Annotated in this window: 47 protein-coding genes and 1 tRNA gene (2 of these 48 running past the window's edge); 30 read left to right on the top strand and 18 right to left on the bottom strand. The window is 43.4% G+C overall.

What is annotated here, in order from left to right:
- Positions 1 to 580, bottom strand: the start of a protein-coding gene (locus DLM75_RS08660; protein WP_118968133.1) for a glycerol-3-phosphate dehydrogenase/oxidase. Its footprint begins 1,073 nt before the window's first position; only the first 580 of its 1,653 coding nucleotides appear in the window; the start codon lies at positions 578 to 580; the stop codon falls past the left edge of the window.
- 32 nt (positions 581 to 612) lie between these two features.
- On the opposite strand from DLM75_RS08660, the gene tyrS reads away from it, so the two are divergent.
- Both tyrS and DLM75_RS08650 read left to right on the top strand, forming a co-directional pair.
- Complete coding sequence (gene tyrS / locus DLM75_RS08655; RefSeq protein ID WP_118968132.1) at positions 613 to 1,830, top strand: tyrosine--tRNA ligase; 1,218 nt, start codon at positions 613 to 615, stop codon at positions 1,828 to 1,830.
- A 45-nt stretch (positions 1,831 to 1,875) separates the two neighbouring features.
- Positions 1,876 to 3,072 (top strand): polysaccharide deacetylase family protein, encoded by a 1,197-nt coding sequence (locus DLM75_RS08650; protein ID WP_118968131.1) that lies wholly within the window; start codon positions 1,876 to 1,878, stop codon positions 3,070 to 3,072.
- A 996-nt stretch (positions 3,073 to 4,068) separates the two neighbouring features.
- On the opposite strand, the gene DLM75_RS08645 is transcribed toward DLM75_RS08650, so the two are convergent.
- The 4 genes from DLM75_RS08645 to DLM75_RS08625 all read right to left on the bottom strand — a co-directional run bounded on the left by DLM75_RS08645 (position 4,069) and on the right by DLM75_RS08625 (position 8,886).
- Positions 4,069 to 7,305: an efflux RND transporter permease subunit gene (locus DLM75_RS08645; RefSeq protein WP_118968130.1), complete on the bottom strand. Its 3,237-nt coding sequence runs from the start codon at positions 7,303 to 7,305 to the stop codon at positions 4,069 to 4,071.
- A 21-nt stretch (positions 7,306 to 7,326) separates the two neighbouring features.
- On the bottom strand, positions 7,327 to 7,863 hold the full coding sequence (gene def, locus DLM75_RS08640) for a peptide deformylase (RefSeq protein ID WP_118968129.1): 537 nt from the start codon (positions 7,861 to 7,863) through the stop codon (positions 7,327 to 7,329).
- Between the two features lies 1 nt (position 7,864).
- Positions 7,865 to 8,482 (bottom strand): hypothetical protein, encoded by a 618-nt coding sequence (locus DLM75_RS08635; protein WP_429945450.1) that lies wholly within the window; start codon positions 8,480 to 8,482, stop codon positions 7,865 to 7,867.
- 331 nt (positions 8,483 to 8,813) lie between these two features.
- Positions 8,814 to 8,886 (bottom strand) — tRNA-Ala (locus DLM75_RS08625).
- A gap of 58 nt (positions 8,887 to 8,944) precedes the next feature.
- Between DLM75_RS08625 and DLM75_RS08620 the strand changes: the two genes are divergently transcribed.
- The 5 genes from DLM75_RS08620 to DLM75_RS08600 all read left to right on the top strand — a co-directional run bounded on the left by DLM75_RS08620 (position 8,945) and on the right by DLM75_RS08600 (position 16,886).
- Positions 8,945 to 9,253 carry a hypothetical protein gene (locus tag DLM75_RS08620; RefSeq protein ID WP_069607319.1) on the top strand — a complete coding sequence of 103 codons (309 nt, stop codon included), beginning with the start codon at positions 8,945 to 8,947 and terminating at the stop codon, positions 9,251 to 9,253.
- Between the two features lie 9 nt (positions 9,254 to 9,262).
- Positions 9,263 to 12,079: a SpoIIE family protein phosphatase gene (locus DLM75_RS08615; RefSeq protein ID WP_118968126.1), complete on the top strand. Its 2,817-nt coding sequence runs from the start codon at positions 9,263 to 9,265 to the stop codon at positions 12,077 to 12,079.
- The gene (locus DLM75_RS08610) at positions 12,063 to 12,392 is read left to right on the top strand and encodes an STAS domain-containing protein (RefSeq protein WP_118968125.1); all 330 of its coding nucleotides are present in this window, start codon (positions 12,063 to 12,065) and stop codon (positions 12,390 to 12,392) included. Before DLM75_RS08615 ends, DLM75_RS08610 begins: the two co-directional genes overlap by 17 nt.
- Positions 12,393 to 12,483: 91 nt before the next feature.
- Positions 12,484 to 14,136, top strand: coding sequence for an acyl-CoA carboxylase subunit beta (locus DLM75_RS08605; RefSeq protein WP_118968124.1), 1,653 nt, complete (start codon positions 12,484 to 12,486; stop codon positions 14,134 to 14,136).
- Between the two features lie 5 nt (positions 14,137 to 14,141).
- A complete protein-coding gene (locus tag DLM75_RS08600) occupies positions 14,142 to 16,886 on the top strand; it encodes an ATP-binding protein (protein ID WP_118968123.1) in 2,745 nt (914 codons plus the stop codon).
- Positions 16,887 to 16,934: 48 nt separating this feature from the next.
- Here DLM75_RS08600 and DLM75_RS08595 read toward each other — a convergent pair whose 3' ends face one another.
- From DLM75_RS08595 to ispH, 10 genes are all read right to left on the bottom strand, one after another.
- On the bottom strand, positions 16,935 to 17,975 hold the full coding sequence (locus tag DLM75_RS08595) for a protein-glutamate methylesterase/protein-glutamine glutaminase (protein WP_118968122.1): 1,041 nt from the start codon (positions 17,973 to 17,975) through the stop codon (positions 16,935 to 16,937).
- Positions 17,972 to 18,475: a chemotaxis protein CheD gene (locus DLM75_RS08590; protein ID WP_118968121.1), complete on the bottom strand. Its 504-nt coding sequence runs from the start codon at positions 18,473 to 18,475 to the stop codon at positions 17,972 to 17,974. The genes DLM75_RS08595 and DLM75_RS08590 overlap by 4 nt, the downstream gene beginning before the upstream one ends.
- Complete coding sequence (locus DLM75_RS08585; protein ID WP_118968120.1) at positions 18,472 to 18,987, bottom strand: chemotaxis protein CheW; 516 nt, start codon at positions 18,985 to 18,987, stop codon at positions 18,472 to 18,474. Before DLM75_RS08585 ends, DLM75_RS08590 begins: the two co-directional genes overlap by 4 nt.
- 13 nt (positions 18,988 to 19,000) lie before the next feature.
- A complete protein-coding gene (locus tag DLM75_RS08580) occupies positions 19,001 to 21,946 on the bottom strand; it encodes a methyl-accepting chemotaxis protein (RefSeq protein ID WP_118968119.1) in 2,946 nt (981 codons plus the stop codon).
- Between the two features lie 36 nt (positions 21,947 to 21,982).
- Positions 21,983 to 24,130 carry a chemotaxis protein CheA gene (locus tag DLM75_RS08575; protein WP_118968118.1) on the bottom strand — a complete coding sequence of 716 codons (2,148 nt, stop codon included), beginning with the start codon at positions 24,128 to 24,130 and terminating at the stop codon, positions 21,983 to 21,985.
- A gap of 2 nt (positions 24,131 to 24,132) precedes the next feature.
- Complete coding sequence (locus DLM75_RS08570) at positions 24,133 to 24,525, bottom strand: STAS domain-containing protein (RefSeq protein ID WP_118968117.1); 393 nt, start codon at positions 24,523 to 24,525, stop codon at positions 24,133 to 24,135.
- Positions 24,526 to 24,530: 5 nt separating this feature from the next.
- The gene (locus DLM75_RS08565) at positions 24,531 to 24,893 is read right to left on the bottom strand and encodes a response regulator (RefSeq protein ID WP_118968116.1); all 363 of its coding nucleotides are present in this window, start codon (positions 24,891 to 24,893) and stop codon (positions 24,531 to 24,533) included.
- Between the two features lie 16 nt (positions 24,894 to 24,909).
- A complete protein-coding gene (locus DLM75_RS08560; protein ID WP_118968115.1) occupies positions 24,910 to 26,172 on the bottom strand; it encodes a response regulator in 1,263 nt (420 codons plus the stop codon).
- A complete protein-coding gene (locus tag DLM75_RS08555; protein ID WP_118968564.1) occupies positions 26,135 to 28,351 on the bottom strand; it encodes a PAS domain-containing sensor histidine kinase in 2,217 nt (738 codons plus the stop codon). Before DLM75_RS08555 ends, DLM75_RS08560 begins: the two co-directional genes overlap by 38 nt.
- Before the next feature lie 193 nt (positions 28,352 to 28,544).
- Positions 28,545 to 29,483 (bottom strand): 4-hydroxy-3-methylbut-2-enyl diphosphate reductase, encoded by a 939-nt coding sequence (ispH, locus tag DLM75_RS08550; RefSeq protein ID WP_118968114.1) that lies wholly within the window; start codon positions 29,481 to 29,483, stop codon positions 28,545 to 28,547.
- Between the two features lie 484 nt (positions 29,484 to 29,967).
- On the opposite strand from ispH, the gene DLM75_RS08545 reads away from it, so the two are divergent.
- The 6 genes from DLM75_RS08545 to DLM75_RS08520 all read left to right on the top strand — a co-directional run bounded on the left by DLM75_RS08545 (position 29,968) and on the right by DLM75_RS08520 (position 37,596).
- Positions 29,968 to 30,816 carry a flagellin N-terminal helical domain-containing protein gene (locus DLM75_RS08545; RefSeq protein ID WP_002176528.1) on the top strand — a complete coding sequence of 283 codons (849 nt, stop codon included), beginning with the start codon at positions 29,968 to 29,970 and terminating at the stop codon, positions 30,814 to 30,816.
- Between the two features lie 191 nt (positions 30,817 to 31,007).
- On the top strand, positions 31,008 to 31,424 hold the full coding sequence (locus DLM75_RS08540) for a hypothetical protein (protein WP_118968113.1): 417 nt from the start codon (positions 31,008 to 31,010) through the stop codon (positions 31,422 to 31,424).
- A 42-nt stretch (positions 31,425 to 31,466) separates the two neighbouring features.
- Complete coding sequence (locus DLM75_RS08535) at positions 31,467 to 32,855, top strand: TolC family protein (RefSeq protein ID WP_118968112.1); 1,389 nt, start codon at positions 31,467 to 31,469, stop codon at positions 32,853 to 32,855.
- Entirely contained in the window at positions 32,852 to 33,946 is a 1,095-nt protein-coding gene (locus tag DLM75_RS08530; RefSeq protein ID WP_118968111.1) for a heavy metal-binding domain-containing protein, read from the top strand. Before DLM75_RS08535 ends, DLM75_RS08530 begins: the two co-directional genes overlap by 4 nt.
- Positions 33,947 to 33,953: 7 nt before the next feature.
- Positions 33,954 to 37,295: an efflux RND transporter permease subunit gene (locus DLM75_RS08525; RefSeq protein WP_118968563.1), complete on the top strand. Its 3,342-nt coding sequence runs from the start codon at positions 33,954 to 33,956 to the stop codon at positions 37,293 to 37,295.
- 64 nt (positions 37,296 to 37,359) lie between these two features.
- On the top strand, positions 37,360 to 37,596 hold the full coding sequence (locus DLM75_RS08520; RefSeq protein ID WP_118968110.1) for a hypothetical protein: 237 nt from the start codon (positions 37,360 to 37,362) through the stop codon (positions 37,594 to 37,596).
- Between the two features lie 100 nt (positions 37,597 to 37,696).
- On the opposite strand, the gene DLM75_RS08515 is transcribed toward DLM75_RS08520, so the two are convergent.
- The gene (locus DLM75_RS08515) at positions 37,697 to 38,548 is read right to left on the bottom strand and encodes a flagellin N-terminal helical domain-containing protein (protein WP_069607337.1); all 852 of its coding nucleotides are present in this window, start codon (positions 38,546 to 38,548) and stop codon (positions 37,697 to 37,699) included.
- Between the two features lie 328 nt (positions 38,549 to 38,876).
- Between DLM75_RS08515 and DLM75_RS08505 the strand changes: the two genes are divergently transcribed.
- From DLM75_RS08505 to DLM75_RS08495, 3 genes are read left to right on the top strand one after another with little or no spacing between them, the layout of a single operon-like run.
- Positions 38,877 to 39,428 (top strand): cob(I)yrinic acid a,c-diamide adenosyltransferase, encoded by a 552-nt coding sequence (locus tag DLM75_RS08505; protein WP_118968109.1) that lies wholly within the window; start codon positions 38,877 to 38,879, stop codon positions 39,426 to 39,428.
- Entirely contained in the window at positions 39,404 to 40,708 is a 1,305-nt protein-coding gene (locus DLM75_RS08500) for a peptide MFS transporter (RefSeq protein ID WP_118968108.1), read from the top strand. Before DLM75_RS08505 ends, DLM75_RS08500 begins: the two co-directional genes overlap by 25 nt.
- Positions 40,709 to 40,752: 44 nt before the next feature.
- Positions 40,753 to 42,027, top strand: coding sequence for a C40 family peptidase (locus DLM75_RS08495; protein WP_118968107.1), 1,275 nt, complete (start codon positions 40,753 to 40,755; stop codon positions 42,025 to 42,027).
- A 187-nt stretch (positions 42,028 to 42,214) separates the two neighbouring features.
- Here DLM75_RS08495 and DLM75_RS08490 read toward each other — a convergent pair whose 3' ends face one another.
- Complete coding sequence (locus DLM75_RS08490) at positions 42,215 to 42,754, bottom strand: DUF1564 domain-containing protein (protein WP_118968106.1); 540 nt, start codon at positions 42,752 to 42,754, stop codon at positions 42,215 to 42,217.
- A gap of 267 nt (positions 42,755 to 43,021) precedes the next feature.
- Entirely contained in the window at positions 43,022 to 43,645 is a 624-nt protein-coding gene (locus tag DLM75_RS08485) for an LON peptidase substrate-binding domain-containing protein (protein WP_118968562.1), read from the bottom strand.
- A gap of 54 nt (positions 43,646 to 43,699) precedes the next feature.
- Between DLM75_RS08485 and rfaE1 the strand changes: the two genes are divergently transcribed.
- From rfaE1 to priA, 14 genes are all read left to right on the top strand, one after another.
- Positions 43,700 to 44,713 carry a D-glycero-beta-D-manno-heptose-7-phosphate kinase gene (gene rfaE1 / locus DLM75_RS08480; RefSeq protein ID WP_118968105.1) on the top strand — a complete coding sequence of 338 codons (1,014 nt, stop codon included), beginning with the start codon at positions 43,700 to 43,702 and terminating at the stop codon, positions 44,711 to 44,713.
- 3 nt (positions 44,714 to 44,716) lie between these two features.
- Complete coding sequence (gene rfaE2 / locus DLM75_RS08475) at positions 44,717 to 45,193, top strand: D-glycero-beta-D-manno-heptose 1-phosphate adenylyltransferase (protein ID WP_118968104.1); 477 nt, start codon at positions 44,717 to 44,719, stop codon at positions 45,191 to 45,193.
- A 100-nt stretch (positions 45,194 to 45,293) separates the two neighbouring features.
- The gene (pyrG, locus tag DLM75_RS08470) at positions 45,294 to 46,910 is read left to right on the top strand and encodes a CTP synthase (RefSeq protein ID WP_118968561.1); all 1,617 of its coding nucleotides are present in this window, start codon (positions 45,294 to 45,296) and stop codon (positions 46,908 to 46,910) included.
- Positions 46,911 to 46,912: 2 nt separating this feature from the next.
- Positions 46,913 to 47,776 carry a 3-deoxy-8-phosphooctulonate synthase gene (gene kdsA, locus DLM75_RS08465; protein WP_118968103.1) on the top strand — a complete coding sequence of 288 codons (864 nt, stop codon included), beginning with the start codon at positions 46,913 to 46,915 and terminating at the stop codon, positions 47,774 to 47,776.
- 11 nt (positions 47,777 to 47,787) lie between these two features.
- A complete protein-coding gene (gene lptC, locus DLM75_RS08460) occupies positions 47,788 to 48,372 on the top strand; it encodes an LPS export ABC transporter periplasmic protein LptC (RefSeq protein ID WP_118968102.1) in 585 nt (194 codons plus the stop codon).
- Entirely contained in the window at positions 48,369 to 49,739 is a 1,371-nt protein-coding gene (locus DLM75_RS08455) for an LptA/OstA family protein (RefSeq protein ID WP_118968101.1), read from the top strand. The genes lptC and DLM75_RS08455 overlap by 4 nt, the downstream gene beginning before the upstream one ends.
- Positions 49,740 to 49,748: 9 nt before the next feature.
- Positions 49,749 to 50,474, top strand: a complete 726-nt coding sequence (gene lptB, locus DLM75_RS08450; RefSeq protein ID WP_167731740.1) for an LPS export ABC transporter ATP-binding protein — start codon at positions 49,749 to 49,751, stop codon at positions 50,472 to 50,474.
- Positions 50,471 to 51,892 carry an RNA polymerase factor sigma-54 gene (gene rpoN / locus DLM75_RS08445; protein WP_118968099.1) on the top strand — a complete coding sequence of 474 codons (1,422 nt, stop codon included), beginning with the start codon at positions 50,471 to 50,473 and terminating at the stop codon, positions 51,890 to 51,892. The genes lptB and rpoN overlap by 4 nt, the downstream gene beginning before the upstream one ends.
- A gap of 4 nt (positions 51,893 to 51,896) precedes the next feature.
- Positions 51,897 to 52,862, top strand: coding sequence for an HPr(Ser) kinase/phosphatase (hprK, locus tag DLM75_RS08440; protein ID WP_118968098.1), 966 nt, complete (start codon positions 51,897 to 51,899; stop codon positions 52,860 to 52,862).
- A complete protein-coding gene (locus tag DLM75_RS08435; RefSeq protein WP_118968097.1) occupies positions 52,834 to 53,097 on the top strand; it encodes an HPr family phosphocarrier protein in 264 nt (87 codons plus the stop codon). The genes hprK and DLM75_RS08435 overlap by 29 nt, the downstream gene beginning before the upstream one ends.
- Positions 53,098 to 53,115: 18 nt before the next feature.
- Positions 53,116 to 54,906: an LIC_11548 family sensor histidine kinase gene (locus tag DLM75_RS08430; protein WP_118968096.1), complete on the top strand. Its 1,791-nt coding sequence runs from the start codon at positions 53,116 to 53,118 to the stop codon at positions 54,904 to 54,906.
- Between the two features lie 6 nt (positions 54,907 to 54,912).
- A complete protein-coding gene (locus DLM75_RS08425) occupies positions 54,913 to 56,259 on the top strand; it encodes a sigma-54-dependent transcriptional regulator (RefSeq protein WP_118968095.1) in 1,347 nt (448 codons plus the stop codon).
- Entirely contained in the window at positions 56,252 to 57,094 is an 843-nt protein-coding gene (locus DLM75_RS08420; RefSeq protein WP_118968094.1) for a hypothetical protein, read from the top strand. The genes DLM75_RS08425 and DLM75_RS08420 overlap by 8 nt, the downstream gene beginning before the upstream one ends.
- On the top strand, positions 57,091 to 57,671 hold the 5' portion of the coding sequence (gene priA / locus DLM75_RS08415; RefSeq protein ID WP_118968093.1) for a replication restart helicase PriA. The gene runs 1,363 nt beyond the window's last position; the window shows 581 of its 1,944 coding nt (coding positions 1–581); it begins with the start codon at positions 57,091 to 57,093; the stop codon falls past the right edge of the window. The genes DLM75_RS08420 and priA overlap by 4 nt, the downstream gene beginning before the upstream one ends.

Here is a 57,671-nt window from a genome sequence, read left to right as displayed (position 1 = left end):
CGGCCCTCGCAAGGAGAAGGTTCAATCTGGAATCGTTGAATTGAGCGTCATAGTAGGTGATTCCACCAAAGAGTCCGTCTTTTTTAATCGCGGAGAATTCGGAGATCGCTTCGGATTTGGAAATCGTCTTGTGAGAAGGAAGTTTTCCTCTTGAAGCAAGAATATCATAAAGAGTCAGTCCGATTCCGTAATAGGGTCTTTCATAAAATCGATACGCGGGAAGAACGAATTTAAGGGGTTTAACGAGATGCGGAGCGTTTTCTAAAAGTCTCTGTCTTTCGGTGAGAGCTTCGTGGATCAGTTTAAAATGAAACTGCGCCAGATAACGAACCCCTCCGTGAATGAGTTTTGTGGAACGAGAGGACGTCCCCGAAGCAAAATCTCTCTTTTCAATGAGTGCGGTTTTATACCCTCTTTTGGCCGCGTCAAACGCGGCGCCGGCGCCGGTGGATCCTCCTCCGATAAAGAGAATATCATATGATTCTTTTTGTAATTTTGAAATTTGTTCGGCTCTGCCTTGTTTTTCCATTTTCACAATTCTTCCTGCTTTACAGGTTTCTTTCCCCCTGCAAATTTGCATTAAGTTTCACATTCGTAACCATTTTTTCTTTCATGGACATTCAAAAACAAATCGAAATTATCCGCCGGGGCTGTGTAGATCTCATCAGCGAAGAAGAACTCAAGTCCAAACTTACAAAAAAAGGGACGCTGAAAATCAAGGCAGGCTTTGATCCAACCGCTCCCGATCTCCATCTAGGACATTTTGTTCAACTCAAAAAACTCAAACACTTTCAGGACTTAGGTCATGAAGTTTCCTTTTTACTCGGAGATTTTACTGCGATGATCGGAGATCCGACTGGAAAATCGGAAACGAGAAAAAGACTCTCCAAAGAGGAAGTTTTAGAAAACTCTAAAACCTATCAGAGCCAAGTCTTCAAGGTCCTGGATCCGCAGAAAACCAAGATCGTTTACAATTCAACCTGGTGTAGCAAGATGAACTTTGAGGACGTTCTTGTCCTCAGTTCGAAATACAACGTCGCAAGAATGTTGGAAAGAGACGATTTCAGCAAACGATACAAAGCCGGACAATCGATTTCAATGATAGAATTTCTGTATCCATTAGTGCAGGGATATGATTCCGTCGCGATGGAATGTGACGTAGAACTCGGAGGGACCGATCAGAAATTCAATCTTCTCGTGGGAAGAGACTTACAGAGAGAATACGGAAAGGAAGCTCAATGTGTCATCACACTTCCTCTGTTAGTCGGATTGGATGGAACCAAGAAGATGTCCAAGTCCCTCGGAAATTATGTCGGAATCACCGAGTCTCCGATCGAAATGTTCGGAAAACTCATGTCCATCAGTGACGATCTGATGTGGAATTATTTCGAACTTCTCACCGATCTCCCGCTTCCGGAAATTCAAAATCGTAAGAATGGAATCGAACGAAAAGAATTGCACCCGAAAGAAGTGAAAACGGAACTTGCGAAGTTGATCATGGATCAATTTTCCTCCTCTGCCGAGAACGAGGAAGCTATCGAAGAATGGAAAAAAATTCACAATCCGAAGTCCCGCGCCGTTCCTGACGATATCCCTGAAGTAAAACTCGGAGAAGAATTTTTCGCAGAATCTTCCGAGCCATTGCTCGTTTGGGTTTTGAGCAAATTGTCCTTTGTTCCTTCCGTCTCGGAAGCGAGGCGACTGATCAAAGCCGGTGGACTTTATCTCGCAGAGGACAAGATCACGGATGAGAAACTCGCGATTCAAAGGGGAAAGGAATACTTAGTGAGACAGGGGAAAAAGGGAAAATTTTTAAAAATTCTTTCTTAAAAATGATTTGAAGAATCCGCGTTTTTTACTTTCAATCGAATCCCCATGTTAAGTGAAGAAGAATCTTCCGAACTGTCGAGAACGATTTCCGAAATCAAAAGAAGCGGAATCGAGTCGGAAGTAATCGAGAGAAAGTTTAAAATGCTTCGCATTTTATTTTCGATCGGATTTTTCACCTTTTTGGGTTCCGTTTCGATTCTTACCCTAACAAATAAGATCTTTCGATTGGAAGCGACCGTTGAAAAACAGACGGTTCACATCACGAATTTAGAGGAAACGTTAACCTCGCTTCGATTAGAAGAACAGCAACAAGAGGAAGAACTTCTCAAATTCAAATCCGAACTCTACGATGCGGTACCGGACGGAGATTTATCCGATCAAGTCTTAGAGAATAAAACCATTCTGGATGCTCTTCCTGGAACGGATATCGGAAAAAATATAAATCGCGGAAATGTAAACTTTAAAGAAATCGCCCTTACTTTCGATTTGGGAACCGGAGAGGATCTAAAACTACTCTACGAATATCTTTCTAATTTTCCGATAAAGATTACCTTATTCGTCTCGAATGAAAACCCCGCTCTCAAGAACGGCTCCCTTTTTAGCAACACGAACATCTATTATTTAAAAAAACTCTCTCAACTGGGAAATCGAGTCGTCTTTGGAAATCATACATGGAGTCATTATAATATTCCAAGAAGCTTATATGAATCCTCTCTTCGAAAGAGGGCTCTTTTAACATACGTTTCGGATGAGATTCCGGATACGAATTTTTTGCAACAAGAGATGAGGATGGTGGAAGAAAAATTCGAATCGATTACGGGTAAAGAACTTACAAAGTTGTATCGTCTTCCCTATGGCGGTTTTGATCCTCTTGTAATTAAAACTTTCGGCAAACTCGGCTTTACTCAACACATTTTTTGGAGCAATAACTCAGTCGGTTCCTTGGATATTCCGGATTTCGTATATAAGAAATTCATTTATAAAAAAGATCCGCAAACCGGAAAGACTCGGATTCTACCGAACCCAAATTACAAAACAAGGGCGGAAGCTCTCGACTTCTTATATCGTTGGGAAGAAGCGGATAAGAATGGGATGAACGGGGCAATTATTTTGATGCACTTAGGCTCTCCAAGACAAACGGAGAAATTAATTTACATTCTTCCGGATTTTATCCAAGAGATGCTTTCAAAAGGTTATAGTTTTGTGACGATTCCAGAGATCATCAATGATCAACAGGATTGATTTGATAACTTTGTATTTTTGAAGAAGAATTCAAAGACTAATTTCTTGTAAGAGTTTTTAAACGAGGGCTTTTTTATTTTTTGGAGAATCAAAAAATAATGCATTGTTTCAAACTTTCACTATTTTTTTAGTTTCAGCAGATTCGCTTCCAATTTTAGGCGGGAGATAAATTGTAAGAAAGTGTAGGAATTCCTACAAATTAGAGGAGATTTTCTGCTTGCAAAAGTTAGAATATTCTGTTATAGGAATGTCTCTCAACTTTTTCCCACCAAGCCCGCCTCCACCACCCAATTCAGGGTGGGGCGCTTTCTTGTTTTAAGGCGGAATTATCGTTTTAACGACGAACGATTCCAATTCAAAACAGTTTTTTCTTAAGAATCCGTCAATTTTGATCTGAATTTCTTTGAATAGAGGATCCCACACATTCTGTTTACACCATTCAGCGTTCAGCTCGGTTTGTTCGATGTTGTTATTCCAAAGTCTTTATTTTACCGTTTTCACGGGGGCGTTGGATTTATCTCCGGAAATTTGAAGATAATATTTGTGATAAGCGACATACGATTGCCCGTTTGCAACATACTGATTTCCAGTGAATTGGATCAATTCGTAAAAAGGAGTTTTTTCGGTGACTAAGATTCCCTTTTCTTTATCCTGTTTTTCAATCGCTACATTGAATTCTTTTCATGCCTGAATGATTACCTGAAACGTTTTCTCCTTCGATTGATTATAAGATCTCTTCCAACCTTTGTTATAGAGCGCTTCGTCTATTTTTGTCTCCGCTACACAATTCAAGTAAAAACTAAGAAACGCAAAGATCAGTAAATTTATTTTTTCAATTTTTCAAACTTCTTTTCTATATCTCCTTTTTCGAGACTCTTCCTGAAAAAAACAAAGACATACGATGAAAAGAGAATAACGTCGCTCGTTTTCGGAACAAAGGACAAGATTAGATTCCTAAAAACGAGCAACATTCTTTTGATGACGACGGTCTTCGTCTCAAGCTTTTCCGAAGAATCGATTGACCCTTTGTTGTGCGTTGTAAACGGTTTTATACAAAACGGGAACTGCGACCAAGGTAAGAAAGGAAGAAAAAGCCAATCCCCAACCGAAAGCCAAAGCCATTGGAACTAAGAATGGGTCCCGTCCTCCGATTCCATACGCGGTCGGTAATAAACCCAATACTGTCGTTACTGTTGTCAAAACAACAGGTCTCAGACGCAAAAGACCGGTTTCCACTAGAATCGAATCTATATCCTCTCCTGGTTTTTCCATTCTCAATTGATTTGCGAAATCCACAAGGACGATCGAATCGTTTACCACGACTCCTGCTAATCCTACGATTCCTAAAAACGCAAGAAAACCGAAGTATTCTCCGTGTAAGACGAATGCAAGTATGACCCCGATCAATGAGAATGGAATCGAGCTTACAACAATGACCGGTTGAATCAGGGACCGGAAGAGGGAAGCTAAGATCATAAAAATGATGATAAACGCCACAAGAAAGGCTCTTCCCAAGCTCGCGAGAGATTCTTCCGTATCCTTGTTTTCTCCTCCAAAACGCATCCGATAACCGGGATATTTTTCGATGATTCCTTTTGCAAGTCTGGCGATTTCCGCATTGGCTCTTCTCGTATCGGTCTTGGATTCGTCCAAGTTTGCCGTCACGGTCAGAAGGCGTTTCCCGTCCAAGTGATTGATGTTGGCAAAACCCGGTTCTCTTACGTATGTGATGAGCTTTGAAACGGGAATCAGCTTTCCGATTTGATTGCTCACAAAGATATTGTTCAGAGATCCTATCGACTTTCTAACTTCTTCCGGAAAACGAACCTTCACTTCCACTTCTTCATCGGCGCGTTTGATCTTCGTTGCGACCGTTCCTTGAAACGCAGTGTTGATCGCCTGGGCGACTTTGAATACGGAAACACCCGCTGTCGAGGCAAGGGATTCGCTGACCTTGATTCTTACTTCGTCCTTTCCTTCATTGAAATCGTCTCCGATATCGGTCACACCCGGAACCTTCGCCATCACTCCCTTATATTCTTCTCCGATTCGAATCAAGGTTTCGTAGTCGTCTCCTCGAATTTCAATTGCAACCGGTTTTCCGACGGGAGGACCCCCGGAAATTTTTTCGAAGTCTAGTGCGAGTAATTGTCCCTTGAATCTCGCCAATTCCGCAGGAAAAGAATTTAGATCGAACGGTTTATATTCTAATTTTTTCTTTTCGGCTTCTTTCTTCCGTGTCTCTTCCAAAATCTGAATCGATTTTTGATTGAGAAGCCAGATCGTCTTTTCTCTGACTTCAGAGATAATCTCATCCGTGTTTCTCTTTCTATTTTCTTCGGGAGTGAGATACACGAGAATTTGTCCGTAGTGTTTTCCTCTTTTTGTAAATGGATCGTTGGGATCTTTTTGGATGATCCCAACTCTGGTTACGAAATTCTCCACTTCTTCCTTTGATAATTTTGCGAGTTCCTTCTCGAGGACATTGGCAAATCGTTCGGTCTCTTGAAGAGAAAGCCCGGTTTGTCCTGTAAGTTTGATTTGAAACACGTCGACAGAACCTGGAAAAAGTTTGAATTTCCCGGCAACGGCGAATAACGCGAAACTTCCGATCAACATCGCGAAAAGATAAACGAAAATCTGAAGTCTGTGTTTGAGTGCGAACTTTAAGAGGGGAAGATAAAAATTTACCTTTAATCTATAAAACCATCCACTCTCTTCCTTGATTTGTCCAGAATGAAACTGATTCTTATTGATGTCGTAAAGGTGGGAAGGAAGAATAAAGAAGGCCTCCGAAAGAGAAGCGAGCAGGGCGATGATCACGACCAATGGAATACTATAGATGAACTTTCCGAAAATTCCCGTCATAAACAACATCGGAGCAAAGGCCGCAACGGTCGTCGTCACGGTCGCGGTTACCGGATCGATCACTTCCGCGGTTCCTTTGAGCGCCGCTTCATAAGCAGGCATTCCTTCTTCCATATATCGATACACGTTCTCGCAGATGATGATCGCGTCATCCACCAGAATCCCGACGACGATGATCAAACCGAACATCGAAATCAGATTCAGGGTCAAACCCAGATAATTCATGATTACGAAAGTGGCGCCGAAGGAAACCGGAATTCCGAGCGCGGTCATAAGCGCCACTCTCCATCCTAAAAATAGAAAGAGAGAAGCGGTCACAAGGATCAACCCCCCGGCGGCGTTGGAGAGTAAAACCCCCAATCGTCTTCGGATGTATTTGGAAAGATCGTTCACAAACGCGTATTCGAATTCTCCATTGGAATTCTTTCTGAATTCTTCGATGACCTTCTTCGCTTCGTCTACGACCAAGATTGCGTCGGCCTTTTCCCGTTTGATAACGGTCATCGCGATGGTCTTTCTTCCGTTTACTTTGTCGAGATATTCGGCTTCTTTCAGGCCTTCCGTGACGGTCGCGACGTTATCGATTCGAATCGAATTTCCGATTTCGTTCGATCGGATATGCACTCCCGAAATTTCTCGCGGAGAATCGAATTCTCCGATCGTTCTTAGTATCACCTCTTTTTGATTTCCGGCGATATTTCCACCGGGAAAATTAATATTACGATTCTTTAATGCAGAAATCACGTCCTGACTTGTGAGATAATGGGAGAACATCGCGGAAGGATTGATGTCCACCTGCATCTCGGTTTCTCTCCAGCCTCTTTTGGATATTCTCGCGACACCCGGGATATCCTCGAGCGCCTGTTCCACTACTTTTGCCTGAGCCTTGAGTCGTTTTTCCGCCTCTACGCTCGGGTCTTCCGATTTCAAACTGATATCGATTTCGATCACCGGCTGTCTGGAAGTGGTGACTTCCGTGACCAGAGGATCCTCGGCTTCTTCTGGAAGATCTTCCACTCGGTCGATGGAAGACTTGATATCATCGACGACCTTCTGCGTATCTTTGGCGTCCGGATCCAAGGTGATGACGATTCCGGAACGATTTTCAATCGAAGCGGAGCGGAATTCTTTGATTCCGTCGACTTCCTTAATCGCTTCCTCCAGAGGTTTTGTAACCAACTTCTCGATCTCCGAAGGAGAGGCGCCCGGGAATACGGTGACGACGCTTACGATATCGAAGTTGATATTGGGGAACGCTTCCCGATTCATCTTGACCGCGGTAAAACCGCCGATGAGTATGATCAAAAAGGTGAGAAGGTTTACGAATATACTTTTAGAGAGGAAGTATTCAACAAGGGATTTCATATATCTTTATTTTATAATTTTCTAATCTAGAATTTTTCCGCCGGAATCCAATGTATCATTGAATCCGAAAAGTTTGGTGTCTTTCAATCGATCCACGTAGAGAACGCCGAGAAGATGATCGCATTCGTGTTGATAAACGACCGCTTTGTAACCGTCGATCGTCTCGTCGAGTTTTTTACCTTTTTCGTCCATCCACTGCATTCGAATTCGATTCGGTCTTTCCACATAACCTCTCATTCCGGGAACGGAAAGACAACCTTCCCAAAAACCGGAACTTTCTGTCGTAAGAGGAGTAATGATCGGATTTAAAATCACTCGATCCGGAACGTCCGGCGTTCCCGGATAACGCTCGTTATCCTCCGAACCGACCACGACGATCTGTTTTAAGATTCCGATTTGGGGTGCCGCGAGCCCAACCCCTTCCGCATGACGCATCGTATCGAACATATCTTTGAGGAGTTTCTTAAATTCTTTTGTTTGAATCTCGTCTTCAGTGACGGGTTCCGATACTTGACGGAGAAGGGGATCTCCCATTCTTAAAATTTTTCTTACTGACATATTAAAAACCAGGTTCTATCTTAAAGTTCGACTTTTTTTGGACAGAAGAAATCGGTATCTCCGCAAGAATTTTCACGACAAGTTCCTTTAATAAAACCGAAATCGAATTTCGATCGGCGGATTCGATTCTATACACTCGAAAGGGTTGAAGAAGAATTCCGGAAGCTTTCATTTGCTCCGTAATCGTTCCCGGAATTCCCGTGAACAGTAACGTCGGTAACAAGTTCGATTCCTTCAGGCCGATTCGAAAACTTTTCTCCAGCGCTTCATACAATGCGTGCAATTCTTCGGAAAAAAGGAACCAGGGGTTCCACGGAAATCTTTCTAAAATCCATTCTCCATTTTTGGGGAACCAGAAAAATGGATCTCGATTTTTTGCGATCGGAGGGTTGACGATACACGCGGCCTCGATTCGATCCGGAAATTTCTTGATCAATTCCAAAACCATTCCGGAAAAACTTCCTTCCCCCAAAAGTTTTATCTTTCCTTTGGTATTTCGAATTTCCTCGGAAACCGATTCGATCCATTCCTCGTATTTCGGAAACTGAGTCTGAAATGAATGAAAACGGGCCTCGAAAACACGAAGTGAAACGTCGGGAGCAAAGGATTCGATTTGAATCCTTCTGCCCGGATAATCGAATTCAGGAAGAATAAAAAGGGGAACTTCGGTGGAAGAACCCATTCTTTGAACGGAGATTCTATTTGTCATATACGGGTGGAAAAGCCATTCCATCGGTTTATCGAGCTTTCTTTTTCCTAAAAAAAATAGCCATAAAAAAAGGAAGAAAGCGAACGGACCAAAGCGTATGCGCTTCAGTTTTTACAAACGTTTGTTTTAACCTGATCCAAGAATGGGGTTTTCGAACCGTATTTTCGAGCCGGGAAAGAAGTTGTAAAAGAGTTTGACAGAGGTTAGAAAGTTTAAAAACTCAAGTGGCGGAAGTCGTAATTGGAGACGAGGGGAATCGAACCCCCGACCTTTTGAATGCCATTCAAACGCTCTCCCAACTGAGCTACGTCCCCGCTGGAATCAGGTTTTTACCAAATTCCTTGAAGTCAATACAAATACAGGAGTGTAAGGATGAGTGAATCTATCGAGGATTTACAGAAAAAATTAAAGATTCAAAACGATATCATCAAAGGTTATGAGAAGGTTCTTCGTCTCAACGAGCAGGAACTGGAAAACGCCGACGAAATCATTCGTATGTACGAAGGAATCATTCAATATTCCGGATCCGAACTCAAGGATGCAAAAGAAGCGTTCGATGCGACTAACGTAGTTACCAATCTTTCTCGTGAAGAATTGATGGGAGCTCTGACTCGCATTCGAGAATTGGAAAACGCAAATAAGAAACTAAGAGAAGAATCCTTAAAGTTTCAGGCCGGCTGAACCTCTGCTTTGATCTCGAGTAAAAAACAAGATTCTCTCCTCAGACAAACTTCTGATGGAAAACTCTACCTGGAAGACAATCCAGGTTTGACGATTGTTTTTGAATCTCTTCTCACGGAAATCATTCAACTCACATCCGCAAAATTCGGCATATTCAATTTTCGTTTAGAAGACGGGACACCGCGTTCGATCCTCGGAAATCCGCCTCCCAATGCGATCGAAGAAGCGAAACTCGTTTCGAATTTTTGTCTCAAAACCGGACAGGACATCAATCTCAAAAAAGGAAAAAGCCCGAGCAAACTGATTCCTCCTTTAGAATACAACGCGGTTTGTTGTGTGCTTCACGTCGGAGAATTGGGAGTTTCTTCTTCCGAAAATCAGAAAAAAATATTCGGAACGATCTTTCTCGGAAGACCAGATGAAGAAGGTGGTGAATTCAGAGAATCGGACTTTGAACACCTAAGAGCGACAACTCGAATCATCTCCGATCTTTTGGAAGAATCCTTCGTCTCCGGAGAATCTTCTCTCGTAGTTCTTTCTTTGATGACAACTTCCCGAGTCGCGCTGGAGTCGGTTCAAATCCGAAAACAAACGGATCGGTTCGATTTCCTTTTAACTGAGATCATTCGAGTTTCCGGGCTGATCAACAAGTCTTTAGATCTTTCGCAACTTTTGGAAGCGATTATGCTTTCGTCCAAATCGGTTTTTCGAACGGAGGCTTGTAGCGTTCTCCTTTTGGACGATTCCAGAGAATACCTCTACTTCCATACGGTCTTAGGTGAAAAAAAGGACGAGGTCACAAAGGTTCGAGTTCCGGTTGGAAAGGGGGTCGCGGGGATGGTCGTGCAAGACAAACAACCGATGATCATCAACGACGCTATGAACGATCCCCGTGTTTATCGGGAAGTGGACAAGGTCTCTCATTTTGTTACGAGAAATATCATGGCGGCTCCACTTTTAGTGGAAGGCCAGGTTATTGGAGTCATCGAAGCGATCAATACGATCGATCGTAGTTTTTTTACCGAAGAAGACATGGAGTTATTCTTAAGTTTCTCCGGAACTTCCGCTCTCGCAATACAGAAGACCGGTCTTCTTCAAAATCTGGAGGCCGCCAACAAGGATCTTCGGAAAAAAGTCTCCGAATTGGAAAGTCTCTTCGAACTTTCCCAAGTGGTTTCTTCCGCGAAAAACCAAGCGGATCTGATGAAACAATCCATTCCGGTGATTCACGGAGAAATGGACGCCGGTAAAACGGGAATTTTTCTCATCAATCGTAAGATGGGAATTCTTACTTCGATTTCTTATACTTCCGAAAAAACCGTCGAGATCTTTCGGACAACGAGCTATCAGGGAAGTTTTATCCATCGTTCCATCGAAGAGGAAAAAACCACCGTCAAAGAGGATATTCAAAATTTTGCATTCGATCACGAACTCGATTTGGAATATCTCAAAGGTTCTTATATCGTTCTACCTCTGACCCACCAAGGAAGAAGCGCCTTCGGTGCAATCACGGTGTCGGATCGGGTGGACAAACTTTCCTACAATCATTCTCACCTGAGACTTTTGCAGACGTTCGCATCGCTCATCGCGAGGGGTCACGAAACTCTCAAACTTCAGAATGAAATGATTTCGAGAAAGGCGTTGCAACGATCTTTGGAACGAGAGATTGAAATCACGAGAGAGATTCAAAAAAACATTCTTCCGGAGCCGAAGAGCTTTAATTCCAACTTCGATCTCGGTGTAAAATCGGTTCCTGCAAAAGAAGTTTCGGGAGATTTTTACGATTACTATCAATACCAGGACGGACAGTATTCCTTCCTCGTTTCGGACGTTTCCGGAAAAAGTCTTCCCGCCGCAATTTTTATGGCGATGAGTTCGTCCATCATTCGAACCTTAGCCCGAAATCACGATCTCAATCCGGAAGAGATTTTAAAACAAGGAAACGCACTCATCTACGAAGATTCTCACAACGGAATGTTTGTGACGACTTTCTTCATTCACTACAACCCCGCGATCTTTACGTTAGATTATGCGTCCGCCGGACACAACGATCAAATCCTGATTCACAAAGACGGAACCTGGGAATTGATCAAAGGTTCTGGACCTCCACTCGGTGTGATCACTTCCGCGAGTTATAAGGGAGGAAGTCTGACCGTGGAACCGGGGGATATGGTGATTCTTTATACGGACGGAGCGATCGAAGAGAAGAATGCGAAGGACGAAGAATTCGGATTAGAAAGAATGATCGAAGAAATCATCGCAAGAAAACATCTTCCTTCCGCGCAGATCATCGAAGAACTCTTTCGTCTCGTTCGAGAATTCTCGGGAACACCGGAGCTCTATGACGACTTCACGGTGATGATCTTAAAGTTCAACGACGACTATCAATTCTCCAGAGAATTTGAAGCGAGCACTTCCGCGATTCCTCTGTTTCGGGAATTCGTCTACGAAACGATTAAAGTTCGCGATCTTGACGAAGCTCTGAGAGACGATATTCTTCTCGCTTGCGATGAAGCCGGAACGAACATCGTGATGCACGGTTATGAAAATACCACTTTGAAAAATCCAAAGTTCGAATGTAAAATACGCTTTACAGGGGACTGGATTACCATTGTATTAATTGATTCCGGGAAAGTCTTTCAGAGAAGAGAAGTCCAAGAGCCTTCAATCGAGGACAATCTGAGCGGCAAAAGAAAAGGTGGATTCGGCGTCTATCTGATCGAAAAGCTCATGGATTCCGTCGATTATTCAAGCGAAGGCGGAAAAAACGTTTTAGTTCTCAAGAAGAATTTTCAACATAAGGCTTCGAATGGAAATCACATCTGAAATAAGAAATCATTCTAAAATTATCCACCTGATCGGGAACTTAGACGTTCACAACACTCATAAAATTGAATCGGTGTTCATGGATCAGATCAAGACGGGGAATTCTCCCGTTCTCATTTTAGATCTTTCCTCAGTCGAATTCATTTCTTCCGCCGGTCTTCGTATCATTGTCGCCGCTCTCAGAGAATGCAAAGAAAGAGACGTCGAACTTCGCCTCGCCGGAATCAAACCCGCGGTCAAAAAGGTTTTTGATATCATCGATATGAATTCGATGTTCAGCATTTTTGAAACCCTCGAGTCCGCTATAAAATAGCGACGATCTTCGACTCTTCGTCGAATTTAACTTTCCCGAGAATCCTTTTCTTAAAAACTGGATATATTTCATTCCATTTAAAGGTTCCCGTATGTCCGAAGCAAAATACTCACTGGAAAATCCATTCCAATCCTCGACTGAACCTGACGTTCCGAAAGCTCGTGGTCTTTACGAAGAAGCCAATGAATTAGGAAAAGAACTCCTCAACAAACCCCTCGCGGGTGGAGGAGTCGACAGGATTCTCGTTCAACATTCTAAAGAAAGAATGACCGTTTGGGAACGTATCAAAGTTCTCACGGAACAAGAACCCAATATTCTCTATCAAAACTGGGGAAAGAGTCTCGATGGGGCCTCCCTCGTTACCGGAATTTTAAACATCAACGGAAGAGACGTCGCAATCTACGGACACGACTTTACTCTTCGCGCGGGTTCGATGGATGCGACCAACGGAAGCAAACTCGCCCGATTGATCTACATGGCTGGGGAACACGGAATTCCATTGATCGGTATGAACGATTCCGCCGGAGCCTACGTTCCAGCGGGAGTGGGCGGACTCGACGGGTACAGCGAGGCGTTTACCGCTCTTCGTAAAATCAGCGGCGTAGTTCCGAGTTTGATGCTCATGTTCGGATTCAACGCGGGGGGCGGTGCGTATCTTCCTCGTCAGGGATCGTTTATGATCCAGTGCGAAAATACGTTCTTCGGATTAACGGGACCGGGTGTCGTGAAGTCCGTTCTCGGTGAGGACATTTCCGCGGACGATTTAGGCGGACCGAAAGTGCACGGACAAAGCGGCGTTGTAGACATCGTAACGGGAGACGAGCTCGGATCTCTCAGAACCGCGCTTCGTTTGTTATCGTATCTTCCGGACAACAACCATTCTTTCGCTCCATTTCATCCGACTTCGGATCCGACAGATCGTTTTATCTACGAAGAAGAAATTCTATTTAAGAAAACGTTCAACTCTCCGACGGGGATGAACACTCCTTTTGATATCACTCTCTATCTGCAAAATATCTGCGATCACGGTCAGTATTTCGAAATCCAACCGCAGAGATCCAGAAACCTCGTTACCGCTTTCGGAAGAATCGGAGGTCACGTGGTCGCATTCGTCGCGAACAACTCGGCGGTTTCTTCGGGACAAATCGATATCAACGCCGCAAGAAAAGGAACTCGTTTTATCCGTTTTTGCAACCTCTACAATATCCCGATCGTGTTCTTGGAAGATACCACCGGATTCTTACCAGGAAAAGAACAGGAACAAAACGGAATCGTTTTAGAAGGAAGAAAACTTTTGGATTCCATCATTGATATCCGCACACCTCGTTTAACTTTGATTATTCGGAATGCGTTCGGTGGAGCCTATGCTTGTTTTAACTCCTACCACGTAGGAGCGGACATGGTTTTCGCGTTACCGACCGCAAGGATCGCCGTGATGGGCCCCGCTGGAAAAGACTACGTCTACAAGGATGATGTTTCAGCGATTCATAGAGAATATCAGGAAAACGTAAAGAAGGGAATGTCTGAAAAAGAAGCGATCGTAATTCGAGACAAAAAACTTCAGACTCTTTCCACACAGTATGAAAGGGAACTGATGAACCCAAAAGAAGCGCTTTCTCTCGGTTCGGTTTCCAGAATCGTTCTTCCCGGAACCACCAGAAACATTCTATTCCAAAATCTGGATTATTTAATCCGACATTACAAACCGGCGCCGTTGTCCGGACCTCAAAGGGAGTTTGAGTAATCGACATGATCGACTTTCAAAACAATCGCATTCAATTTCATCAGTCCAATTCGCCTTGGATCCGTTCCTTCTCATTGGAATCGATCAAGTGTTTGATCGTTTGTAGAGGGCCGGTTCGAAAAGAAGCAATGGAAATCTTTGATTCGATCGGAATCAGAGAATACGGGATTCTTCTTTCGGAAAAAGATTCCGTCGTCTATCCGATGGCTCTTGCTCCGGAACTCAGAGGTTTTCGTTTTCCCCATAACATCCACAGGGTTCCCGATTATATGGGCGCCGGGAATGCGGAAAAACTGGAAAGAATCCAGCAGATCATTTCCATCGCAAAGGATAACAAATACACTCATATCTTTGCGGGTTACGGATTTATGGCGGAGGATTCCGAGTTTATTTCCGCGATCGAAAAAAGCGGTCTCGTTTTTATGGGTCCTGCTTCCTACGTAGCCGACCAAGCAGGTTCCAAAGACGCGGCGAAAAAAATCGCAAGAAAATTGGATGTATCGGTAACACCGGGTGTGGATAACATTTCTTCGCTCGCTCTACTTGCGAAAGCTCCGGATGCGAAATCTCTTGAAAAAATCGCAAAGGACAAAGGAATCGATTTTACTTTTGATTCTTCCCTTCCTCTCGACGCGAACGCAGAGAATCTATTGGATTTAGGATATTCTAAAATTATAGAACTCGTAAGTATCGCCGATCTTCAAGTCGAAGCCGAAAAAGAATGTAAGAAGATTTGGGAAAAATATTCCAAAAATCGAATTCGTTTTAAATATATCGGCGGTGGGGGCGGAAAAGGACAAAGGGTCGTTTCCAAGATCGAAGAAGTGAAAGGTGCAGTTCAAGAAATTCTTTCCGAATCGAAAGTGACCGCACCCGGAACGAATAAAAACTTCCTCATAGAATTAAACATCGAAAACACGAGACACAACGAAATCCAGTTGATCGGAAACGGAGAATGGTGTCTCGCTCTCGGTGGAAGAGATTGTTCCGTGCAGATGCACGAACAAAAACTCCTCGAAATTTCCCTCACGCAAGAATTGCTCGAGAAGGAAATTGCTTCGTGTGCTTCCACCAATCCGAAAAAAGCGGAAGTGTTAAAAGGAGACCTAAAGGTCCTTCGCGAAATGGAAGAACAGTCCGAACGATTCGGGGCCGCGGTGAAACTCAATAGTGTTTCCACATTCGAATCCATCGTGGACGGGACCAATCACTTCTTCATGGAAGTAAACACTCGGATTCAAGTGGAACACAGAGTGACCGAGATGGTCTATTCTTTGAAGTTTAAAAATCCGGAGAATCCGAACGAATTTTTTATCGTAGACAGTCTGATCGAAGCGATGGCTCTCCTTTCCTTACACGGAAAGAGACTGCAGAAACCGGAAAGGATTTTGCGATATCCATCCGGAGCCGAGGTTCGTATTAACGCCACCAACAAAGCGATCCAACCGCACGCGGGTGGAGTGATTATGGGTTGGTCCAAACCTCTGCCGGAAGAAATTCGCGACGACCAAGGGATCAGCATCCGAAATCCGGATATGGGTCTATTCGTACATTATAAAGTTGCGGGAGCTTATGATTCGAACATCGCTCTTTTGATCACACACGGAGAAACTCGTGAAGACAATTTAAAACGCCTGGGGAATATTTTAAGAAGAACAGAGCTCAGAGGACACGATCTTCAGACAAATCTTCTGGTTCACTACGGTTTGATCAACTGGATCCTCGGAAAGGATGCAATGTTTAAACCTTCGACTGCGTTTATGATTTCCTATCTCGCAGGCGTGGGTGCATTGGAAAGATTGATGAAGGACGTGGACTTAGAGATCGCTTGGAAGAAAACAATCTCCGATGCGCCGGCGGACGCGAAAAAGGTTCTGAGCCGTAAGCTCACTTTGATCACTAGACCGATCGAAGCGATTTCGAAAGACGCTCACTTAGTGGCCGGATTTATCGGGTTTCATTTAAACCATTCATGGAAAATCGCAAATAACAAGATCGAATGGCTGAGAAATCCGATTTTCATTCTCGCAGACCTCTATCACTATCTGAACATGGAAGCGGATGAAACTCAGCCCCCATCCGAGCAAATCTGGGATCATGACAACGAAATCCTACAAAAAGCGATTTCCTTTTATCAGGAATTGTCTAAAAAAACTGGGATTGCCGCAGACTCGATTGAACTCGTTACGAGCCTCAATGGCGGAAAAGCTTTGAAAGGAGTGGACGCTTCGATATTACCGCAAGTGATTCAATCGCACAATGGATTTCAAATCGGACTCGAGTTGATCAAACTTCTTCCGTCCGCAGGTTTGAATTCCGGTTTTTATAACCTGGGAGTGGATGAAAAACTGGAAGCCATTCTTCCGGAAGAATTTAAGAAATCCGAAACCAGAGATGCGTTTATTAAATTTTTAGCTCCTCCTCCAAAAGCAAGTTCCGACGAGATCGTTGCGCCTATGGGTGGTATGTTCTACTCGAAGGAGGCTCCGGATCTACCGCCGATGATTCAAGTCGGAGACCATTTCAAGGCTGGACAACCGCTCTTTATCGTAGAAGTAATGAAAATGTTTAATAAGATTTCCGCTCCGTTTAGCGGAACCGTAAAAGAGATTTTGTTAAACGACAGCGATGGAAAGATTATTTCGAAAGGTCAGACGATCTTCAAAATTGTTCCGGACGAAGTGATTCATATCGAAACCGATCAGGAGATTGCGGAGAGAAAGAAAAAAATCACCTTGAGTTTAATCTGAATTAAAATCGAGAACGCGGACGCTGAAAATTTTCGGCGTCCGGAAGATTCAAAAACGCTGAACTTCTCCCACGATCTTTGAAAGTGGGAGAATCGTATCTGCGGCCCCCCTCAAGATTGCTTCTTTGGGCATTCCGAAAACAACACAAGTCGCCTCGTCCTGTGCGATCGTAGAAGCACCGTGTTGTTTCATTCTTAAAAGTCCGTTCGCTCCATCGCTTCCCATTCCCGTAAGAATGATTCCCTTCGCGTTCCTTCCAGCGACTTGGGCAACCGAGTTAAACAGAATATCGACGGAGGGTCTGTGACGATTGAATAACGGACCGTCCACGATTCGGATTCTAAATTGAGCACCGCTCAAATAAATCTCCATGTGACGATTACCGGGAGCGATGTATGCCGATCCTTCTTTTACCGGATCTCCATCTTTTGCTTCTTTTACTTGGATCTCACAGATCGAATCCAAACGATTGGCGAACGCCTCGGTAAACTTCTCGGGCATGTGTTGAACGATTACGATTCCAGGGCAGTGGACGTTCAATTTCGTGAGAATAAATTCGAGAGCCTGAGTCCCGCCGGTAGAAGTGCCGATCGCAATCAACTTATCCGTAGTACTGATTTTGGAAAAGTCGGCTTTGATCGGTTTGGCATCCGGAAGTGTGGAAAGCGATTCTCTCGTTGTATGAAATTTCATCCGCGCTCTGGCGGCCGCTTTGATGGAATCCGTAAAAAGAATTTCCGATTCTTCGATAAAACTTTTTACGCCTAACTTCGGTTTTTCGATGATATCGATCGCACCGAGTTTCATCGCGAGCATCGCGGTTTCGGATTCTTTTTCAGCTAACGAAGAACAGATGATTACGGGAGTAGGTCTTTCCGACATGATCTTTTTTAGAAAGGAAATCCCGTCCATTCGTGGCATCTCTACATCTAAAATAAAAACATCCGGCCACATCGTTGATAATTTTTCCGCGGCGAAAATCGGATCCGAAGCAAACCCGATGATTTCGATTTCGGGATCTTTTGTAAGAATTTGGGTTAAGACCTGACGAACGACAGCAGAGTCGTCTACGATAAAAACTTGAATCATGAATCTTTCGGCCTTTCTACATAAATTTCGCCGTCCCATAAGGAAAAGAAAACCCTTCTATGGGAAAAACCGCCCAAATCCTCCGAGGCAACCGGAAGATGATTTTTGGCGAGTATGTCTTTCACGGAGTGAATGTTTTTCATTCCTATATCTCGAACGGATTTTATCTCTAAGAGTTTTTCCTCTTCCGTTGAAAACATCGACGCTCCTCCAAAAAGTTTGATTTGAAATTGACCGTATCGTCCCCCCGTTTCTTGAATCTTTTGGAAAAAAAGCTCGAGAGCGTCGTCCGCGTATTTTGCATCCAGCGGACTCTTTAGATCAACCTGGGGACGATTCGGAAGCATGACGTGAGCCATTCCTCCCGTAAGTTGAACCGGATTCCAAAAACAAACGGAAACACAGGATCCGAGTAAAGTTCTGATCCTTACATTCTTCTGTCCCCAGCAAAACCCGCCGGGTTGTAAGAATAAATCTCGAACGATATCCGGTTCCATCATGTATTCTCTACAAGCGCCTCTGCATTTTGATTCTCTTCGATGGAAGTCAATTCGTCCAGGTTAAGAATCTTTTCCGTGTTCAGGATGATGATAAACCCGTCTTCTTGACGCGCCATTCCGAGAATAAAGTCCACTTTGATTCGAGAACCGAAAGTGGGAGCAGGTTCGATCTCGGAAGCCGCAATGGATACGACTTCGTTTACCGATTCTACTAGAATCCCCAGATCCGTTCTTTCTTTCTTTTCACCGCTTCTCGAAGTGTGAAGTTCCACAATGATCACGCAGGTTTTACGATCGGGTTCGATCTTCTGTCTAAAAAATTTGTGTTTTAGATCGACGACCGGCACGACGTTTCCGCGAAGATTGATCACACCCGGAATAAATTCCGGCATCAGAGGAACGTTCGTCAAACCGGAATATTCAATGATCTCTTTGATATGTAATATTCCAATTCCGTAACATTCTTCTCCCAGATAAAAGGTGAGAAATTGATTGTCCTCCATGGCACTCATACCTTCACTCCGTTCAATATTTCTCGAACTTATCGGCGGGAGACATTCCCGTGTTATCCGATTTCGGTTTCGGCAAAGCTTCTTTTTTTGCCGGTAGAGCAGTCTTGCGAGCGGCTATCGATGGAGTAGATACGGTTCTCGGTGTTAATGCGGCACTCGCGGTTCTCTTGTTTTCGCCGTCCGTAATCTTAAAGAACAGAACGGATTCTCTGAGTTGTTCCGCTTGAGAATTCATTTCTTCGGAGATCGCGGCCAATTCCTCGGATGCGGATGCATTCTGTTGCGAAACCTGATCGAGTTGTCCCATGGCTTTGTTGATTTCCGAAACTCCCGCCGCCTGTTCGTCGCTCGCCGCCGTGATTTCTTGAACCAGATCCGCAGTTTTGCGAATCGATGGAACGATTTGAGAAATCAATTCTCCGGCTCGTTCCGCGATCGCGACGCTGTTTCCAGCAAGACTGCTGATTTCGTTCGCAGACTTTTGACTTCTTTCCGCCAATTTACGGACTTCCGAAGCCACCACCGCAAAACCTTTTCCATGGTCACCGGCTCTTGCCGCTTCTATCGCGGCGTTCAATGCGAGAAGGTTTGTTTGATACGCGATATCCTCGATGATACTGATCTTTTCGGCGATCTGTTTCATCGCTTTTACCGTTTCAATCACGGAAGTTCCGCCTTCCTCCGCATCTTTTGAAGATTTCGAAGAAATCTGTTCCGTCTGACGTGAGTTTTGCGCATTTTGATCGATCGACGCTGTCATCTGTTCGAGGGAAGAAGTTGTTTCTTCCACACTCGCGGCTTGCTCGGATGCACCTTGACTCAAGGAATTTGCGGTAGAGGAAACTTCCGTTGCGGAAGTTACTAAGCTGGAGGATCGGATGATGATATCTCCGATGATCTCGTTCAACTTATCCATCGTAGTATTGGAATATTCCTTTAATTTTCCGAAAGTTCCATGATACTCATTCGTGATTTTTTGAGTCAGGTTACCGGCGGAAATTCGTTCGAGTGCGTCCACAACCTCGTTGAGTCCTACGTTACTCACTTCCAAAAGCTGATTGATCGACTGACTTAGATTCAAGAAGAATCCGGTCTTCGAATCCAAGGAGATACGTGTTCCAAAATCTCCATGCGCGGCGGCGCTCACGATTCTTTCCACTTCCTCCTGAACGACCAATTCGTTCGTGACATCCGACCATTCCACAACGGAACCCAAACGTTTTCCATTTCCGTCTATGATCGGATTTGCGATCAGGTTGAAGGAACGAACGCCGATTTTGATCGAAGCCCTGTGCACTCCGGTGAAATTGCTCAAAAGACCACGCTGGTGCGCTGGATTTTTATGAAAAATATCGATGCTCGAACCGATTAAACTTTTCAAATTGAACTGAGTAAACTGTTTCTTGATGTCGCTTTCTCCGTTCTGGAACATTTCTACCACGGCTTTGTTCATATAACGAATGTTAAAGTCGGTATCCGCGATCATGATATTCGTGGTCGTACTATCCAAAGCGACTTTAACTCTGGTAAGTTCTTCATTTTCGATTTCTCTTTGTGCTTTGATTCTGTTTTGTTCGGTTACATCCGACCATTCCACAACGGAACCGAGTCGGCCTCCCTTTTCATCGATGATCGGGTTCGCGATCAGATCGAATTGTCTTCCTCCGATTTCGATCGAAGAACGGAAGACATCCGTCATCTTTCCAAGAAGACCTCTTTGGTGAGCCGGATTTTTATGAAAGGAATCGATATTCGTTCCGAGTAAACCCGTAAGATTGAAGTTTCCCAATTGTTTTTTAATATCCGTCTCTGCCTGGCTGAACATATTTCGAATCGCCTTGTTCATGTAGACGACGTTTAAGTTAGCGTCGGCCATCATGATGTTGGTGGTGACGTTGTCTAGGGCAACTTTAACGCGCGTTAACTCCTCATTCTCGATCTTTCTCTGCGCGAGGATCTTGTTTTGTTCAGTCACGTCAGACCACTCGACGATGGAACCGAGTCTGGTTCCCTTGGAATCAATGATCGGATTAGCGATCAGGTCGAATTGTCTTCCTCCGATTTCGATCGAAGAACGGAAGGTTTCAGTAAATCTTCCGAGCAAACCTCTTTGATGCGCAGGATTTTTATGGAAGGAATCGATGTTCGTTCCCATCAAATTGGAAAGATTAAAGTTGCTGAGTTGTTTTTTAATATCCGTCTCCGCTTGGCTGAACATATTTCGGATCGCTTTGTTCATGAAGACGATATTTAAATTCGAATCGGCCATCATAATATTGGTCGTAACATTATCTACGGCCGTTTTCATGCGTATGTATTCCTGCTCGAATTTTTTGACGAGTCCTTGACCGGATTGGTTGAACCAATAGAGGAGGGCCAGCAAAAGAATCGAAATGGACAAATATGCGGATACCATCGTAAAGAAATTATTTCCGCCGACTTCGGCCACTACGGAGATGGTTTCAGCTTCTTTTAAGGATTGTGCTAAAAATTCGCTACGAACCTTTCTAAACTTCGAAAGCTCCGAATAAAAATCGATCCTGGAAATATCCGGAAAATCATTTTTGAGATCCGAAGAAGCCTCAATCTTATCCTTAAAATCTCTTGCGGAAGAATAAAGACCGGAGATACTTTTTTCAAATTTTTTAACCTCCGGATTGTCAGCCTGCTTGGAAGCGGAAAGGAAATCTTTTAATTTTTTCAAACTCGCTTCGACTTCTTCCAGATCGGAGGATAACGTTTCCCTATCTTTCCCGATTGCAAAGTGGAGCGCGAATTCCGCGACAGCCTCTTCCGTACCGAGTAGGGATTCGTTTATCAACGGAAGGATTCCCGAAAGACGATCGTTTACGGTTCCCGTCTCGGAATTTGGCGTATTGAAATTTTGAACGGATAAGAATAGAAATCCGTTTAAAACAATCGCCAAACCAATAAAAATTCCTAAGCTTTTTCGAAACATTTGATTTCTCCAAATTCAAAAAGTCTAAAATAATCTCTAACGAACGGAAGCTTCCTTGCTTCTCACATTTTCCTGATCTCTGATCAGATTGTACAAACCGGGAACATCTAAAATAAAAGCGATATCCCCGCTCCCTAAAATGGACGTTCCACTAAAACACTTCACGTTTTTGAAAATTTCCGCCATAGGGCGAATCACGGACTGAACCTCGCCGTGAAGATCGTTTACAACGATTCCAAAGGTTCTATCCTCATATTCTAATATTACAATATTCTCTTTTAATGAATCATCCGCCTGAATAGAAAGGAAACGAGAAAGATGAAGAACAGGTACGAGTTCGTTTCTTAGGTTCATGGTTCCGGACGAGGAATCCTCGCCAAGTTCGGCTCTGGATTCCACGGTTTCGCGTACGAGTTGCATCGGAACGATAAAGTTGGAACCGGAAGCTTTTACCAAAAAGCCGTCGATAATTGCGAGTGTAAGAGGTAAACGTATCAAAAAGGAACTACCTTTGTCTTTCGCGGATTGAATCTGAACCGAACCTCTCAGAGATTCTATGTTTCTTAAAACGACGTCCATTCCCACCCCGCGACCTGAAAGATTCGTAACCTGTTCCACGGTGGAAAAACCGGGTTGAAAGATCAGGGAATAGATTTCGGATTCGGTGAGAATTTGATCCTTTCCGATCAGTCCTTTTGATATCGCCTTACTAACTATTTTTTCGGCGTCCAGACCTTTCCCGTCGTCCATAATCGAAATCAGAATACTTCCTGTTCCGTGACTTGCTTGAATTTGAAGTTTCCCGATCGGAGATTTCCCTTTGCGAACTCTTTCCTCCGAAGTTTCGATTCCGTGATCCAAGGCATTTCGAAGGATATGAACCATCGGATCCGCTATCTTTTCGATAACGGAACGGTCGAGTTCCGTTTCCCCGCCGAAGATTTCAAGCTCGACTTGTTTATTCAGTTCTTTCGACAAATCGCGGACCACACGTTTGTATTTTTCAAAAAGATCGGCGATCGGGACCATACGAAGACTCAACGCAAATTCTCGGATTTCGCTGACAAGTCTGTAAAGAGATTCGGAACTTTCTATCAGCTGGGTATCTTCGGAATCGATGATCTTTCGACTCAGGTTCGCTTCTTGTGTGATCAATTCTCCTACAAGACTGATCAGCGTATCGATCTTAGAAGAATCCACTCTCAAAGTTTTTGTCTGCATTCGGAGCGCTTCGGATTCTTTTCCATTCTCTCTTAGAGAAGAAGTTTCTATGGAAAGGTCTGAATTTTCGGTCGATATTCTCAAACCGTTTTTGAGTTTATTGATTTCATCCGTAGTTAAGGATTTTTGAATCTCAAGTGCATTCAAATACGCTTCTCTGCCGAAAGGAAAATCCTTACAATTCTCATCGAAAAGTTCGAGATCACAATGAGGAGGAAGAATTTTCAGATAACTTCCTTCTTTCAGGAATTCAAGAGTGGATTGGATTTCTTCTCCGTTGGCAGGGGATTCGTATGAAATTTCAAATCCAAGATAAGAATGTTCCGGATTAAAATCCGACCAAACGGGGATCGATTCCGGATAAATATAAAGATGTTTGATTTTCCCCGATTGAGAAAGATATTTCAAAAAAGTGAAGGTGTCCATTCCGGATTCGAAAAGGTGAAGATTTGGAATCAGGGTGATCTGCCAATGGGAAGAATTCGAAGGTGTTCCGGAATTTTGATCGATCGAGGAAGTTTCAGAAAAATTCTTCGTATCGCTTTGGCTTGCGTTCGACGGTACGGAAGAAGATTCTGAAAGTAATTTTTTGGCGAGGACCGTTAGCTCCGCTTGTTTTTTGGAAGCTTTGGTATCCAGAACCAGAGTATCACCTACGTTCTCCACCATATTTCGAATGTGATCGCAGGCCAAAAAAAGGAACTCGGTTCCTTCCTTTGTGAGATTCTGTTTTCCGGATCGAATTCTATCGAGAAGCGTTTCCACTTCGTGCGTGAATTTTTCGATCGGCTCGTATCCGAACATTCCGGAAGTTCCTTTGATCGTATGAATCGCGCGGAAAACGGAATGTACACATTCCGAGTTTTTCGGATCCTTCTCCAATTTAAGAAGATTGGATTCCATAGAAGAAAGGAGTTCCAACGACTCAGAAACGAACGTGTCCCGAACTTCGGATAAATCCATTTTCAATCCTTACCCATTCCGTATTGAAACGAAAATTCCTTTAGGTCTTCTTTTTGTAGTTTGATCTTATCTCTTAGGAATCCAGTGAGACCGTAAAGATCGATGAGTTTTAAGACAGCGTGACTGTGATTGATAAGACGAATCGTAAATTCCTTTTTCCTCGCTTCCATTTTTAGAGCCAGAAGGATTTGCAAACAGGAAGTATCTATTTTTGTAATTTTGGAAAGATCGATTTCCAGTATCGAATTCTTATTTTTAAGAATTTCGTCGAAGCTTCCCTTTAATTCCAAAGCGTCGTAAATGGTGAGTTCTCCCTCGATCACGATTCGTAAGCCGTTGACTTGCGCGTTCTCGGTTCTGAAAACCACGGATTCTTTTTTAAATTGAAAGGCCATGACGTTTAAGGTAATAATTTATGGATCGTTTGAACGAGTTCTTCCGGAGAGAAGGGTTTCGTAAGCCAAGCCCTGGCACCCGCCGCAAGACCTTCCGTTTTTACGTCTTCCTGGGATTCGGTCGTAAGCATGATGATTGGAGTAAACTTGTTCTTCGGGTCTTTTTTTAGCTCCTTAACGAACGTGATACCGTCCATGTTTGGCATATTCATATCACTGACGATCAGATCTACTTTATCGTTTTGTAATTTATCCAATCCGTCTTTTCCATCTACCGCTTCCACGATTTGAAATTCTGAATTACTTAGATGAAGATTTAATATCTTCCTGAAAACCGCGGAATCATCGACGATGAGAATTCGTTTCATTCCAATCTCCTTTCCTTTATTGAACCAATGGTAAAAATATTTCAGCGAGTACACAAAGACTAATGTCTTCGGAAGTATGATCTTTTGCGTTGTGAATAAAAAAAAGCCCGCTGTGTTTTCTTACGATATGATCCACTGCGGTGAGCCCCAAGCCGAGACCGAACTTTTCCAAATGAGAAACGTTTTCGACCGGCGGATAAATTCTAAAAAACGGCTGAATCACAAGTTGTTCGAATTTTTCCGGAATTCCTCCGTAAGGTCTTACATCCACTCGATTTTTAAAGGTTATACAAAAGTATCCCTGATTGATGCTCGCGTAGATATCGATCGGAGCGTTTATCGAGGAATACTTATATGCGTTGAGGAAAAGTTCCTCTAAAGCGAGTTTTAAAAAAGAAAGATTTACTTTGACTTTGTATTCTCTTTTTAAAAGAGGAAGATTGACCGTTATTTTTTTGGAGAGTAGAAAAGGATTCAGTTCCGTCGGAAGTTCCTTTATCAATTCTAAAATCTCGTTTGTGGAAATCACCGAAGGATCTAATTCCTTATCGATTAAATTCAGAAGTTTTTCCAAACCAAGAAGCATATTCTTCGTAATTCGGTTATTGGTTAGAAGGAGATCCAAAATCTCCTTATCGACCTTATACTGATTTCCATCCGGTATTTTTACCGAGTCGACCATATCTAAAAGACTCGTCATCGCACCGATTCCACTTCCTTGAGAAAGGGAGGTTTTTAGACTGTAGATCGAAGTTTTTTCAAACGATTCGCTGTCCGATCTGCGGATCGTTTCTTTATAGGTAAGCCATTCCAATTGACTGCGCAGTTTTTGGCTTTCTATTTCGGCCAAATTTTCTTCCATTCTTTTTAAATGGCAATAGTTCAAAGCTTTCTGAAGAGTTCGAATAAAAACGTCCGGATAGATAGGCTTCAGGATATAATCGAAAACGCCTAACTTCATAATTTCTATGATCTTCTCGGAACGATCGATTGCGGTTTGAACCAACACAACAGCATTCGGATTTGTCTCTTTGAGTTTCACCAGAAACGAAGCGCCGTCCATCACGGGCATCATCAGATCCAGAATAAAAAGAGAGTAGTTTTGATTTTCGATCATCTTCAGAGCTTCGGCTCCGTTGACGGCTAACTCGTGTTTGACGCCAATTTCATCGCAAAGACTTTCCAGTAGAATGCTGTTCTCCTGTTTATCTTCAATGATCAGAACGGGATCGCTCGGAATACTATGAAGCGACGTCTTCTTTTTCAACTCTGTTTCCAAATGTTCGCTCCTTATGTATTTCGATTAAGATCGATTTCAATTTTTCTAATGAGAACGGATTTTGAATCGTATAATCCGGAAAAAACGGAAGTAGGTCTTCCCGAAACGGAAGAGGAATATCCGCTGAATCCAAAAGAACGAGGTCTATATTCTTGGGTTTTTTCACCAACCAAGTCCGCAAAACCTTTACAATCCCGGTATCCTCTAAGAGGAGGTGTGTATCATATAGTAGAATTATGTGAGAATCGAGGCTTTTTTGAGAAATTATGGAAAAATCTTCCGGAGAATGAAGAGAAATATAATTTTGAGAATGAGCGACCAAATACCGCTCGATTGCTGAGTCGAAGATTCGATCTCGAATCGCAATCAAGATCAAATAAGACTTAATTCCTTCCGGATAATCCAGTTCTTGATTCTTTTTTTCCTGAAGATCCGAATTCGAAAGAGAACTTTCCGAAAGGAGCGGAACATCGTTCGAAGTTCCGCTCGGAAGATGTATAAAGATGCTGGTTCCATTTCCTAAGGAGCTTTCCACTCGCAAAGAGCCGAAATGAGCCTCGACAATCTTCTTAACGATTGGAAGTCCGAGACCGCTTCCCTCAAACTCTCCTTGGTTTTCCCCTTTAATCTGATAAAAAGTTTCGAATATTTTGGGAAGTTCGGATTCTGCGATTCCGATCCCGGTGTCTTGCACGATAATCTCATATTCAGAATCGATTTTTTTTAATCGGACGTAAACTTCACCAGGAGGACGTGTGAACTTAATCGAATTTCCGATTAGATTAAGAAGAACTTGTCGAATCCGCTTCGGATCTCCGTTCATCTCGTATTCCTCGTCTTCCGGAAGCACTTCGAAGGAAATTTGTATCTTCTTCGTAATGGCTTCTCCCAAAATGATCTCAATCGAAGTGGAAATCAGATTTTTGAGGTCGAATTCGGAACGATTCAAAACTAATTTACCGGCTTCGATTCTGGAAACGTCGAGAATATCGTTGATTATATTGAGTAGGTGAACCCCGGAATGGAAAATTAAATCTTTGTATTTGTTTTCTTTTTCCATTTCTTTCGGTAATTGCATCAATCTTGAAAAACCGATGATCGAATTTAAGGGAGTTCTCAATTCGTGGCTCATATTTGCTAAAAATTCGGATTTCGTTTTGCTGGCCTTTTCTGCCTTTTCTTTTTGCAAAATCAGTTCTTCGGTTCTTTCTTGGACGAGAACTTCTAACTTTTCCCTATGAATTTTCAATTCTTCTAATATATTTTTTCTTTCCAGGAATACGCTGATCAGGTCAATAAAGGTCCGAATCGTGAAGATTTCCTCCTTCACTACTTGAGTAGTCTTGAAGTTCTCGAATCCGGCAAAACCGAACCACTCGTTGGATACAAAAAGGGGAATCAATGTAATGGATTGAATCTGCCTCTCGTCGAAAAAAATTCTTTCCGAGTCGGAAAATTCCCGTATACTTCCTTGAATATATCCCCCCGAGGAAAAAATTTTTTTCCAACGTCCGTGGTTTTTCGAGTAGGACATCCGATTTGTGAGGGGGGTTTTTGTCGATTCGGCGGAAGGATCGACCACTTCCAAAAATAATTCCGCCTCGTCTTGGCTTTCGGTGTTTTTAAAAAGATATAACCTTTCCGAATCTACGAAAACCAGGAATTGCTCCATCGCATATTTTAGAATCTTTAAATCAGTCGATGTCGAGAGTAGAATCTGCGTGGCCGCGGTGATTCCCATTTCCAGACGAAGTCGCCTTGTCGCAAATTCTCCTTTTCTAACTTTTTCTGTGATGTCCCTTTGAATGGATATATAGTAGAGAACGTTTCCTTCCGCGTCTCGAATGGCTGATATATGCCATTCCACATTGTAGGAACTTCCGTCTTTTTTGTAATTGATCGTTTCTCCGAAAAAATCATTTCCTTCTTTGAGAGTTCGTTTGAGATCTCCCATTAACTTTCGATTAGTAAGAGGTCCTTGAAATAGACGCGGGGTTTCGCCGATAAGCTCGTGCAACTGATAACCGGTCATCTTACAGAAAGCAGGATTGGCAAAAATAATTCTCGGACCGGGAAAGTCGATGAGTGCTTCCGTAACTAGGATTGAATCCGAAATCTGATTCACCAGAATTTCGTAAAGTTCTTGAGAAAGCTCAAAGTTTTTTAGGTCGCGGTCCACGGCCCGCAAACTTCTCTAAAGTTATAAAAAGATCAATACTTTTCTTCTCTCACTCTTAAGGAATGATATTCAAAAAGTAAAAAATACTAAAATTACGAGTTTTCATGTAACAAAGGCGACCCCTTTAAGGGATAAACAGTCTGGACCGTTCGGAAGAACGGAACAGCTATGTCACTTAAAAACTTATTTCCAATCAGGAGAGGAGGTTCGTAGGAAGCTTGAAATTCATAGAATCTTCCCTTGAACCTGGAAATAAATCTACGGTAGCATCCGGATAAAATGTTTTTAATTTGGAAATGATTTCGTCGACGAGAACCTGCGGTGTGGAAGCACCTGCGGTCAAACCAAGAATCCTAATTTCATTATTTTGAATATACTCTTTGGAAAGGTCGTCCGCTCCGGTCACTTTAAAGGAATGCGGTTTTGATTTTTGAGCGAGTTGTAAAAGTCGCAATGAGTTAGAGCTGTTATCCGCTCCGATCACGAGCATCGCATCAATTTGATTCATCATTTCGGAAACGGCTTCCTGTCTTTCGGTTGTCGCGTAACAAATGTCATCCTTTGCGGGATGTTCCACAAAGGGAAATGTCTTCGATATTTGATCCACGACGTTTCGAGTATCAGCGACGGACAATGTGGTTTGCATCAAATAGGTAAGCGGTTTTTTCGGATCGATTTTATCCTTGAGTTGAATCACGTCTTCCGGTGATTCTACGAGAAACATATCGGCTTCTCCCATCGTCCCGATCGCCTCGTCGTGGCCTTCGTGTCCGATATAGATGATCTGATGTGTATCCTTGATTCTTCTTGCCTTACGATGTACCCGAGTCACGAGCGGGCAGGTCGCGTCTCCGATCTTCATTCCGCGATTTTTGGCCGCTTCGACAACGGAAGGCGCGACGCCGTGGGCGGAGAATACGACCGTAGCGCCGTCCGGGGCTTCTTCTAATTCGTTGATAAATAAAATTCCTCTTTTCTTCATGTCTTCCACAACTCTTCGGTTGTGAACGATCTCTTTTCGAACGTAGATTTGTTCCGCCGCGTTCGCTTGCACCTGCTCCACATAAGAGATCGCATACTTCACACCGGCGCAAAATCCTCTGGGGTTGGCTAAATAGATCTTTTCTAACATGATTTCTCCGTTCGATTACCATTCTTCGAAACAGCCAGCAGGCAAAGAATCAAAAAAAATCCTCACATATCTCGTTTTTCCAATGCAAAGAAGGAAAAGACGAAACGTTCTCCGTTTCTTCATGGTTCGGGATAAGCGCCTGTTTTACAAGTTCGTTGTGAGCCTTCGATAAAACTCAATTCTACCTCCGATGGGCCGCATGATAAATCTCCGCTATCTTTGGCTGAAACACTCTCTGAACTCAGGACGTCTCGCTTATATGGTCGTTCGAAGGACCCGTGTTAACTCACCGAACGCCTTTCCATTGGCGGCATTCAGGGACATAGTAGGTTTTATGAGGAAGATATTTTTATCTTCGAATCCTCTAAAAAAGACCGTTATCGGATTTCTCAGAAGGGTCGATTGATTCTTTGAAAAGGTCAAGGAAGACCTTTGAAAAATCATTACCCCCTAAGTTAGGGAATCGGATTCAAGGAGGAACCGAATGATTATCAACCATAATATCAGTGCCATTTTCGCACACAGAACATTGAAGTTCAATAGCGAAAACATGGGTAAGGACATCGAGAAGTTGTCCTCCGGAATGAGAATCAACCGTGCAGGTGACGACGCTTCCGGTCTTGCAGTGTCCGAAAAAATGAGAACCCAGATTCTGGGCCTCAGAAGAGCGGAAATGAACACTGAAGATGGTATGTCTCTGATCCAGACTACTGAAGGATATCTCCAGGAAACTCATGAGATCGTTCAAAGAATCCGCGTATTGGCTGTTCAGGCTGCAAACGGTATTTATACCGAAGAAGACAGACAACAGATCCAAGTGGAAGTTTCCCAGTTGGTCGATGAGATCGACCGGATCGCTTCTCAAGCCGAATTCAACAAAATGAAACTCCTTACGGGAGCTTTCGCTAGGTTGAATCCGACTGCGAGTATGTGGTTTCACATGGGTGCAAACATGCACCAGAGAGAAAGAGTTTACATTGAAACGATGAATACGGCGGCATTGGGTCTTAGAAACCCGACCGTTTTAACGTTTATTTCTCTTTCTACTGCCGGCAAGGCTAACTCAGTGATCGGATTGGCTGATGACGCGCTTCGTTCCATCTCTAAACAGAGAGCGGACTTAGGTGCGTATTACAACCGTCTGGAACACGCCGCTAAGGGACTCATGAACGCTTATGAGAACATCCAAGCCGCGGAATCCAGAATCCGTGACACCGATATGGCTGAGCAAATGACCAGCTTTACGCGTTATCAGATCCTGACTCAGGCCGCTACCGCAATGCTGGCTCAGGCCAATATGAAACCGCAAACGGTTCTCCAGCTTCTGAAGTAACCGTTTCTTCCGGCTGAGAGATTTTAATTTCAGCCGGAAGAGTTAAGCAATCGCCGGAAAAGAACGATATCTGAAATGGATTTATAATTCCCGTTATAAATCGCCGTACGACTCTGAAGCCCGGGTGTTCGATAAGAATCTCCGGGCTTTTTTTCTTTCCAATTCCGTTCTTTCAAAGTCTAAGATTCAATATGGAATCGATTCGTAGATGGAGCGGGGGACTTTTCCTCTTTGGAATCGCATTGAATCTCCTTTGCGCGTCCTCGATGAATCTTTCTGGCACATGTCCGATCGGTATTTCGAATTGGGTCCAGACCGTATCTTCTGATTCAGTTCCACCTTGTCATAGAGAATCTTCGAGCCCGACTTCTTCCGATTCTTCCTCACCTTGTTGTTCTTCTGAAGTTGTAAAAGCGGATTCTTCTCTCGAGTTTCGAATCGAAATCCAAAAGTTTTTTTCACCGAATGTAATTCTCGTTCTTTTTTTGATGCCGATGGAATCGATTCTGAATCCTATGGGGCAAACTTTCGACAAAAACCGTTGTAAGACAGTTTTTCTTTCCGATCTCAAAAAGCCAATCTCCGTTCTTCAAGTTTTTCTAATTTAATCCGACTCATACTTCTTCTTTTTTAAAAAATAGGAGGAACCTATGAGTTCTTTACAAATTTATTATACAATTCTTATATACTTTTTTTCTTATTCGATTTTTGCGGAAGGAAAAGACGTTCGTTCGATTTTGGAGCTTGTCGCGAAGGAACATCCGGAAGCGAAATCGCTCGGTCATTTGACTCACGCACATCAGTCGCATTCGGATGCCACTGGAATTCTTCCGGATCCAAAAATTGGCGTGGCCTACCGTAACTTTCCCACTCGGAACGGTTATTCGCTCAATGACCGTCCTTTGGATACGCCGACCATGACGGGCGTAGAATTTTCTCTTTCGCAAGAATTCCCATTTCCCGGAAAACTCGGTTCCGAACAGAAAATTTCCATCTATATGGAGAAAGAGGCCGGCTTTCGATATCTTTCGGGCATCAATCGTCTCTTGGGAGATTTTCTTTCCAAGCTCAATCGGTTTCAAAGACTTCAAAACAAAAAAGAATTGAATTCTAAAATAGTACAAATTCTTTCCTCGCAAAAGAACATTTCCGAAAGTTATTACTCTTCCGGAAATGTTTCCCTTGCCGGAAGTATCAAGGCTTCTATCGCCAAAACGGAATCATTCGAAAAAGAAACAGTGTATAATACGAATCTCAGAGACCTTTTCTCTCAGTTGAGTTACTTTCGAATCCAGGATAAACTTTCTTTCGAGGATTTTTCTTCTCTCGATCTCGATCGTTACTTCAAGGAAAATGAATCTAAAATTTTAAGTTTTGCTAATTCTTTTGAATCCGCCGCCCGCGCGAATCCGGATTACAGATCCTTTCTCACCGAAGAAAAAAGGCTAAAAGAATCCGCGAAGTTGAGCAAACTTTCTCTTCTTCCTCAAACGGAAGTTTTTGTTTCTTATATGAATCGACGAAACCAGAATTTCTCGATCGATCGCGGTCCACTCGATTATAGAATTATGGATACGACCGAATACAGAGGAGATCTTTTTAGCTTCGGAGTCAATATGAGAATTCCCGTTTGGTCCGCGCTCAAATGGGAAAGTATTACGGGCCAGTATGAGAGGGAAGCGGACGCGGGTAAAGAATCCGCGGAGAAAGTAAAGATGCAAGTGATCTCGGATTTGAATCGAAACTTCGAGCTCATCCGTGGTTACGGAACACAAATCGAAATTCTTCAAAAAAAGCTTATCCCCGAGTTGGAAAGAGCGGTTCGCGCAAACGCTTCTCTCTATGTTCCTGGAAAAGCGAGCCCTCTGGATATTCTATCAACTCAGGTCGAAGTGATCCAGGCTCGAATTCGAAAGGAAGATTTGATCGAAAGGAAACACGAATCGATCATAAATATTCTTCAAATCTTAAGCCAAATTCATCCGAATCCGGACGACGGAACACACTCCGGTCACGGAGAAGAAGGAGGTCGATTATGAAGTTTCCGTTTCGTGTGACGATCTCCATTCTTCTACTTTTCACCTTGGTTTGGAACTGCGCCAAAGAAAAGGAAATTTATTATTGTCCGATGCATCCGACTTATATTTCGGATCGTCCTGGTACATGCCCGATTTGTAATATGGATCTTGTCAAAAAGTCTAAAGACGAACACGAGAAACACAACCAAAACGGCTCGGATCAATCGAGTGTGCGCGTTTCTCCTTCCGAATCGGATTCAACGAAAGGACAAAATTCTTTCGACACTCAAAAATCAGAAAATCAATCCTCCGAAAAAAACTCACAGGAGTTTCCCCTTTCCTTAGAAAAACAGCAGTCGATCGGCATTCGAACGGAATCCGTTTTAAAAAGGGACCTTACAAAAAATGTCTCCGCGTATTCCACCGTGGCCTATGACCCGGAGCTTTACACTGCCATTACGGAGTACAAAGAATTGCTTCGTTCCCGGGAATTCTTTTCCGATCCAGGATCTTCCCTCGTCGGACAGAACCTCCAGATTCGTCTGCGTCAGTTAGGTCTTTCCTCCGATCAGATTCGACTCTGGACATCCGGAAAACGAGATCCCTCCGAATTGATTTTAGGCGGGAAGTTCGGACGAGCGCATATTTATTCCCAGATCTACGAATCCGATTTATCCGCTGTGCGTGTCGGTTTAAAAATTATGTTTAAAACCAATGTATATCCGGACGTAAATTTCCCCGGCGTTATCAAAAGTATCGATACGATTTTGGATAAGAACAGCAGGACCCTCCGCCTACGGAGCGAAGTTTTCGACAAGGAACAAAGACTTCGACCACAGATGTTCGGGGACTTGGAAATTCAGATTCCTCTAAAACAAATCCTGAGCGTTTCAACGTCCGCCGTTTTGGATACGGGAATTCACAAAATGGTCTACGTGCAAAAAGGTCCGGATCGTTTTGCGGCTACATTCGTTAAGACCGGTTTAAACGTCGGCGAATGGACGGAAATTAGAGAAGGATTGCAGGAAGGAGAAAAGGTTGTCTCCGAATCCACGTTCCTAATCGATTCCGAAGCTAGAATCCGCTTTGGCTCCAGTTTACACAAACATTGAGGTCGTCATGATTCAGAACATCATTCGTTTTTCAGTAAATCATAAATTTCTAATTCTTTTGCTTACGATCGGCCTTCTTGTTGGGTCATTCGTTTCCTTAAGGAATATTCCGTTGGACGCGATCCCGGATCTTTCGGATACGCAGGTAATCGTATATTCCCGTTGGGATCGAAGCCCCGATATCTTAGAAGATCAAGTCACTTATCCGATCATCACTTATCTTCTGGGAGCTCCTAAGATCAAGGCGGTTCGAGGTTTTTCAGATTTTGGATTTTCCTATGTTTATGTGATCTTTCAAGATGGAACGGATATCTATTGGGCAAGATCCCGCGTGCTCGAATATTTAACGCGGATCCAAGCGAGCCTTCCTTCCGGAGTAAAGATAGAATTGGGACCGGACGCGAGTTCGGTGGGTTGGGTATATCAATATGCGCTGAGAGATCGTACCGGAATGTCCTCGTTTTCGGATCTTCGAACCTATCAGGATTTCAAACTGAAATATTTGCTCAACGCGGTACCGGGCGTTTCCGAAGTTGCGTCAATCGGCGGCTTTAAAAAACAATATCAGATCACTCTTCAGCCGAATGCTTTACGTTCCTATAATATTGATTTTGAAACCCTGGTCCGTAAAATACGGGAAAGTAATCAGGAAACCGGCGGCAGGCTGGTCGAACTCTCCGGAGCGGAATTCATGATTCGAGGAAGAGGATATATTTCATCGATCGAGGACATCGAGAACGTCTCTCTTGGAACGGACCTCAATGGTACTCCGATTCTCCTAAAGAATGTAGCGACCGTTTCCTTCGGTCCCGATATCAGACGCGGAATCACGGATTGGAACGGAGAAGGGGATGTTGTCGCGGGAACGATCGTTATGCGACACGGAGAGAATGCGTTAAACGTCATCGAAAGACTGAAAACTAAAATTGAATCCATTCAAAAGAATCTTCCGAATGGAACGGAATTCATCACGACCTACGATCGCTCCGAACTGATCAAAAACGCGCTTTCCACGCTACGGTGGAAGTTGATCGAAGAGATGTTGATCGTATCCGCTGTGATTCTTTTGTTTCTCTGGCATTTTCCGTCGGCTATCATTCCGATCCTTACGATTCCAATCAGCGTTTTGATTACGTTTATTCCGATGTACTTATTGGATTTAAACGCAAACCTCATGTCTCTTTCGGGAATGGCGATCTCCATAGGAGTCCTCGTCGACGGAGCGATTGTGGAAGTGGAAAACGCGTATAAAAAATTGGAAGAATGGGAAACTTCGGGAAGAATCGGAGACTATCATAAAGTTCGATTGGAAGCGCTTTTGGAAGTGGGACCTTCCGTTTTCTTTTCTTTGCTCGTGATCGCCGTCGCGTTCTTTCCCGTATTCGCGCTCGTGGATCAAGAGGGAAGGTTATTTAAACCTTTAGCATATTCAAAAAACATTGCGATGGCGGTCGCGGCTTTGCTTGCGATCACTTTGGATCCCGCCTTTCGAATGCTTTTTACAAGAATGGATCCGTTTGTTTTTAAGAACGCATTTATTTCTAAGATGGCAACGAGTCTTTTCGTAGGAAAATACTATCCGGAAGAAAAACACCCGGTGAGTCGAATTCTATTTCGACTTTACGAGCCCGCCTGCCGCTGGGTATTACACAACCCGAAAATCACAATTCTCTCTTCAATAATCTTGGTTCTTCTTACGATTCCAGTTTATCTTCGCCTTGGGTCCGAGTTCATGCCGCCTTTGGACGAAGAATCTCTTTTGTATATGCCTACCACGTTACCCGGAATCGGCGTTGCAGAGGCGGAAAAATTACTGTCGTCGATGGATAAAAAATTAAAAGCAATTCCTGAAATCAAAAGTGTTTTCGGGAAATCGGGTCGATCCGAAACCGCAACCGACTCGGCTCCGTTTTCGATGATGGAAACCGTCATACTTCTACATCCGAAAGAAGAATGGAGAAAAGCGAATCGATTCTATTCTTCATGGCCTCGCATTCTACAATGGCCATTTATTCCATTCTTCTCCGAAAGAATCAATAAAGAAGAATTGGTTGCTATTCTCAATGAGGAGATGCAATTTCCCGGAGCGACCAATGCCTGGACGATGCCGATCAAAGCAAGAATCGATATGTTGAGCACGGGAATGAGAACGCCGATCGGAATCAAAGTTCTAGGAACTTCACTGGAAGAAATCGAAAGAATTGGAGTTTCCATCGAATCGATTCTCAAAACGGTTCCGGATACAAGAAGTGTTTTTGCCGAAAGGACCGCTGGAGGTTATTATCTCGATGTCGAATTAAAACGACCTAGTTTAGCAAGATATAATATATCGGTCGACACCGCCCAACAGATCGTTGTTTCCGCAATCGGAGGAGAATCGATTACACAAACCATAGAGGGAAGAGAACGATTTTCGGTGAATCTTCGTTATCCGAGAGAATTGAGAGATTCCGTAGAAAGAATGAAAACGATCTTGGTTCCAACGACCACCTTTGGACATATTCCGTTAAGCGAAATAGCCGATATCCGAGTTAAAACCGGACCATCAATGATCCGAGATGAAAACGGATTTTTAGTCGGATATATCTACGTGGATCCCGCCACAACTGATATCGGCGGTTACGTGGATCTTGCCAAAAAAATAGTCTCCGAAAAAATTCTTCTTCCGAGCGGGTATTCCATAGAATGGAGCGGTCAATACGAGAATATGATTCGTGTTCGGGAGAGAATGAAATACGTAATTCCACTTACGATATTTATAATATTCCTATTATTGTATGCGAATACAAAATCCTACGCAAAAACTTTGATCATCTTACTTGCGGTCCCTTTTTCCTTGATCGGAGCGATCGGACTTTTGTTCATTCTCGGCTATCACGTTTCTGTTGCTGTTTGGGTCGGAATGATCGCGCTCATGGGATTGGATGCGGAGACTGGAGTTTTTATGCTTCTCTACTTGGACCTTTCCTACGAGGACGCAGTAAAAAAAGGAAAACTTCGAAACAGAGAAGAATGGATCGACGCAGTCTTGCATGGAGCAGTACACCGAGTGCGTCCGAAAATCATGACCGTTCTTGCGGCGATGCTCGGTTTGATGCCGATCCTATGGTCTCAAAGCACCGGTTCTGACGTTATGAAGCGGATCGCGGCTCCGATGGTCGGAGGACTTGCAACTAGCTTTCTTTTAGAATTGCTGGTTTATCCGCCCGTCTACTTACTCTGGAAACAGGGAACGCTTTCCTCTCTTTTTCAATTCCGGAATCCGATGGAACGAAGCACCTTCCCAAAGGAATCATACATCCCGGAGTCGAAAACTTTTTTCAGAAAGAAGGAGAAATCTCGGAATTGAATGCGGAAATTCTTGTAAGCGAAAATAGAACTCAAACTAAAAAAAGATCAAAGAAGGAAAAACAATGATTCAAAAGACAATTCAAATTCTTATCCTAATCGGATTTTTGTCGGCGGCCGCATTGTCTGCGCACGAACACGAAGGCGATCACAAGGACCACAAAGATTCCATGGATAAACACCAGGAACACGGAAAGGAACACGATCATTCCAAACACAAGGAATCCGGGAAAGGAAAAGAGAAACATTCCGGAAAGGAACACGATCATTCTAAGATGAAAGAATCGAAGGGAAAGAAGTAGAAAGAAATCTTCGAAACAGAAGGTTTCTATCAGTAGAAGGTTTTTAAAACAAAAAAGCCGCCCGAAGGGCGGCTTGGAATCAGAAACAAATCAAAATCGTTCAGCCAAATCGGTCGCTTAACAATTTCACTACTTGATCTGGTCTCATGTTCGCCTGAGCCAACATCGCAGAACCACTTTTAGTGAGAATTTGGTTTCTCGTATAATCAACGATCTGCTCCGCCATATCCGCGTCCCTTACACGGCTTTCAGCGGCGACCATATTCACATAACTGGATTGTAATCCTTGAGAAGTGATTTCCAAGCGATTGTAGTAGGCTCCGAGATCTGCACGCTGTTGATTCACTTTGGAAATCGCCGTATCCAAAATTCCGATCATCGCGTTCGCGCTGGCAGGAGAGGAGAGGGCTTGTTTTTTTCCATTTGTCATCAACTGCAGACCGGTTGCGTTCATCGAATCGATAAAGATATCCAACTTTTCATTTTGATTCGGACCAACCTGAAGCTGAATGGGCTTATTCGATTGTTTGGAATGGTCTCCCGAAAGGGGTTTGATTCGGTTGAATTCTGCGGATTTTCCGATACGATCCACTTCTTCGATCAATTGATCGACTTCCAATTGAACGAGTTTTCTATCCTCATTTGAATAGATACCGTTCGAGGTTTGGATGGAAAGTTCACGGAGTCTTTGCAAAATGTTATTTACTTGTTCGAGAGTTCCTTCCGTTACTTGAATGAAAGAAACCCCGTCCATCACGTTTCGTTCCGCCTGGGCAAGACCGCGGATCTGAGTCCGCATTTTTTCCGACATGGCAAAACCAAGAGCATCGTCCCCGGCACGATTGATTCGTTGACCGGTGGAGAGTTTCTCCATGGTTTTATCCAATTCTTTGTTCACGCTCTTCAGTACATTATTTGTACGGAGCGCACTTATGTTGTGATTGATGATCATTGTCACAACCTCCCTGTATCGTGTTGCCCGGATCCGTCCGGGCCGAAGTTTTGGGGCAGAATCTGCCTTTGTTTATCCACTGCGAACTTCCACTCTGTTTGGAACGGAGGTGAAAGTTTTTATATTTTTTTCCTAAAGTCTTGTCCAGAGGGAGCCGAACTTAAGTTTTGGGAACTTTTGTCAAAATAGTAACCGCATCGTTCCTTGAAAGCAACTCTTTTCCTTTTCCTCTTAAAAAAATCCTTTCCTTCCCATCGCGTATTCTCAATGTTTTGATCGTATTTTGTCTCTTTCCCGAAACGGGAATTTCAGGAATGGATTCGAAACCATGAAAATTTATACAAAGAAAGGGGACTTCGGTCAGACCTCCTTAGCAACCGGAGCCAAGGTCCTGAAATCGGACCGTAGAGTGGAATTATATGGAACAGCCGATGAACTGAATTCCACAATCGGAGTCGTAAAAGCCTTTTTATCTTCTGAGAGCAGTCTCCATTCTCCCTTGGAAATGATTCAGAATTTACTCTTTGAACTCGGTTCAGAATTAGCAGGTTTTCGGCCAAAAGAAGAATCCTGCATTTTAGAGGACGATATATTCTTCCTCGAAAAGGAAATCGATTCAATGCAGGAAAAATTAACCCCTTTAAAAAAATTCATCCTTCCGGGTGGAACAAAAGCATCCTCTTTTTTGCACATTTCGAGAACGGTTTCCAGAAGATTGGAAAGGGAAATGGTCCACTATAAAGAGGAAGGTCTGGAAATTCTTTCTCAACCGATGATTTTTATGAACCGACTCTCGGATTATTTTTTTGTCGCCGCACGTTACGCAAATTTAGAGGAAAAAATTCAGGAACCGACATGGACGTCCAGGGCAAAACTTTAAGTTCTCATCCGAAATCTCTTTCCATTCTTTTCCTAACGGAAACCTGGGAACGATTTAGTTTCTACGGTATGCGAGCCTTGCTCGTTTTATTTTTGACGAAGGTCTTCCACTATTCAGATGCGGTGGCGCAGGATATCTACGGGTATTACATTGGTCTTGTCTATCTTACACCGTTGATCGGAGGTTATCTGGCAGACCGATATCTCGGTTTTAAAGTTTCGATTTATCTCGGAACAACGCTCATGATGTTCGGCCACTTAAGTCTTGCATTCGAAACAAAACCATTTTTCTTTTTAGGACTCGCGTTACTCATCATCGGAGTCGGCTTTTTTAAACCGAATATATCTACGGTTATGGGAAGGATCTATGAAGAAGAAAATAAGAATCACATGAAGGATTCCGGTTTTACGATCTTCTATATGGGAATCAACCTCGGAGGTTTTCTCGGGCCGATCTTTTGTGGTTATTTTAGTGCGGCCTTCGGCTGGGGATATGGTTTTGGGGTGGCGGCTTTCGGAGTTCTTTTCGGAATCTTGATCTTCCTTTTTGGTCAGAGAATTTTTCCGAAAAGTGTATTCGAACCCGGAAGGAAGAAACAATTAAACCAGTCATGGACACCGATTCCATTGACCAAAGAAGAAAAGGAGAGGGTGGCGGTGATCTTTATTTTTGCGACATTTATGATCATTTTCTGGGGAGTTTTTGAACAAATCGGCTCTTCGATGAATCTATTTATCGATCGACACGTAGATCGTAATCTTTTTGGATACGAAATTCCGACCCCCTTATTTCAATCTCTAAACCCTCTATTGATCTTACTGTTTGCTCCTTTAGTCGCCGCGTTTTGGACCGCTCTTGCGAAAAGAAATTTAAAACCGGACACTTCCACAAGGTTCGCCTATGGATTTCTAATATTGAGCCTTGGGTATATCACTTTAGTCGCGGCGACGTATGATTTCCAAAGCGGAAATAAAATTTCCGCACTCTGGCTACTTCTTATGGTTGCGCTCATTACGATCGGCGAGTTGTTTACTTCTCCGGTAGGACTTTCCCTCGTAACAAAATTAGCGCCGAATCATTTGGGGGGATTCTTGATGGGGGTCTGGTTTATTTCCAGTTTTTTCGGAGGAATCTTAACCGGAAAGTTAGGTGGACTCATGAGCACCGAAAGTTTTCCTTCCTTTTTTGGGATGTTTGCAGGTTTGGCATTTATAGGAAGTTTCGTTTTGTATTTGGCAAGAAAGAAATTTCAAAAATGGATGCACGGCGGAGATTTGTAAACCTCAACTTTTTCATTCGGTGATTGTAATATTAGGAGTTTTCTATGTATAAGATTCTATTTTATTTTTTTATCCTCTTCCTATTCCAGACTAAAATTTTTGCCGATCCTTTTTCCGATCTCCTTAAGGAGGATTTTGAAACCGGACAGACACTTCTTATAAAAAATTCGGTCTTTCAAAAATTAGGAAGTAAATCCAAAGATCCCCGGGTGATGGAAATCACTAAAAATACGATTCCTTGGGCGATCATGGAAGGATTGGCTCCGGACGCAGTAGCGGAATTGATCGTAAATCAATATTACGTTTCCCTTTCGGGCATGCGCTTTACGGAATCGGAGGACGCGATTCCAGCACTTGCTAAACAAAAACTTTCCGAGAAGGATTTTGTCCTTGTTTCCCTCTTTGTAAAAGAAACGGATCAGGCGGGCATTCGGGAGGAGATTCGGAATGTTTTTCTTTCGACGGCCCTCAAATCTCGTTGGGACGGCTTTTCCATCTTAGCCGGGGGAAGAGCGCTCATAGCGGGAAAATACGTTGGGATTCCTGAAAATCGGCTGGCTTCTCGCATTCTAAGTTTGCTTCCAACAAAAGGGGGGAACGCACCTTTTGAAAAAACGGATTCTGCTTTTCGTCAGGCGATATTTTTCAATCCGACAAATGATCGTTATACGCTTGCGTCCGATCTACTTTCTCAACTTAAGTCTCTACACTCGGGGACAAAAAGTAAGTCATTAGATTCCTGGACGACTTCGATTGCGACTGCGCGCTCACTCGATAGCGGGCTAAATTCCGCGGGAGAAATTGTGATCGGTGATAGGCCAAAATTCGGTTTCGAAGAAAATATTCCTGAACCACCCTTAGTACCGGAAGTCGAGCCGGACGCCCCTATAAATCCAGGAAAGTCGGATTGGGAAGTTTTACAATCTTCTCGTCTACTTTCCGTTGTAAAGGAATGGCAAGGGACTCCTTACTATTGGGGAGGAACTTCAAAGAAGGGTGTCGACTGCTCGGGTTTTACATTTAGTTCTTTAACGGATACTCGCGTAGGAGTTCCTGCAAAAATCGTTCCTCGTCTCGGAAGAGATCAGGCAAAGTCAGGGGCACACGTTGCACACGATGATCTTCAAGCAGGAGATCTTATTTTCTTTTCCGCTTCGCCGAATCAAAGTAAAATCACTCACGTTGGGCTCGTGATTTCGGATAAAGAATTTTCCCATGCCTCTTCTACAAGAGGAGTGGTGATCGATAAGATTTCAATGAAGTGGTGGATCGATCGATACGTTACTTCCCGGAGAGTTTTTAAAAAAGTAACTCCTTAAAGTTTGCTTTGAATTCTTTTGCGACCGACTTGATTCTGCAGGGAGAGATTCAATGCTATTATACTCTAATTTGAAATCCGTTTTTCTCGAATCAATATACCAAGACGGCATTTCAGTTCTGAAATGAAGTAGTTTTAGAATTAAGATAGTCTTTGGGCGATCATTGCGTTCTTTAAACGTTCTTTTTTTAGGAATCAAACCAATCTCGATAATCGAGAACAGAAAATAGATGGGAGGGTTCGCATTCTAGGCTACGTTTAATTCGATTTTCCGGAAAATCGAGGTGGAGGATATATCTGTAATTCCTGTGAAATGTGGGAGCTCCCTCATTCATCGTATTCACGATAGAACTTCCCACTCCCACCTCATCCAACCACAAAAGATAATTAAAAAGGTAACAGCGGGACACGCCATGTGCTTGCGCGAGAACACCTAAAAGAGTCCAACTTGCAGTCCCCAGCCGAACGTTTACTCGCTTCATTTTAGAATGACCCGGGCTCGGCTGATATAAAGTCTTGCCCGCTTTCTTTCCTAAACGTTTTACGGAACTCAAATATTTCCCGTATCGCATCAAAAGTACGGGGACTCTCCTTGGCAGTAGTCTCCTTTCTCTTTCATCGTAACGAGAAAGGGTAGAATCCGGTATCAATAAGGTAACAACGTCCGTCTTGTCCTCGCGCAGAAGGGAACGAATTTCCTGTTCGGAATTTAATAATAAGCAACCCATACCTCAGACGGTTCTCGATCTTCTCTTCTCGAGTCAAGGTCCTATAAAAAAATGAATATTTAGAAAGTTTTTTTAATCTCCGAAGCAAAAAGACCTCCGTATGGAACAACCAAAATCTTTTCTTATTCATTTAAAAATTCCGAAAAGATAGATTCTCGTTGGAAGAATCAAAAAAGAAAAAGAGAATCGGAAAGAAAGAGCAGAGACGGATTGAATCTTCGATCGAAAAAAGTTGAGTTTACCAATCCATTCCAGAAACAGAAGAACTCATTCTTTTAAATTGAGCTCTTCCACTATTTCCAAAAGAATTTTCGTTTTCTCCATCGGATTTGGATCTACGAGAATTTCCTGTTTTTTTGAAAATTCAAAATTAAGAATGGAAGCGATAAAATCGATCGGAAAAGGATGCGTCATGAGTTCGTTCATTCTCAGAATGAGGTCTTCCCCGGCGCCCTCGGAAAGAAGAATTCTCTTGGTCATAAAAAGTAGTCTTTCAAAAATCTTCTTAAAATTTTCGTCTTTCAGATAGTCAAAATCAGGTTCTATCTTTTCTATACGAGCAACCCGAAATGGTTCCACAGTTTCATAGTCTATCAGTTTTGCGATTCCTTTGCCTTCTAAGAGAATATTGGATCTTCCGTCGGGAAGTGGATCTCTTCGAATGATCTTTCCCCAACCAAAAACGGTTTCAATTTCCGGATGTTTCGAAGGGGCTCTGGATTTCGCGGGAAGAATGGGAGCAACGGCCAATTCTTCTCCGGATTCCATACAATAATCCAACATCAATCTGTAGCGGGGTTCGAAGATATGGAGAGGCAGGTAAGTCCCAGGGAATAGAATGATTTCCGGCAAAGGAAAGATAGGGACAGTAGTAGTTGACACGGGAAGGATACTATAGCGGCTTAGAGAGAAACCGTAAATCAAAATCCAAAGGCATGGTAGAATTTGTATTATCTGGATCGAAATCGTTTTCACACTTCCACTGAAAAACTAAAATACTTAAGAATCATCGTAATCGGTGATTTTATTTTAGATGAATATCTGATCGGCGAAGTAAATCGGATCTCTCCGGAAGCCCCCGTTCCCGTCGTTTGGGTACGAAAGGAAAAGATTACTCTAGGGGGTGCCGGAAACGTAGTCAAAAATTTATCGAGTTTGGGAGTGAAATCCGTCGTCCTCGGAAGAGCCGGAAAAGATGAAAAAGCGAAAAGTCTTTTAGAACTTCTTTCCAACGAAAACACAGACCGAGAAAAAAACTTTCTTCTTCAATCCGAAGAGGTTCCTACCATTCTCAAAACACGTGTCATTGCAGGGCATCAACAAGTCTGTAGAATCGACAAAGAAGAATTAAAGCCGATCACAAAAAAAGAGGAAGATCTTCTCATCGAAGCATTCTTAGATAGAATCGATTCTTCCGACGCGGTCATTCTTTCCGATTACGATAAGGGAACCTTGACTCCGAGACTCATTCAAGAAATTTCCCAAATCTGCTTCGATAAAAAAAAGATCGTCACGGTCGATCCTCAAGTAAGTCATTTTTTTCTCTACAAAGGTGTGAGTATTCTCACGCCCAATCATCATGAAGCTGGGAAGGCGATCGGAAAAAAACTCGAGACGGATTCCGAAATTCTTCAAGCCTCTCAAGAAATCACCGAAAAACTTTCTTCTCCTTCTCTTATGATCACGAGAGGTGAAAAGGGAATGAGTTTATATCTGACTTCCAAAAAAGAAATCTTTCATATTCCGACCGTCGCAAGAGAAGTTTTTGATGTCACAGGAGCGGGGGATACCGTGATCAGCGCTTACACTGCCTATCACGCGGCGGGACTCAGCGAGTTAGACGCAAGTGTCGTCTCCAATGCCGCCGCGGGAGTCGTCGTCGGAAAACTCGGTGCCGAAACCGTAACTCCGGAAGAACTCAATTCTTCTCTTCAATCGATGGGAACTTTTTCGGGATAGAATATGGATTTGAAAAATCATATCGTTCCCTGGGAAGAAGTTGCATCCTTTTCCGATCAAATTCGAAATTCTAAAAAAATCGTTTTTACAAACGGGTGTTTTGATCTCGTTCATCGAGGACATCTCACCTATCTTTCTCAAGCGAGAGAACTGGGCGATTTTCTCTGGATCGGACTCAACGGGGATTCTTCGGTAAAGAGACTCAAAGGCTCGCAAAGACCCGTCGTTTCTGAAGAAGACAGAGCGATTCTTCTGGGAAACCTTCGTTTCGTGGATGCCGTCACAATTTTCAACCAAGATACTCCGTTAGAGCTCCTACGATTGGTCCGTCCGGCGATTCACGTCAAAGGGGGAGATTATAAAGTGGAAGATTTGCCGGAAACTCCTTTGGTTCGAGAATTCGGAGGTGAAGTCAAGATCTTGCCTTTTGTGCCCGGAAAATCCACTTCACTTTTGATAGAGAAAATCCTGAAACTCTAAAACTTCGTCTTCTCATTTTTTTGGAGACAGAATTCTTAGAAATTCCTGTTTGAATTTCTGGAAACTCCCAAAACTCTGTTCTGAAAGGCGGGAATGGAAGTTGTCGAGAACTAAGTTTATCTTTGTAACCGGAGGGGTGAGTTCCTCCCTTGGAAAAGGAGTCACCGTTGCGGCTCTGGGATGTCTTTTGGAAAGTAGAGGATATACGGTTTCCCTCCAAAAGATGGATCCATACATCAACATCGATCCGGGAACCATGAGTCCATATCAGCACGGTGAAGTGTACGTTACCGCAGACGGAGCCGAGACCGATTTGGATCTTGGTTACTACGAACGTTTTACCCATTCCAAACTCACTCGTAAGAATTCGGTTTCGACCGGTCAAATTTATAATACCGTAATTCAAAGAGAAAGAAAAGGGGACTACCTCGGTCGGACCGTTCAGGTGGTTCCTCATATCACAAACGAAATCCGAAACCGAATGTACATCGTCGCTCGGGAAGAGAATCCGGATTTCATCATCGTAGAAATCGGCGGGACCGTCGGAGACATCGAATCCATTCCATTCTTAGAAGCCATTCGTCAGATGCGATACGAACACGGAAGTTCCAACGTTCTCTTCGTTCATCTTACATTAGTTCCAACGATCACTGCCGCCGGAGAGGCGAAGACAAAACCGACGCAACACTCCGTCAAAGAATTACTCGGTCTCGGAATTCAACCGGATATCTTGGTCTGCCGCGTATCACAGCCGATGACAAAAGAGATGAAAAACAAACTTTCCCTTTTTTGCAACGTAAAAGAAGAGAACGTCATTTCCGCGAGCGACATCTCAACATCTATATACGAAATTCCTAAAATGTATAAGGAAGAAAAGTTGGACGAAGTCGTTTTGAAAACGATGGGTCTGGAAATCGGAACTTCCAAGTTTGAAGATTGGGATACGATGGTGAAAGGACTTCTCACCACAAAACAAACCGTGCAGGTTGCGGTCGTAGGAAAATACATTTCCTTACAAGACGCGTATCGCTCGATCTACGAAAGCCTTTCTCACGGTGGAATCGCCCACGAAACAAAAGTCGAATTCGTAAAAATCGATCCCGAAAATCTGGATAAGGAAAACGTAATCGGCGCGCTCAAAAACGTACATGGAATTTTGGTTCCAGGCGGTTTTGGGGATCGCGGAATCGAAGGAAAAATTCTCGCGATCCAATACGCAAGAACACAAGGAATTCCATTCTTTGGAATCTGTCTCGGAATGCAATGCGCGGTCGTTGAGTTTGGAAGAAACGTCCTCGGTCTGAAGGATGCGAATTCTACCGAAATCAGACCAGACACGGAAAATCCCGTGATCTCGCTCTTAGAAGAACAAAACGACATCGAACAAATGGGCGGAACGATGAGACTCGGTTCTTATCCGTGCAAGATCAAAAAAGGAACCCTCGCTTTCGCGGAATACAAATCGGAGCTCATTCACGAACGTCATAGACACAGGTTTGAATTTACCAACCGTTACAAGCAACAATATGAGGAAAACGGAATGGTTCTTTCCGGTTCTTCCCCGGACGATAATCTCGTAGAGATCGTGGAAATTCCAAAACACAAATGGTTTATCGGAGTTCAGTTCCATCCCGAATTCCAATCCAAACCGACGGCGCCTCATCCTTTATTCGCTGGATTTATCGGCGCCGCCGTGAAATACTCAAAGAAAGGATAATCATGAAAGACAATACCTGCACGCAAAGAGAATTTCTAAACGGAGCCAAGATCGGTGGAGACCAGCCTTTCTTTCTGATCTCGGGCCCTTGTGTGATGGAAAACCGCGATCTTCTCGATCGGGTCTGCGCGGAGATGATCGAAATCTGCGGAGAATTAAAGATTCCTTATATTTTCAAAAGCAGTTTTGACAAAGCAAACCGTTCCTCTGTAAATTCGTACAGAGGTCCCGGGCTTTCGGAAGGCATTCAGAATTTAGAATATATTAAAAATAAATACAACGTTCCAGTTCTTACCGACATCCACGAAACTCACCAAATCGGACCGCTCAAAGATGTCTTAGACATCTACCAAATTCCCGCGTTTCTCTGTAGACAAACCGATCTCATCGCGGAATCGGCGAAAACCGGCAAATGGGTAAATGTCAAAAAGGGACAGTTCTTAGCTCCCGCAGATACACGTCATATCGCGGTGAAGATGAAAGAATCCGGAAACGATAAAGTTCTCGTGACGGAACGAGGAACGAGCTTTGGTTACGGAAATCTTGTCTTCGACGGAAGAGCGGTTCCGATCATTCACGGATTCGATATCCCCGTAATTTTTGACGCGACTCATTCTGCACAACTTCCGGGTGCCGCGGGAAATAGCACCGGCGGCCAGAGGGAATTCATTCCGAGCATTCTTCGTTCCGCTGTTTCCTTAGGAATCGAAGGAATCTTTATGGAAGTACATCCGGATCCGGACAAAGCTCTTTCCGATGCAACGACTCAGTATCCGCTTTCGCAGATCAAAAATCTTCTGAAGGAAATGATCGCATTGGATCGTTACGTAAAAAAAGAGATCCTATCTTCTGCATTGCATTCGTAATCGGAATTCTTATGGAACACCAAACGGAAAGACGGAATCATTTTTTATTCTTCCTCATTCTGTTCGGACTTTCCGCGGGCATGCTTTCCACCTGTAAAAAAACAAACTACGAGAGAGTGGAAAAAGAAAGGGAAACCGGAGCCTCCATCTCCATTCGAAACTTCAAACGAGAAGCCTACGACCAAGACGGAAAACTTCAGTGGGAACTCAAAGCGGAAGAATCATATGTTTACGTCAACGAAAACAAAACCATCTTCTATAATATCGATTTCGACCAGTTCGAAAACGGAAAATTCAAATCCAAACTCATCGGTGAAAAAGGGGAAATCAATCACAAGACTCGATTGATGAAACTGGAAGGCAAAATTTTTCTGAGAACGGACGACAACAAAATTCTTACCGCAAAACAGATCGAATACAATATGGACACGAAGAAGTTGGAATCCAATTCCGAAGTCACCGTAAGCGCGGATGGAACGACGATTCACGGTGTCGGTTTACGCGCTGATAAGGACTTAAACAAATTTACGATCTTAAGACCTTCCGCGATTACTCAAGGTGGAACAAACCCACTCAAAGCGGCCGGTTCCAAATGATTCGAAAGGTTTTGCTTTTGATTCTATTTTGTTTTGCGTTTATGCAAAATTATGGAAACGTAAAACCTCCTCTTCTCGTCGGGAGTGAAACCGCTGACAGAAAGTTTTTGAGCATTCCCGAAAACGTGGAAAAGAAAACCGCAGGTCCGAGTTTTCCCACTCTTTGGGGCGGTTCCGCATTGACTCAGGAAGATAAAACGGTTTCCGGTCTCAAGATCACCGCGTTCATTTTGGAAGGAGGGGCTTGGATCCAACACAAAAAGGTTAAACTCTCCGCGAATCAAATCGAAGTCTACGGAAAGGACGCGTTCAAAGGATTCTTAAAAGGTGGTGTGTTTATCCAAGACGGAGACAACGGAGTCACGTTACGCGCGGGTACGGGAGAATACGATAAGCTCGAAGAAAAGATCTATATCAAAGATCGTCCCAGACTCTTTCACACGGACAAAAGTGGAACCAAGACCGTGATCTCGGCAACCTTTATCGAAAGAAACCTCGCTAAAAAAACCACCCTCTTAAAAGAAAACGTAATCATCGCTCATCCGCAAATCACGATCCTTTGTAAAGAAGCCGTCTTTGAAGAAGACGAAGACAAGATCACAACGGACCCCCATCCGATTCTCATCGCGAAGGATCGTTATCTCACCGGAAATCAACTCACTTTTTATACGAATGAAAATCGAGTCGAACTTACGGGAGAAAGTATTCTTTTTCAGAATTATATGGATACCGAAAAGGTTGAAAATAAGGATTCAAAAGAGAAACAACAACCGACTGAAGAAAAAACAAAAAAGGAAGTTAGGCGAATTGCGATTTTTAAAGGAGATCGTTTGATCAGCGATAAAGACGAAACCGGAGAAAACAGAGTCGGTCTTTACGGAAACGCCACCATATATCGACATACCATGAAAATGAACGCTGAAAAGTTAATCAGCTACGGAAAAAATTCCACAAAAGTAGAAGCCAGAAATCAGATCACGATGTTCGATCGTGAAAACCGATTGATCCTCTCCGGGAATGTCCTTGACTACTTCAAAAACGAACAATACATTCATTTGACCGATTCCGGAAAAATCGATTTTCTTGATAAAAAAACGGACGCGATCACGAGTACAATGACCGCAGTCGAGTTTGAGCGATTTATGGATAAGAATGAAACCGTAATTCGCGGCAATGTTCTAATAGAAGGCAAAGATTCTTCCGCCACGGGAGAATATGCTACGTATTTTGAAAAAGAGGAAAAAGTTTATCTTGAGGGAAATCCAACGTTGAAAAAAAACGGCCGAGACATTCATGCAGGAAGAATCATATTCTTTCCGAGAGAAGGTAGAGCCCTTTTGACGGATGGAATCGTTCCCGGAAAGTAAATTACGATTATGAGTAAAACCTTCCGCATGGAAAACCTGGTCAAGGTCTACAACAAAAGAAAGGTTGTGGATGGTGCCAGCTTCGATATCAAAAAAGGAGAAGTGGTCGGACTACTCGGTCCCAATGGAGCCGGTAAGACCACTTCTTTCTATATGTCCGTAGGATTTGTAAGACCGGACTCCGGTAAAGTTTACATCGACGGACAGGACGTAACCGATTCTCCCATGCATATCCGTGCAAGATCCGGAGTAGGGTATCTCGCACAAGAAGCATCTATCTTTCGTAAACTCACCGTGGCCGAAAACCTGGAAGCCATTCTAGAAACGATGGATCTTTCCCGCGCGGAAGTCGTTCGAAGAAGAGACGAACTCCTCATCGAATTGCAGATCATGCGAGTCGCCAACCAGAAAGGTTATACTCTTTCCGGCGGGGAAAGAAGACGTTGTGAAATCGCAAGAGCCCTTGTTACCAATCCCGACTTTATTCTGTTAGACGAACCGTTTGCCGGGGTGGACCCGATCGCGGTAAAGGACATTCAAACGGTAATCCAATCCCTAAAAGACAGAGGACTTGGAATTCTCATTACCGATCACAACGTAAGAGAAACGTTGAAGATAACGGATCGCGCCTATATCATGTACAGCGGAAGAATTTTGATCTCCGGTTCCACACACGATCTCGTCAATGATCCGGAAACCAGAAGAATTTATTTGGGCGAGGATTTTACGCTGTGAACCTCAGTCATTCACTAGTTCAAAAACAGACTCAGAAACTGGTGATGACCCAGGACTTAAGACAGTCCATAGAACTTTTGCCCTTGTCCACGCTCGAACTTTCGGACCGAATCAGTTCCGAACTCGTCGAAAACCCGATGCTCGAGGAGGAATACGCCTCCGAAAGAAATCGAACTCCCGATCTCTACAGCAGGGACGATCTCAAACGAAAGGAAAAAAATGATTTCCTGAAGAATTCGGACATCACCTGGCAGGATAATTTTTCCATCGATCGTGCGGGATCCGGAGGAACCGATGCGAGCGATCGAAATCAAAAATACATAGAATCTTCTCCCGAAAAAAGTTCCCTCTCCGAGCACCTTCTCTGGCAACTGCGACTTTCCAATTTAAAATCGGACGAGATCTCCATCGGAGAAATTCTCATTTCTATGTTGGATGATCACGGTTTTATTTCCGTTCCCATCAAAGACCTTTGTGCGGAAATGAAACTGAATGAAAAAAAAGTCCGAAAGATTCTTGGGCAGATTCATAGACTGGATCCGATCGGAATCGGAGCCAAGGACGTTCAGGAAACGCTTCTCATCCAAGCAAAGATCCTCAAACCGGACGATACAAAACTTCATACTCTGATCGCCGATCATATCAAGGATCTGGAGAAACTCGATTACAAAACGATTTCAAAAAAAATGGAACTTTCCCTCGAAGCGGTCGAAAGTCTTGCATCCGAAATCAAAAAATTAGAACCGTATCCGGCCACACTCTACACGGCAAACAAACCCGACTACGTAATACCGGACGTAGTCGTTCGGGAAGTGGACGGAGAATTCGATATCTACATCAACGACGAGTGGATCCCCAGGCTCAAGATCAATAAAGAATATAAGAATATTCTAAAAAACGCAAAGGATTCCGATAAAGAATATATCACGACGAAACTCGGCTCCGCGGAATGGTTGATTCGATCTGTCAACCAGAGAAGACAAACCCTATTCAAAGTCACTTCCGCCATCATAGAAATGCAGACCGAATTCTTCCGGAAAGGAATTCAGTTTATCAAACCGTTAACGCTTAAGGACATAGCGGAAAGGTTAGACATGCACGAGTCTACCGTTTCTAGAATCACGTCCAACAAATACGTACAAACCTCGCGAGGAATTTTAGAATTAAAATGGTTTTTTTCCTCCGGTGTTCGCTCTAGCGAAGGTGGGATCGAATCTTCCAAAAAGATCCACGATCTCATTCGAAATCTTGTCAAAGAAGAACAACCCGAAAACCCTTTGTCCGATCAGGAAATCGTGGAAGCGATTCAGAAACAAGGGATCGAGATTGCAAGAAGAACGGTCGCCAAATACAGAAAGATTCTCAAAATTCTTCCTTCAAGTCAGAGAAAAAAAGTAAAGTCTTTGGAGTCCAGATAATTCTATGTCCATGCCGGGAATCAACGTTTCCAACATTCTCAACGAACACGAAGAATTAGGGCTTCGTCTTTTGGCGGGAGAAAAGGGTCTTACCAATCGGATCAATATGTCCGAGATCAATCGCCCCGGTCTTTCCCTCACGGGATTTTACGAAAGTTTCGCGCACGACCGAATTCAAATTTTCGGAAAAGGGGAATGGGCTTACATTACTTCGCGTTCTCCGGAAGATTTAAAACAAATCGCCGCCGATTTTTTTAGCTTTCATCTCAATTGTATCATCTTCACTCATGGGAATCCGCCTCCGCCGATCTTTCAGGAAAATTGCGAACGTCTCGGAATTCCTTTGATGATCTCGGACGTTTCCACTCACAAATTCATCACTCTTATCTCCGGAATCTTGGATCGAAGTCTCGCACCGAGAACGATGAGGCACGGGGTGTTGATTGAAGTTTTCGGAATCGGAATTCTTCTTTCCGGAAAAAGCGGAGTTGGGAAAAGCGAGACCGCGCTCGAACTCATCGAAAGGGGACATCGTCTTGTCGCGGACGATATGGTGGAAATCCGAAGACTTTCGGAAAGTTATCTGATAGGAACCTGTTCCGATCTCTTGCGTCATCACATGGAAATCCGTGGATTAGGAATTTTGAATATTAAGGATATCTTTGGTATCGGTTCCGTTCGGGACCATAAACTGATCGAACTCATCATTCATCTGGAAGAATGGGCCGAAGACAAGGATTTCGACAGAACGGGTTTGGAAAATCCCACGGAAGAATTGTTAGGAGTGCAGATCCCTCTGATTCGAGTTCCGGTTCGTCCAGGAAGAAACATCCCCATCATTGTGGAAACAGCGGCGATGAACCAACGCCTGCGGAAATTGGGCAAAAACGCCGCGCAAGAATTCAATCAAAAGTTAAGTCAGTATTTACAGCAGGGTAAAGTTGAAAGAAATCCTCCTAAAAATCAATGAGAACGGCACCGGTATGCACGCGAGACCGGCATCCGTATTCGTAAACTGTGCTTCCAAATTTCCGTGCGAAATCACCGTGGTCAAAGACGACGTGGAAGTAAACGGCAAAAGTATCATGGGGTTGATGATGTTGGCACTCGCACCCGGAAACGAATTTACAATTCAGGTACGAGGCGATAAGGAAGACGAAGCCTTGGAGGCTTTGACAAATCTCGTAAAGAACGATTTTGTCTGATATCCTCTCTTTTTCGCGATGAATGACGAAACCAGATATTATCTAAGAGACTTACTCATCTTAGGTCTGATCATTCTTCTTTCCGTAATTCTTGCGGAAGCCATTCAATTTTCAGGGAGGAACATTCAGACCGACGATATCGGATTCTTAGATCGAATCGTAGTCTATATCTTCTTTTTTATTCCTTTATTCTCTCTTTCCCTTCTAATCTCGTATTTCTATAGAAACAAAAGGAACTTAGAAACCGGAAGACTCAAAAGTTCGATTCGTTATCGATTGACTCTTTCTTTTATTTTCGTAGCCTTACTTCCTTCCGTTCCGATTCTTTTTCTTTCCTCCAATATCACCGGAAAAATTTACGAACGATTCTATGGAATCGACATCGAAGAAGCCCTTTCTTCGGGTGAATCCCTGATTCGCAACGAAGAAGAACCGAAAAAAAAAGTCCTCATAGAAAAGACGAGGTTGTTGGAGAGTTTTTTAAGAATCCATCCGCTGAACCTTGAAACTCTGGTCGCTGGCGCTTCCCAACTCAATCTCATTCAGAGCGACGAGTTTTACGTTGGAATTTATGATAACGAAAAATCTATATTAGAAAATCGTGGTTTAAAATACAAACCGTACGAAAAGGATTTTAAGGCCTTTTCTAAAACGTCGGTTTGGACGGAGTTTACGAGTTATCGACCGGATTATTGTATGTTTTTTCTCCGTGTTCCGTTTCCGATCGGAAGGCGGATTTTGCAGACCGGTATTCGGATTCACAAAGGAGAAGAAAAAATCGTATATTCTCTCATTTCGACCCGTAGAAATTACGATTCCGCGGATTTGGCGAAAGAAAAACTTCCGTATCGAATTCGTTTAACATTTAGTATCATCACAGTTTCCATCTTTTTACTCGCGATCTACTTTTCTCTTCTATTCGCAAGAAGAATCTCAAGGCCCATCATCGAACTCGCAAACGCCACGCAAAAAATTTCAATGGGGGATACGGACATCAGTTTGGAAATCCGCGAAACCGGAGAAATCGGTGCGTTGATTGATTCATTCAATCAGATGGTTCAGGATCTCAAATCCAAAAACGCGGAGCTGATGCAGAGCCAAAGAATCGCGGCTTGGAAAGAAGTTGCACAAAGAATGGCGCACGAGATCAAAAATCCTCTGACTCCGATCCAACTTTCCGCTGAAAGAATTCGTAGAAAGATGAAGTCCGAAAATTGGGAGCAATTTCACGAAGTTGTGGAAAGCGGAACCGACACGATCATAAAACAGGTTCGAGTTTTAGAACACCTCGTAAATGAGTTCTCCGATTTTGCTCGAATGCCCGCGCCAAAACTCATCAATCAAAACTTAGAACCGATCATCGTGGAAGCCGTTAAACTTTTCGAACATACACCGCAGATCAAAATTGAAACAAGAATCGCAAAGTCCTTTCCTCAGCTTTTTTTAGATCAGAAGATCATGCTTCGAGTATTGACGAACCTGATTAAAAATTCGATCGAGGCCATCGAAAGAAAACGAGAAAAGGAAGAACGTCCCGATTACGTGGGTTCGATTTTGATCGGCGTTTCGATTAGCAGAAAGATTATGCGAAGAGTTGCGATCATCTCGATCGAAGACAACGGAATCGGAATCTCACCCGAACTAAAACAGAAAGTATTCGAACCGTATTATTCCACGAAAAACAACAACACATCGGGAATCGGCCTTGCAATCGTACAGAAAAGTGTGATTGACCACAACGGCCATATCTCGATAGATTCTTCCAATATGGGCGGTTGTCGTTTCCAAATCGAGCTACCGGTTTCTTAAAACGTAATGAAAATTTTTATCGCAGACGACGAACCTGAAATCAGAAAATCTCTGAAAGAAATTTTAGAAGACGAGGGTTTTGAAGTCGAGACCTTTTCGACCGGAAAGGCCCTCCTCAAACAACTCAAAGGAGAAAGACCGTCCCTCATTCTTCTCGATGTCTGGCTCGGAAAAGAGGATGGAATCGTTGTCTTAGACGAATGTAAAAAACTCTATCCGACTCTTCCGATCTTAATGATCTCCGGACATGGAACGATTGAAATCGCAGTCGCGGCCACAAAAAAAGGCGCGGTCGACTTTTTGGAAAAACCTCTTTCCATCGAAAAAGTGCTCCAGGCGATCGAGAACGTCATTCAACCAGAAGAAAAAAATCAGAACGCGGAAATTAAATTAGAATATGATGAAATACTGGGAAACTCTCCCGCGATCCAAAAAGTAAAATTTGCGATCGCGCAAGCCGCCTCGACAAACGCAAGAGTGTTTATCTACGGGGAGAATGGAACCGGTAAAGAACTCGTCGCCAAAACGATTTTCAAGAATTCGAAACGGAAAGATCAACCCTTTGTCGAAATGAACTGCGCGGCCATCCCGGAAGAATTGATCGAATCTGAACTTTTCGGTTTTACCAAAGGTGCTTTCACCGGAGCTACCGATTCCAGAATCGGAAAATTCGAGGCCGCGAACGGAGGAACCTTATTTTTAGACGAAATCTGCGACATGTCGCTTTCGACTCAGGCGAAAGTATTACGAATCTTGCAAGAACAACGTTTCGAAAAATTAGGAAGCACTGAAACGATCACCGTCGACGTTCGAATCATCGCCGCGACCAACATTCCGGTCGAAGAAGCGATCCGAGACGGAAAATTTCGAGAAGACCTTTACTATCGTTTGAATGTGATTCCGATCACGATTCCTCCTTTGAGGGAAAGAACCTCCGATATCCCCTTACTCGTGGATTATTATATCGCTAAAACCTTGGAAGAAAACAATCTGCCACCGAAAAAAATCGAATCCGAAGCGGTCTCGATTCTTCAAAACCATTTTTGGCCCGGAAACATAAGAGAACTCAAAAACATCATGGAACGACTTTGTATTATGACCGTGGGTTCTACGATCACTGCAAACGACGCAAGAGACGCGCTCAAAGGTTTCAAAACGGCGAACGAAATGGTGGAACTCGGAGATTTCAGAAAGGCAAAAGAAGAATTCGAAAGACAGTATATTATAAAAACATTACAGACCAACGAAGGAAACGTTACAAGAACGTCCAGAGTTCTCGGAATCGAACGTTCCCATTTATACAGAAAGATGAAGTCGCTTAACATTTCTTCGGATCAATATACCGATGGATAAACAAATTCTTACAAGCTTAGGAAGAATTTTGGGCGACTTACGTTTTTTAATCCAAAAAAAACAAATCCCGATTCTACAATTTGCCGGAGAAAAACCTCCCGAAACCACAGAACTCGTCTGGAAAGAAGACTGGAATCCGGGAGAAAAACAGCACGACCTTCAACTCGAAGCCGAAGGAATCCAAGTTCGGCGACCCGCTCGGGCCGCGGAAAGAAATTTCACGTGCAGACTTTGTTCGGATCGAATCAGTGCCATTCGAAACTTTCTCGTAAAGGGAAGAAAACCTGTATTAGTACTTCATTATACGGGAGAAATCGCTCCGGGAAGGCCTTCCTTTTCCAAAACTTCCCCCGATCAGATCTTTAGAACCAAGGACGCGGAAGAACTTTTCGGAAGAATGATCCAAAAACAATTCGGCTTTAGTCATCAGGAATTCTACTATCAAGAATATCCGGCTTGTATCTTTGCCCATTCCAAATCCAACGCGGAAGACTGGAAGCTCAGAACTGAAAAGTGCGAAACCCAAGTTAAGGAAACGATCGAATCCGAAAAGATCAGAGGAATCATCCTCTTGGGAACGAGTGCGATCGCCGTCTACGGAAAGGAAAAAGCCCTGGAGATGATGGGAAGAACGTTAGACTTCCTTCCCGGAATTCCGATGGTAGTTTTACGTTCTCCGGAAGCGATCTCCGCGATCGAAACGAAACGGAAAAACTTTTCAGGTTCGAAAGAATCCTTCGAATTCGAAACGATCAAAAAAGAAGAGATCTCCATCAAAGAAAGTATTCTTTCCCAACTCGCGCTCTTTCAAACCAAACTCAAGGACGTACTTTGATCTATTACGCCGAGGTCGCGTTTGATCTTCCGATCGAGGAAGATACGTTTACATACGAGGTTCCTCCCGGTACAAAAGTTGGGGTTCGTGTTCACGCAAAACTTCGCAATCGGGAAGAAGAGGGCATCATCGTTTCCGTTCACCAAAACGAACCGAACTACAAGGTTCTGTCCGTGGAAAAGATCATCGATAAAACTCCGATTCTTCTACAAGAACAGATCGACTTGGCGTATTGGATGAAGGATCAATACATCGCTTCCTTGGGAGAATGTATCTACAAGATGATTCCCGCCGGAAGAAGACAGGTCAAACTCGAAGCCTTTCCCTCGGACGCGGAAGGGAAACCCGTAAAACTCAATCAAGAACAGGATGTCGCTTATCAAAATATAGTTTCGACTTTCGGTCAAACGGCGGTTCATCTTTTATTCGGAATCACTGGTTCCGGAAAAACGGAAGTCTACATCCATCTTATCCAAAAGATTTTGGAAAGTTCGGATCGATCCGTGATTCTTCTCGTTCCCGAAATCAGTTTGACCTTTCATATCATTCGAAAACTGGAACTCATCTTTCCGGGGCA

Source organism: Leptospira stimsonii (assembly GCF_003545885.1).
GTDB lineage: Bacteria > Spirochaetota > Leptospiria > Leptospirales > Leptospiraceae > Leptospira > Leptospira stimsonii.
This window is presented reverse-complemented; position numbering and strand designations above follow the sequence as displayed.

Coding starts and splice junctions, on each gene's coding strand:
- DLM75_RS08520 (WP_118968110.1), top strand. CDS start 37,360: ATGATTCAAAAGACAATTCAAATTCTTATCCTAATCGGATTTTTGTCG.
- DLM75_RS08645 (WP_118968130.1), bottom strand. CDS start 7,305: ATGAAATCCCTTGTTGAATACTTCCTCTCTAAAAGTATATTCGTAAAC.
- DLM75_RS08535 (WP_118968112.1), top strand. CDS start 31,467: ATGAGTTCTTTACAAATTTATTATACAATTCTTATATACTTTTTTTCT.
- DLM75_RS08580 (WP_118968119.1), bottom strand. CDS start 21,946: ATGTTTCGAAAAAGCTTAGGAATTTTTATTGGTTTGGCGATTGTTTTA.
- DLM75_RS08595 (WP_118968122.1), bottom strand. CDS start 17,975: ATGATTCAAGTTTTTATCGTAGACGACTCTGCTGTCGTTCGTCAGGTC.
- DLM75_RS08590 (WP_118968121.1), bottom strand. CDS start 18,475: ATGATGGAACCGGATATCGTTCGAGATTTATTCTTACAACCCGGCGGG.
- DLM75_RS08495 (WP_118968107.1), top strand. CDS start 40,753: ATGTATAAGATTCTATTTTATTTTTTTATCCTCTTCCTATTCCAGACT.
- kdsA (WP_118968103.1), top strand. CDS start 46,913: ATGAAAGACAATACCTGCACGCAAAGAGAATTTCTAAACGGAGCCAAG.
- DLM75_RS08545 (WP_002176528.1), top strand. CDS start 29,968: ATGATTATCAACCATAATATCAGTGCCATTTTCGCACACAGAACATTG.
- DLM75_RS08430 (WP_118968096.1), top strand. CDS start 53,116: ATGAATGACGAAACCAGATATTATCTAAGAGACTTACTCATCTTAGGT.
- DLM75_RS08455 (WP_118968101.1), top strand. CDS start 48,369: ATGATTCGAAAGGTTTTGCTTTTGATTCTATTTTGTTTTGCGTTTATG.
- ispH (WP_118968114.1), bottom strand. CDS start 29,483: ATGTTAGAAAAGATCTATTTAGCCAACCCCAGAGGATTTTGCGCCGGT.
- DLM75_RS08605 (WP_118968124.1), top strand. CDS start 12,484: ATGTCCGAAGCAAAATACTCACTGGAAAATCCATTCCAATCCTCGACT.
- DLM75_RS08600 (WP_118968123.1), top strand. CDS start 14,142: ATGATCGACTTTCAAAACAATCGCATTCAATTTCATCAGTCCAATTCG.
- hprK (WP_118968098.1), top strand. CDS start 51,897: ATGTCCATGCCGGGAATCAACGTTTCCAACATTCTCAACGAACACGAA.
- DLM75_RS08490 (WP_118968106.1), bottom strand. CDS start 42,754: ATGGGTTGCTTATTATTAAATTCCGAACAGGAAATTCGTTCCCTTCTG.
- DLM75_RS08540 (WP_118968113.1), top strand. CDS start 31,008: ATGGAATCGATTCGTAGATGGAGCGGGGGACTTTTCCTCTTTGGAATC.
- tyrS (WP_118968132.1), top strand. CDS start 613: ATGGACATTCAAAAACAAATCGAAATTATCCGCCGGGGCTGTGTAGAT.
- lptB (WP_167731740.1), top strand. CDS start 49,749: ATGAGTAAAACCTTCCGCATGGAAAACCTGGTCAAGGTCTACAACAAA.
- DLM75_RS08505 (WP_118968109.1), top strand. CDS start 38,877: ATGAAAATTTATACAAAGAAAGGGGACTTCGGTCAGACCTCCTTAGCA.
- DLM75_RS08620 (WP_069607319.1), top strand. CDS start 8,945: ATGAGTGAATCTATCGAGGATTTACAGAAAAAATTAAAGATTCAAAAC.
- DLM75_RS08525 (WP_118968563.1), top strand. CDS start 33,954: ATGATTCAGAACATCATTCGTTTTTCAGTAAATCATAAATTTCTAATT.
- lptC (WP_118968102.1), top strand. CDS start 47,788: ATGGAACACCAAACGGAAAGACGGAATCATTTTTTATTCTTCCTCATT.
- DLM75_RS08650 (WP_118968131.1), top strand. CDS start 1,876: ATGTTAAGTGAAGAAGAATCTTCCGAACTGTCGAGAACGATTTCCGAA.
- DLM75_RS08575 (WP_118968118.1), bottom strand. CDS start 24,130: ATGGATTTATCCGAAGTTCGGGACACGTTCGTTTCTGAGTCGTTGGAA.
- rfaE2 (WP_118968104.1), top strand. CDS start 44,717: ATGGATTTGAAAAATCATATCGTTCCCTGGGAAGAAGTTGCATCCTTT.
- DLM75_RS08610 (WP_118968125.1), top strand. CDS start 12,063: ATGGAAATCACATCTGAAATAAGAAATCATTCTAAAATTATCCACCTG.
- DLM75_RS08515 (WP_069607337.1), bottom strand. CDS start 38,548: ATGATCATCAATCACAACATAAGTGCGCTCCGTACAAATAATGTACTG.
- DLM75_RS08425 (WP_118968095.1), top strand. CDS start 54,913: ATGAAAATTTTTATCGCAGACGACGAACCTGAAATCAGAAAATCTCTG.
- DLM75_RS08585 (WP_118968120.1), bottom strand. CDS start 18,987: ATGAGTGCCATGGAGGACAATCAATTTCTCACCTTTTATCTGGGAGAA.
- DLM75_RS08530 (WP_118968111.1), top strand. CDS start 32,852: ATGAAGTTTCCGTTTCGTGTGACGATCTCCATTCTTCTACTTTTCACC.
- DLM75_RS08420 (WP_118968094.1), top strand. CDS start 56,252: ATGGATAAACAAATTCTTACAAGCTTAGGAAGAATTTTGGGCGACTTA.
- DLM75_RS08570 (WP_118968117.1), bottom strand. CDS start 24,525: ATGGCCTTTCAATTTAAAAAAGAATCCGTGGTTTTCAGAACCGAGAAC.
- DLM75_RS08565 (WP_118968116.1), bottom strand. CDS start 24,893: ATGAAACGAATTCTCATCGTCGATGATTCCGCGGTTTTCAGGAAGATA.
- DLM75_RS08500 (WP_118968108.1), top strand. CDS start 39,404: ATGGACGTCCAGGGCAAAACTTTAAGTTCTCATCCGAAATCTCTTTCC.
- def (WP_118968129.1), bottom strand. CDS start 7,863: ATGTCAGTAAGAAAAATTTTAAGAATGGGAGATCCCCTTCTCCGTCAA.